This window comes from Roseofilum sp. Guam, assembly GCF_017746735.1.
Lineage (GTDB): Bacteria > Cyanobacteriota > Cyanobacteriia > Cyanobacteriales > Desertifilaceae > Roseofilum > Roseofilum reptotaenium.
This window is the reverse complement of record NZ_JAGHZN010000040.1, coordinates 1-48684: the sequence shown is the minus strand read 5'-3', so window position 1 is coordinate 48684 and position 48684 is coordinate 1. Positions and strand designations below refer to the sequence as shown.

The following is a 48684-nucleotide window of genomic DNA, read 5'->3' as shown; positions in this document are numbered from 1 at the left end:
ATTCTACGCCATAAACGAGATAATCGCGAGCGGGATCGCTTTCAGCCATGGGCGCTCCATCAGGTTCGGGGTAAATAATGGGACTTTTTAGGGAAGTTGGGTTCATGGTTGGCTGGAGGTTAAGGGACTATGGGACTATTCATCTTCTGATAGTTGCTTCATAAACTCTTCTATGTCCGCTGCTGCTTCCTCTAGGGTAGCCTCATCAATAGCCTCTGGTTCTTGAAACTGATGCTTACTCAAGGGGTCGGACTTTTGGGCAGAAGATTGGGGAATTTTACCGGTTTTTAGGGTTTCTCCCAATTGATGCAGGGAGTGCTGAAATTGTTGTTCGGCATGGGTGTGGGGGTCTTGTGGATGTTGATTCATAAGGGTAAAAAGAATACGCTAGGTTCGGTTGATGCCACCATACTTAAGTTTTTCTTCTGTTATAACTCACTGAATCGTCTGAACCCCGAAGCGTTGTAAAATCAAGGTCAAACGAGTTAGTGAATTACAGAAGCCGGAGCAAAACATGAGCGAGTTTGATTACGATTTGATCATTATTGGTGCTGGAGTCGGTGGACATGGGGCAGCTCTCCATGCTGTGAGTTGTGGGCTGAAAACGGCAATTGTAGAAGCAGCAGATATGGGGGGAACCTGTGTTAACCGAGGATGCATCCCTTCTAAAGCTCTGTTAGCGGCTTCTGGACGAGTGCGGGAATTACAGGATGCGGATCATTTGAAGGATTTGGGGATTCAAGTGGGTGGCGTGAGTTTTGAGCGTCAAGCGATCGCCGATCATGCCAATACTTTAGTCGATAAAATCCAATCTGACCTGACGAATAGTCTCAAACGGCTGAAGGTTGATATTCTACGCGGTTGGGGTAAGGTGGCAGCTCCCCAGAAGGTGACGGTGGAAAATGAGGGAGACTTGAAGACGTTTACCGCCAAGGATATTATTGTGGCTCCGGGTTCGGTTCCCTTTGTGCCCCCAGGAATTCAGATCGATCATAAAACGGTGTTTACCAGCGATGATTCGGTGCGTTTGGAGTCTTTGCCCCCCTGGATTGCAGTCATTGGCAGTGGCTATATTGGTTTAGAGTTTACGGATGTGTATACGGCGTTGGGGTGTGAGGTGACGCTCATTGAAGCGTTGGATAAGTTGATGCCAACGTTCGATCCCGATATTGCTAAACAAGCGCAACGGGTTCTCATTTCTCCTCGTGATATTGAAACTCGTGTGGGGATGTTGGCGATGAAAGTTACGCCTGGATCTCCGGTAACAATTGAGTTGGCGGATGCAAAGACGAAGGAAGTTAAAGAAGTTTTAGAAGTGGATGCTTGCTTGGTGGCAACGGGACGTGTTCCTACAGCGAAGAATATGGGCTTAGAATCGGTGGGAGTAGAGTTGGATCGACGCGGTTTTATTCCCGTTGACGATACGATGGCGGTATTGTCGGCTGGGGAAAAGGTTCCCCATCTTTGGGCGATCGGGGATGCGACGGGTAAGATGATGTTAGCCCATGCTGCTTCGGCTCAAGGAATTGTGGCAGTAGAAAATATGTGCGATCGTCCGCGTACCATTGATTATCGCTCGATTCCAGCGGCGGCGTTTACTCACCCGGAAATTAGTTACGTGGGATTGAGCGAACCGCAAGCGAAGGAACTTGCTGAAACGGAAGGTTTTGAGATTGCTACTGCTCGCTCTTATTTTAAGGGAAATTCTAAGGCGATCGCCGAAGGCGAGACGGAAGGCATGGCTAAATTGATCTACCGTAAGGATAATGGGGAAGTTCTCGGTGTTCATATTATCGGCCCCCATGCGGCAGATTTGATCCATGAAGCATCCGCAGCAATAGCGAAACGGGAATCTGTCCACACCCTTGCTCATTTAGTCCATACCCATCCGACACTCTCAGAAGTTCTTGATGAAGCGTACAAGCGCGCAGTCGGTTAAATAGTACCTTATATTTAGGAGAAATGCTTAGGAGAGTTGATACTCACCTGACCATTTCTCTACTGATTGCCTAGCGTTAAACGTTACATAGAGAATATAGCATTTTAGAAGTACTCTCTCCCTTTCCTGTCTAGAAAATCCCTCTCCCCAACAATGCTGCGCTTAACCATTGGCTCTAAGCCAATTGTCTCTCAGGGAGAGCTTGTAGCAAACATTTAAAAATTTGATATCATATTAAGGGGTAAATAGAACCTCCAATTATCTAGACTATTAGTAAAGTAGGTTACGCTCAACTACACCACATTACGCCATAATTCAACCTTAACCTCTACTTACTAAGCTGAAGACAATCGGAAGTCCTCCCGTTGCATAGGAGACTGGATATGAAAGTCAATCTGCGTTTAGTTTTAATTGTTCCCTTTGTCCTCCAGATTTTTACGGTTGTCGGATTGACGGGATGGCTCTCATTACGCAATGGACAAAAAACTGTAGAAAATTTGGTTACTCAGTTACAGCGAGAAACCGGCGATCGCATTCAACAACACCTGAAGAGTTATTTGCGGACACCTTATCTGGTCAATCAAAATATTTTAGATGCCATAGATTTAGGTTACCTGAATATAGACAATCCTCGCAGTATGGAACGCTATTTCTGGAAACAAATTCATAATTTTCCCCGTGTAAGCTATATCCTAGTAGGTAATGAAGAGGGAGAATTTTATGGATGGGAGCGGCTGCATGAAGGCGGCTTTAATATTGATATTTCCGATACTTTAACCGGTTATGCCATGAACACCTATGCAACCGATAAGCAAGGTAGACGAACCGAAGAATTATTGCATTCCAATCCAGACTACGATCCCCGTCTTCGTCCTTGGTATGTTGCTCCTGCAACTGAAAAACGATCGACTTGGAGTGATATTTATACTTACTTTACATATCCTCGTTTAGCTCTTACCATTGGAACTCCTATTTATGACCAAGAAAATCAGTTGAAAGGAGTGATTGGTACCAATCTGATCTTATTGGATATTAACCAATTCCTTAGTCAGTTGGAAATTGGTCAGTCTGGACAAGCATTTATTTTAGAACGATCTGGATTTTTAGTTGCAACTTCAACTGAAGAAGCCCTTTTTCTACCTTCTACTGGAAAGGAGGAGTTAAAACGCTTGATGGCAACGAATAGTCAAGATTTTATGACCCAAGAAACGACCCATTTCTTAACCCGTAATTTTGGTGATTTATCGAATATTAGTCAAGGCAAAAAACTGTTTTTCAAGATTGATGGGGAACGAAACTTTGTAGATGTAATTCCTTATCAAGATGAGTTTGGGTTAGATTGGTTGATTGTGATTGTGGTTCCAGAATCCGATTTCATGAGGCAAATCAATACCAATACCCGGACAACTATTTGGCTTTGTTTCGCTGCATTAGGGATAGCAACACTCTTAGGAATTTATACGTCTCGTTGGATTTCTCAACCAGTTTTACGTCTAGTCGAATCATCCGAAGCCATGGCTCAAGGTAATTTATCTCAGCAAGTGAAGGGAGGACATATTACTGAATTAAAAATTTTAGCCCAAACCTTTAATCAAATGGCAGTTCAGTTAAAAGAATCCTTTAAGACTCTAGAGCAACGAGTAGAAAAACGGACAACAGCCTTACGCTTGAGTCAAGAACGTTTACATTTAGTAAATGAAAGTGTAAATGATGGGATTTGGGACTGGAAGATTACTTTAAATGAGGTTTATTTGTCTCCCCGTTGGAAAAAGATGTTAGGCTATGATGACTGCGAAATTCCTAATCAATTTTCCTCCTGGGAAAATTTGGTTCATCCAGAGGATTTACCGAATGCAAAACAGGTGATTCAAGACCATTTACAAACCACCACAGAAACCTTTCATTTGGAATTTCGTATGCGACAGAAACAGGGAGATTATATTTGGATTTTATCTCGTGCTAAAGTCGTAGAACGAGACAGCAGTGGTCAACCTCTGCGGATGGTGGGGTCTCATACAGATATTAGCGCTCGCAAACATGCTGAACTCGAATTACACGCGGCTAAAGACATGGCCGATAGTGCCAACCGAGCGAAAAGCGAATTTCTAGCTAATATGAGCCACGAATTACGCACTCCCCTCAATGGCATTCTTGGCTATGCTCAGATTATGAATCGTAGCCAAGATCTGAATCAACATCGTAAGGGAGTGGATGTCATCGAACAAGCCGGTTCCCATTTGTTAACCCTGATTAATGATATCCTCGACCTGGCAAAAATTGAAGCCAGAAAAATGGAACTATTTCCTAAAGATTTACACTTTCTTTCCTTTTTAGTGGGAGTGGCAGAAATTGCACGGGTGCGAGCTGAAAACAAAGGAATTACTCTCGAATTCATGCCAGACGAGAGATTGCCGATAGGGATTAAAGTGGATGAAAAACGCCTGCGGCAATTATTGCTTAATCTCTTGGGGAATGCGATTAAATTCACGGATCAGGGGACGGTGACTTTTTCAGTATCTAATCTACAGAGAACAGTAGACAATCAGGCAAAAATTTGCTTCACCGTCCAAGATACAGGGGTGGGGATGAGTGAGGAACAAATAGAAAAAATATTTTTACCCTTTGAGCAAGTTGGTTCTAGATCACGGCGTTCAGAAGGAACGGGCTTAGGATTAAGCATTTGTCGTCAAATTGCCGAAATGATGAGCAGTGAAATTCAGGTTACTAGTACATTAGGCATGGGAAGTAGATTCTGGTTTGAAGTCGAGTTTCCGATTTCTGAGGAATGGGTTAGCTCTGGAGTTCATTTATCCCAAGGAAAAATTATCGGATATACTGGAGATCCAACCACTATCCTTATTGTTGACGATTATCCAGTCAATCGGGTGGTGGTTTCGGAAGTATTAACGCCATTAGATTTTAGGATACTCGAAGCCTCCAATGGACGAGAGGGGTTAGAACAAGTCGAACAGGGACATCCTGACTTAGTCATTACAGATATTGTGATGCCAGAGATGGATGGATATGACTTCACTCGCAGGGTTCGGGAGTCCTATTCCCAACAGTTGCCGATTATTGCCGCTAGTGCCAGTGTATCACTGAACGATCAAAGTTTAGCGATCGCCGCTGGCTGTAATGACTTCCTAGAAAAACCTGTGGATATGGAAAAACTGTTCATTGTCTTGCAGAAGTATCTCCATATGCAATGGATTTATGAATCAACTGAATCCGTAAAGGTTACGGAACAAGTAGAGATTATTATTCCCAAAAGTGATGAATTAGTTAAGCTTTATAAAATGGCAAAAATTGGAGATATTGTAGGCATTGAGCAAGAAGCACAACGGTTAAAAGAGGTCGATCCAGCCTATCACGGATTTTGCGATCGCATCCTCACCTTAGCGGCTGAATTTGAAGACAAAATGATTATCCAGCTTATTAATTCTGCCCCCAGTTAGCTATCTAATCTCATCTTTATAGGTCTGATGATGAAAGTCAATTTGCGTTTCGTTTTAATTATTCCCTTTGTCCTCCAGATTTTTGTGGTTGTTGGATTAACGGGATGGCTCTCGTTACGCAATGGACAAGAGGCCGTGAATGATGTCGCTACTCAATTACGGAGTGAACTGGCTAAACGAATTGTGCAGCAGTTAAATACGTATTTAAATACGCCCCATTTGGTGAATATAATCAATCGTGAAGCCGTTACTCTAGATCTCATCAATCTAGAGGATATTTCGGGTTTAGAGCGCTACTTTTTCTCTCAGATACATCAGTTTGAAACGGTGAGTTATATTTCCTTAGGAACTGAGCAGCGAGAATATGTAGGAATACAAAGAAAAGCCGATCGGACTTTTGTTCTAGAAGTGTCTGATCGAAGGACAGATTATCATTTTGAAACTTGGACGTTGGATAGAAAAGGTCAACGCTTAGATCGGGTGAATCGGATACCAGACTACGATCCCCGAAAACGGGAATGGTACCAAACCGCCTATCGTGCTGGAAAAGGAGTTTGGACAGAAATTTACACTTTGTTTTCGACCAAAGAATTAGCCTTAACTGCCGATCTTCCTCTCTACGATCAACAAGGACAGTTCATCGGAGTCACCGCTGCCGACCTGATATTAACTGACATTAGTAATTTTCTGCAAAACTTAGAGATTGGCAAAACAGGACAAGCTTTTATTATCGAACGTTCAGGTCAATTGGTTGCCACCTCTACCCACGAAAAGCTATTTCGTCAAGAAGGAGAAGAAGTTGAACGCTTAAATGTGGGGGAAAGCAGCGATGTCTTAACCCATGCAACTGCTCAGTACCTTTTAAAAGAATTTACTGATTTTAAAAATATCAAAACCTTAGAACAATTAGACTTTGATCGCGAACAACAACGACAATTCTTACAAGTTTTTCCTTATCAAGATGAGTTTGGATTGGATTGGTTAATTGTAATTGTGGTTCCAGAATCGGATTTTATGGCCCAAATTCAAGCCAGTAGACGAACCACGATTTTATTGTGTCTTGGAGCATTAGGACTGGCTATTGTTTTGGGATGGTATACGTCTCGGTGGATTGCTCAACCGATTTTAAGACTGTCTCAATCCTCAGAAGCGATGTCAGAAGGCAATTTAGATCAGCAAGTTTCTGGAGGTGCGATCGCTGAACTGAAGAGGCTTGCCAAAGCATTCAACCGCATGGCAACTGAACTGAGAGCTTCTTTTAGTCAACTGGAACAGCGAGTGGCTGAACGGACATTCGAGCTATCTGAAGCAAAAGAAATAGCCGATAGTGCCAACCAAGCCAAAAGTGAATTTTTGGCCAATATGAGTCATGAATTGCGTACTCCTCTCAATGGCATCCTCGGCTATGTTCAGATTATGCATCGTGCTGAGGATCTCAATGAACATCGTAAGGGAGTAGATGTCATTGAACAGGCGGGTTCTCATCTATTAACCCTCATTAATGATATCCTCGACCTGGCCAAAATTGAAGCCAAAAAAATGCAACTCTTTCCTAAAGAGTTGCACTTGCCTTCTTTTTTAGTTGGAGTCGTGGAAATTGCACGAGTGCGAGGCAAAACAAAAGGCATTATCCTCAATTTTGCAGCGGATGAAAATTTACCCACAGGAATTAAAGCCGATGAAAAACGTCTGCGTCAAATCTTACTTAATCTTTTAGGCAATGCGATTAAATTTACCGACCAAGGCAATGTAATATTTTCGGTAACCTCTCTTCCAGAAGATGATCCTCAGATGGCTAATCTACGCTTTGAAATTGAAGATACAGGCGTTGGGATGAGTCAAGAACAGGTGAATACAATCTTCCTCCCTTTTGAGCAAGTGGGTTCTACTTCTCGGAGATCGCAAGGTACGGGATTAGGATTAACCATTTGCAGTCAAATTGTGAGGCTGATGGGAAGTCGTATTCAGGTGGAGAGTCACTTAGGTATCGGAAGTAAATTCTGGTTTGAAGTTACCCTACCCCGTTCAGAGGAATGGAGCAGTCGTGCAACGCATTTGGAACAGGGTAAGATTATCGGTTACAGTGGAGAGTCCAAAACTATCCTCATTGTTGACGATCATGAAGTGAATCGAATTGTAGTCGTGGAAGTGTTAAATCCGTTAGGGTTTAGGATGCTTCAAGCATCCAATGGACGAGAAGGATTAGAACAGGTGCAACAGGAGCATCCGGATTTGGTGATTACCGATATTGTGATGCCAGAAATGGATGGATATGTCTTGGCGACGAGTATTCGGGATTCTTATTCCAAAGAATTGCCGATTATCGCGGCTAGCGCTAGTGTATCACTGGCCGATCAAAGTTGGGCGATCGCCGCTGGCTGTAATGATTTTCTAGAAAAACCTATCGATTTAGAGAAGTTATTCATTCTTTTAGAAAAATATTTGCAATTCACCTGGATCTATGAACAGAAAAAAAATACAAAAGACTCGGTTCAGCAAGACCTGATTTTTCCAACACAAGAAGAATTAAGTGTTTTATGGAACGCGACTAAAATTGGTGATATTCAAGCGATAGAAGAAGAAGCTCAACGACTGAAATCTAAAGACCCAAAGTATCAGGCTTTTGGCGATCGCATCCTAGAGTTAGCCGCAGAATTTGACGATACAGGGATGATGGAGTTACTACAAAGCAGTTATACAGACCCTGATTAATGGTAATAGGCTTGCTTTACAATAGGCAATATCGCATTTGGATTGTCGGAGTCATTCCTTCCCTTGACAATGTTCCTAGGATCTGTGCAACACTATGGGCTTATGGTCTTTTTTCCTTAATCTTCCATGCATATTCGCCGTCGTCCCCCTAGTCCCACCTTTTCGATCTCTCACCTGCAATATCAAGTGAGTGTACCCGGTAGCGAACCCCGCAATATTCTGGAAAAAATTGTCTGGCACAAGGAAACGGAAGTGCAAGGACAACGGGAAAAAGTCTCATTAAGCGACTTGAAACGGCGCATAGAAACGGTTGCTCCCCCCAAAGATTTTCTCGCGGCACTCCGTGAGGGGAAAACCCAACCGGCGGTCATTGCTGAAGTAAAAAAAGCATCGCCCTCTAAAGGAGTCATCCGGGAAAACTTTGATCCGGTGGCGATCGCCCAATCCTACGAACAAGGCGGAGCTAGTTGTTTATCTGTGTTAACCGATCGGAAATTTTTCCAAGGCAGCTTTGAAAACTTGGCTAAAGTTCGCGCTGCCGTTGATTTACCCCTCTTGTGTAAAGAATTTATTATTTATCCGTACCAAATTTATCAAGCGCGAGTTCATGGAGCCGATGCAGTTCTCCTAATTGCTGCCATTCTCTCGGATCAAGACCTGAAATACTTTAGCAAAATCATTCATGTCCTGGGTATGACTGCCTTAATTGAAGTTCACTCCCTAGAGGAACTCGACCGGGTATTATCCTTAGAATCAGTAAAATTAATTGGTATTAATAACCGCAACTTAGAAGATTTTACGGTAGACCTGAAAACGACAGAAAACCTCTACAACGATCGCCGAGAAACCCTGCAAAATCGGAATATTCTGCTGGTGAGTGAATCCGGACTTCATACCCGTGCAGACCTACAATTTGTCGCCTCTGCGGGCGCTCAAGCTGTCCTTATTGGAGAATCATTAGTCAAACAAGATGACCCCCAAGAGGCACTCGCCGCCCTCTTTCCTGAAAAACATCAACTACAATAACCAAACAACCTGGGATCTCCATCCCATTTCATACACCTCTTTTTCCTCGATCAACTCAACTATGCAGCCTATTCCGGTTCCCTCTCATGTTCACTATGAACTTCTCCTACAACTTCTAGAGCGTCAAACTTGGGTAGCCGTTGAAGGCCAATCTGTCCAACGAGAGCAAGTCCACCAACTGATTGCTACCCTGCGTAAAGCCCTTGCCCAACAGCGTCAACTCGAACAAAGTTGCGAACGCTCCAACTTACCTGTAGAGTATCGTTGGTCTCTAAACGAAAGTATTCCTGAAGAGCGCTAATGGCTAAACCTGATATATAGCGCTTTGCACTAGCCAATAGGCAATCGGTAATGGGTAATAGTTAATAGGGGGAATCGATAAGTATAAGATACTTCTTATTGCTTATTATCTATTGCTGTTTGCCCTTCTATTCCCATTGTGATCTAGATCGATAGTGTTGTCTCTAGATTGGGTTAAAATAAGGTTAAGGGGTTCAATAATTGTCAATGCAAACCGTCTATCCATGTTAAAACCAGGAACTTTAGTACAGGTTCTCTATCCAGATTATGCAGCCGGTGCATTAGGATATCTCAAAGCCGAAGAAGCAAAAGGACGGTGGATTGTGCAACTGATCCAAAACCCCATTGAAGACCCCAATGAACTCCTTCTCCTATCTTTAGAAGAATCCGAATTTCAAGTGGTTTATCCCCAACCCCCATAACAAACATCTTTTAACATCCGTTAAGGAGCCAGTGATGAAAGAACAATTTTTATATCCCCGCAGCTATTACCACGGTAAATTTACCCCCGACAATCTAGTTTTTAATGCCAATTTACAAGAATTTGCCCAAAAAGTCAGTTTCATCAGCGCTTTAGAGAGCAATGGCAAACTTAGCCCTCTCGAATCCTACAACCGCATCAAAAACTTGTGGGAAGATTTAAACCGCATCAGTCAAGAATTAGATATTCAAGATTTACCTTAAATAAGCAAGTAGGGGCGAAAAACTTTTTGCCCCTACAACAATGACTTTGTCTAGCGTCGGTCTGTTTATACCAGACGAGAGTAGTATTCCACAACCAGTAGCTCATTCACTTGTAGAGCGACCCATTCGCGTTGAATTACGCCATTGACTTTAGCGCTCATTTTGGCTTTGTCAAACTCCAAATGGCTGGGAATGTTGGCTAAACCAGGATATTGCAGGTTAGCTTCTACCAGTTTACGGGAGCGATCGCGGTCTCTGACCCCAATTTCTTCACCCGGTCTACACTGGTAACTGGCAATGCTCACCGGACGACCATTAACCGTTACATGCCCATGGTTGACTAACTGGCGAGCTGCGGGAATGGTAGGAGCCATGCCCAACCGAAATACCGTATTATCCAAACGCATTTCCAGCAGTTGCAGCAGCACTTGTCCGGTGGAACCCGTGATCCGACGAGCTTTTTTCACATAGCGCAGAAGCTGCTTTTCACTTAAACCATAGTTAAAACGCAACTTTTGCTTCTCCTCTAGACGGATAGCATACTCTGACTTCTTCTTCCGAGCCTGACCATGTTGACCAGGGGGGTATGCCCGTCGAGGAGTTTTACGAGTCAAACCAGGTAAGTCCCCCAAGCGCCGGGTTACCCGTAAGCGCGGGCCTCGGTATCGTGACATCGAATTTCCTCTATTCTTCTATTTTTACACAGACTTACTATTATACTCCTCAGAAGAATTTACTGTCAACACTTCTGACCACTGCGTAGCACTCCTTATTTTTTCGGCAATACATGCCGAATGCCCCCTCGATTTCCTCCTGCATCCTTTCGGTAGCGAGGGATAATATGAATCGTTGCATGTCCCATTTTTTGACCAGCCGCAGGATTGACATTCATCCCCACATTAAACCCATCGGGCTGAAATTCTTTCCTTAATATCTCTTGCACTTTATTCGCCATAAACCAACACGCTGATTGTTCCTTAAACGGCAACTCAAAATAATTGGTAATATGACGTTTGGGCACAATCAAGACATGTCCCTTACTCACCGGATAACCGTCAAACATAGCATAGGCCGTAGCCGATTCAGTAAGCAACCTTAAACTTTTGCGCGGATTGCAAAAAATACAGCGATTGTCTGAATGTCGTTGATGATTATAGTGAACATACTCATAGATTTCGCAAGACTCATCGATATAAATCGACTGAAATGGCAGCTTTACAATACATTGATAAGTTGGTTTTTGATGTACATAATGTTGCCGAAAGCCCTCTCTTCTAACATCCCGTCTGACAGCATAATAGACTTTTCCGCCCGGTTTTAAGAGATAAGAGACTTCCATCATTGCTGGAAAAGACAAGAATTTACGGTCAATTGCAGTGAGATGGCTGTATTTATTGGTTTGCTTTTTCATGGATAGGGAATGAGTAATAAGTGCTGAGTTATTGGACATCTTACCCATCTCCGTGTCCCCGTGTCCCCGTGTCTCCCCATCTCCCCACTCCCCATTACCAAAGTGAAGCGCTGTATGATTGAATGTCTAGGGAAACAGATCGGGAGTATTCTGGATTTTGGCTACGGAATTACGAAGCTATGTTTTTATTGATAACTTGCAACCGCAGCACGCTGCCTATATTGGTACGGTGTCTCTGGGATTTCTACCTCTACCGGGAGATACATCACTATGGGTTGAGGTTGCCCCAGGTATTGAAGTTAATCGGATTACGGATGTAGCACTGAAGGCGACACGGGTGCGCCCAGCAGTGCAGTTTGTAGAGCGACTCTATGGACTGTTAGAGATTCATTCGAGTAGCCAGGGGGAAACACGGGAAGCAGGACAGGCGATTTTAGATGCATTAGGAGTAACAGAGCGCGATCGCCTGAAACCCCGAGTTGTTTCTAGCCAAATTATCCGCAATATTGACCCCCATCAAACCCAACTGATTAACCGTAACCGTCGCGGACAGATGATTTTATCAGGGCAAACCCTCTATGTGTTGGAGGTACAGCCGGCAGCCTATGCAGCCCTAGCCGCCAATGAGTCAGAAAAGGCGGCACTGATTAATATTTTGCAAGTGCAAGCGGTAGGGCTTTTTGGTCGTCTCTATCTGGGAGGTGAAGAACGGGATATCCTGGCAGCCTCTGAAGCAGCATTGAGGGCAATGGAAAATATTTCTGGACGAGACAACCCTCCCCCCAATGCCAAATAAGTAATTTAAGGAAGTTGTTATGGCCAATTCTGAACATTTAGCAGTATTTTATCGTGGTCTCCCAACCTGGCATAAGTGGAGAACGGCTAATCCAAAGATTACCCCAGATCTGAGTGAGACGGATTTGGGGGGTTATCGACTTCCAGGAATTGATTTAGAGGGGGTGGATTTAAGACAGGTGAATCTATCGCGCACTGAACTGGAAGGGGCGAATTTGCATCAGGCTTCTTTGAGTGGGGCGATCGCCTCGTGTGCTCTGTTAACTTCGGCTTGCTTAACTCAAAGTCAAGCCATAGGCACACAGTTCAAAGACGCTGATTTAAGGACAGCCGATTTAAGCGGTGCCAATCTCACGGGCGCGGATTTAAGCGGTGCCAATTTAGAAGGGGCAAATCTGCGAGGCACTTCCTTGAGTGGTGCGAATCTTATGAGAGCTAATTTTAAAGATGCGGATTTAAGTGATACCAATTTACGGCGCGCTAACTTAAGTTATGCCAATTGTTTAGACGCTAACCTCAGTGAAGCTGTTCTGAGCAATGCGGTTTTACATCACACCGAGTTGATTAATACTTATCTTCATCGAGCAGATTTAAGGGAAGCGAATTTAAGTGAGGCTCATTTAGCAGGCGCTTTTTTATGGGGCGCAAATCTACGGAATGCAGATTTGTATCACACGGATTTAAGATGGACAAATTTAACCCGCGCTCATTTAATTCGCGCTCAGTTGAAGGATGCCTATTTGCAAGGAGCAATTTTGAATTCAACAGAGCTGAAAAGACCTTCTCCCTAAATCCATGATTACATCTCCTTATCCCCCCATCATCCATTGATTTATGTCGAACTCGCCTTACTCTTGGCTCTCTCACTCTTTAGAAACTATTCATCGAGCCAACTGGTATCGCTCTGTGCAACCCTTGGAGGGTTTACCCGGGCCGATCGCCCGGCTCAAGGGTCAGGAAGTGCTGAATTTTGCCAGTAACAACTATTTGGGGTTAGCGGGCGATTGCCGTTTAATCCAAGCCGCTACTGCTGCTCTCGAACAATATGGTACGGGCAGCACCGGATCTCGGCTCACCAGTGGTCATCGGGGCTTACATCAGCAGTTAGAAGCCTCTATTGCTCGACTCAAACAAACAGAAGATGCTCTCGTCTTCAGTTCGGGATATTTAGCCAACCTGGGGGCGATCGCTGCCCTAGCTGGGCCACGCGATCTCATACTTTGTGATGAATATAACCATTCCAGCTTAAAAAATGGGGCTATCCTCAGTAAAGCTACGGTATTAACCTATAGCCATGGAAAGGTTGAAGCGTTAACCGAGAAACTGAAAGAATACCGACAGACCTATCGGCGATCGCTCATTATCAGCGATAGCGTCTTTAGTATGGATGGCGATCTTGCGCCCCTACCTCAATTATTAGACATTGCCCAAACCTATGACAGTATGCTGCTTATCGACGAAGCTCATGCCACTGGAGTCTTTGGCAGTAGTGGAGCCGGTTTAGTCGAACATTTTCAACTGGATAAACCTGAACTGATCCAAGTAGGAACCCTGAGCAAAGCGATCGGTAGTTTAGGCGGATATGTAGCCGGTCGTTCCGTCGCGATCGACTATCTCCGCAACCGCGCCCCCAGTTGGATTTATACCACCGGTCTCAGTCCAGCCGATACCGCAGCCGCCCAAACAGCGATCGAGATGATTCAAACCGAACCCCAGCACCGAGAACAGCTTTGGCACAATATCAGGTATTTCCAAGATCTCCTCGCTCGTCACTGTCCTCATCTCACCCCTATTGCCTTAGAATCCCCGATTATTTGCTTACCCCTAGAGAATCCTCAACACGCTCTAGACTTATCAGAATATTTAAAAACTCAAGGCATTTTTGTCCCTGCCATTCGCCCTCCCACTGTACCCACCAGTCGTATCCGCATTTCTCTCATGGCAACTCATCAGCCAGAACATCTAGAAGCATTAATTGAGGGGATGATCAAGTGTGGTTAATTATTGCGATTTTGCCGTTTGTTGTTTGGCTTTCCAAATGGTGTAGATCAACAGAGCCGTTGCACCAGCAGCGTAGCCATAGCCACTGGGAATACCCGAAAAAGCGAGAGCAAGAGAGCCGACCCAGAGGGTCAGGGCATAGATAAACAAAACCGTTAACCGATGGGATAAGCCCGCATTCAGGAGGCGGTGATGGAGGTGGCGCTTATCGGCGATAAACGGCGATCGCCCATTGAGCAGGCGATCGACAATGACGGCTGACATATCCAATAGGGGAACAGCCAAGATCAGATAGGGTAACAATACTGCCGTTACTGCCGTGGTTTTCACCAATCCAATCACGCCCACCCCTGCCAGGGTAAAGCCCATAAAATAGGCTCCCCCATCCCCCATAAAAATCTGGGCAGGATTGAAATTATAGCGGAGAAAACCAAGCGCTCCACCCGCTAGAGCAGCCGCAATCAAAGCAGCAGCCGATTGATCCATAAACAAGCTCACAATCAGCATCACCACTGCCGCGATACCACAGACTCCGGCAGCCAAACCATCTAAGCCATCAATCCAGTTAATAGCATTGACCATGCCCACTAACCACAAAATGGTAATCGGAATACTGAGCCAATCCGGCAGAGTCACTAATCCCATCAAGGGAATGCTTAAAAAGTTGATTTGTACGCCCACCTGCCATGCACCGAGGGCAACCACCACTTGCATAAACAAGCGGGAGAATGGGGACAAACTAAAGAGATCGTCGGCTAAACCGATCGCAAAAAAGGCTAAACCGCCAATGGTTACCCCCCACACTTCGTATTCTTTATCGGGGGGTAAAATTCCAAATCCGCCCGCCCACCAGACAATTAATAGAGCAGTGAGCGTACCCAGAAAAATCGAAACTCCTCCCAAGCGCACCATAGGTCGGGAGTGAACTTTGCGTCCATTGGGATTATCAACTTTCCCACTTTTCAAGCCAAGATGCTTGACGATGGGGGTACTCCCAAGGACAACCAAAGTGGATACAATGAAGGCAATCAGATGGTACATCTGTAAAGGCATCTGAAATTCTGTGGATAAGACCGAGAGCAGAGTCAAGGGTTTAATTAGGTAGGAGGTCTACTAGGGTTCTACTACATTTCAGACATCATTCATTACAGATGTCAAGGGGATGGGGAATAGGTAATAGGCAATAGGCAATAGGTCATAGGCAATAGGCTATTTTCCCATCCTCCCTATTTCCCTCATCACACCAGGGCAGGAGTCCGAATTTCCAGGTGAGGATAGAGGGGGAAGCGATCGCACAGAGTGGCCACTCTTTGTTTACACTCTTGACGAATTGCTTCATCCTCTGGATTGATGAGCAAGTCACTCATAATATTGCCAATTTCCGTAAACTCTGCTTCTCCCATGCCCCGCGTGGTCATTGCAGGAGAGCCTAAGCGCAGCCCACTGGTGACAAAGGGCGATTCGGGATCGAAGGGAACGGTATTTTTATTGGCAGTAATATTAACCGTACTGACCAATTGATCGGCCTGTTTACCGGTCATGTTAACAGAGCGCAGATCCACCAGCATTAAATGGTTATCTGTACCTCCAGAAACGATTTTCAGCCCTCGGTTTTGTAGTTGTTTGGCTAGAGCTGTTGCGTTTTTGATCACTTGCCCAGAATAGTCCTTAAACGCTGGTTGTAAGGCTTCTCCAAAGGCTACTGCTTTAGCCGCAATCACATGCTCTAGGGGACCCCCTTGGGTTCCAGGGAAGACCGCTTTATTGAAGGCTTTGCCCAATTTATTATCATTGGTCATAATTAATCCACCCCTGGGGCCGCGCAGGGTTTTGTGGGTGGTGGTGGTAACCACATGGCAATGGGGAAGGGGGTTGGGGTGGTGTCCCGTCGCAACTAAACCGGCAATGTGGGCAATATCAGCCAGTAAGTAAGCTCCAATTTCATCGGCGATCGCCCGGAATTTTTCAAAGTCTATAATTCTCGGGTAGGCAGAATAGCCACAGATAATCAGTTTGGGTTTATGCTCTAGGGCAATTTCCCGAATTTTGTCAAAATCCAGGCGTTCAGTTTCCTGATTTACCCCATATTGGACAACCTTAAACCATTTACCCGAGACATTCACCGGCGATCCATGGGTTAAATGACCACCATGGGAGAGATCCATACCTAAAATGGTATCTCCAGGTTCTAGCAGGGCGAGGAAGACAGCAAAATTCGCTTGGGCACCAGAATGGGGTTGGACATTGACATTCGCCGCACCAAAGAGCTGCTTGGCTCGGTCAATGGCTAGTTGTTCGATTTGGTCCACAAATTCACAGCCCCCGTAATAGCGCTTCTGGGGTAGTCCTTCTGCATATTTATTCGTCAGCACTGAGCCTTGGGCTGCCATAACCGCAGGTGAAGCGAAGTTCTCACTGGCAATAAGTTCCAAGTGTTCCCGCTGCCGTCCCAGTTCTTTCTGTAGCAATTCGGTAACGGTGGGGTCAGTTTGGTTTAACAAGTCTAGGTTGGATAGATTCGTTTGACTCACGGGTTGTGTTTCCTCTTATGGGCACAATGATCTAGTTTAGTCCCAAGAAGAGGGAATAGGGAATAGGGGGTAGGGGCATGGGGAATAGGTCATAAATGAATCACTCCCCCTTTCCCAAGGAATTAAAATAGGTGTACGGACAATAAAAGAATTCATCTAACCTCCCATTACCCATTACCGATTCCATTATGAACACTTACCCAGATGACAGTAGCCAATCTTCACAGCTCGATACCCATTACGACACCACCCTGGATGTCAATTCAGACTCAAATTTCAACCATGAGCATTATGACCCCAATTCAGACCAGTCCTCGGTTGTCGGACATCCAGCCGAGGAAATGAACTACTGGCATCAGCAGCAAGATGATTATAGTTGTGGGATTGCCGTGCAGCAATCGGCGATCGAGCATCTTACCCATCACCCTTACTCAGAAGCGCAACTGAGCCACTATGCCGAACAGCGAGGTTGGTACGACGCTGCCCACGGAACCCATAGTGAGGACTTTGGCAAACTTTTGGCAAATCAGGCGCAAGTTCCCGTAGAGAGCCATCTAGGGGCAAATTTAGGGGAAATTACCACGAAATTAAACCAGGGTGAAGAGGTTTTTGTCGGAGTTAGTTCTGCCGTCGAATGGTTACCAGAAGTGATTGACCCTCATTTACTCGCAGGAGAACCCGCCGACCATATTGTACAAGTGATTGGTGTAGAACCTAAACCGGAAATCGCACCACCGACCCATGTCATTCTCAATGATTCGACTTCACCGGAAGGGCGCGGTGTTAAAATTCCAATCGAGCAATTTCAAGTCGCCATGGATGCCAGTCATGATTATATGGCATCTACAGAAATGCACAATCAACCGTCTTGGTTTACGAGCCATTTAGGAAACGCTGAATCTATGACCTTTGGCTGTAAAATCACCTCTTATTCATCAGATCACACAGTTTATCTAGATGGATATCAAGTTGGCAAGTATAAAGGTAATAGTTTCTATTGGAAAAATGGCAATGTTGCCGGGAATTGGAATTGTAATAACCATCATGCCTACACCGCTAACGGACAAGATTTAGGCTATGCCAAAACCTGGAACGATGCCGCCTTGTTAATCTACAAGCAAAATAAGTAAAAATAAAAAACAATCCACCGTAGGGGCGGGTTATACCCAAATCTAGAAATCTCACCCATAACTTCCCTAAACCCGCCCCACCCTTTCGCTAAAATTTCGTTTGTAGTGAGGGCTTTAGCCCTCTCCAGCTTTAAGCACTAAAGTGCTTACACCAAACAAAGCTCTATTTTAGGTGAAACAGTCCACTACAAAATTATCGGAGGAAATCATCATGAAATCACTACCTGGAAAACAAGGATTAGTGCAAAAATTTGGAAATTGGGCTAAATCTGTTGTCTTTCCCACTAAAGCCATAATCGATAACCGAACAGAAAATACTGAAATCATGGCTGCCAATCAACGGCAGATTGCGGAACAGCAACAAAAAATCCAATTGGAAGGTTTGAAATTACAATATGTCCTGCAAGAGCAACGGCGCGAACATGAAGCCGAGCAAGCAACATTATCGCGGGAATTTCAAGCCGCACAAGCCCAACTCTCTAGGGAACATCAAGAAGCGCTGACTCGATATATTCAAGACTCCGAAAACCGCCGGTTAGCCTCGCGCATCGAACACGAACGGTGGCTAGAGGGGCAACGGCAACAATTGCAACAGGAACTGCAAAAAAAACAGCAGGAATTTAGCTTGTTTATGGCGTTCTTGACGGCTAAAATTAATCGAGATAACGATCAAGAGCGGCGCATTCTGGATACCCAACCTTGGCGCACTCCGCCGAAACCGTTGATGCAATATTACGAGCAATATCGAAACCGTTTGCCGATTCCTCCTTTGGTGGTGGTTTCGCCTCCGGATGTGGAATTTGACCGCTATCCGAATGCAGGTTCTGGACTGCCGAGAATGGCGAATGATATTGAGGATGAATTGAGCAATTTTCTCGAATGCCATTATCCGGAAGGGGACTCGGAACGCCCGGCAAAACCGATTACAGGACTCTGGGATACGAACCGGATGAAGGGTGACACGGCAGTGCTGTCGTTGCACTATCTGTTTTCGGCTGTGCCGACGATTATTTTAGAGTCGAAAGTTTCTGGAGATTTGCTCAATTTTTCCCTGTTTTCCTGGGATGCGGGACAACCGGATTGGCAGAAAGAATCGATTTTATTCCAGTTTTCCCATAAAGAGTTTATTTATGATGCGCAGCGAGAGTTGGCGCGGGAGTGGCAGCAAAAGAAAGGGAAACTCACAGAAGCGGAGGTTAAAGAAGCCATAAGTGATGCTAAAGAAAATGAAATTGACGAGTTTAACTTAGCGAAATTGCTCAGAGAAGAAAAACGTATAGCCTCAAATTCCAAAGTTGCAGTCGAGTATCGCCCTACGACTTCCGGTATTATGCGGCTGAAAAAATATCTCAGCCGATTCCATTGTCTTGCGGCAGGGATGGCGCTGGATGACTATCATTTACTGCGTCATGGCACTGCGCCGAAAATGCCGGAGTTGCTGGCTGAGTTTATCGAGGGGATGTCTGACTATGAGGTGCAACCGCTTTTGGAAGCTGTCCTGACTCACTACCAAGCGTTGATAGAAAAGTCGGGTGAAGTGGGGTTTGATGTGCCGGGTTTGCTGTTGGATGTGGCTTTGGCGTTCTCCAATTTACCCGATTCTAGCCCGACGCAGCAGTTGATGGAAGCATCTATTGCCCGTTGGCTTTCCCAGCGCCAACTTCCGGTTACGGGTGAAGCGCTGGAGACTCTGGGGAGTGCCCTGAATATTGCCGATGAGGGGTATGTGGCGAAGTTGAATCAGTGTTTGTCGGTGCTGGGAGACTCGCGAAAACTCGATATTGCCCAGTCGTGCCACCATCGCGGGGTGAAACGGTTGGAAGCGCAAGATTATGAGGGGGCGCGGTATGATTTTGAGCAAACGATTACTCTGGCTCCTCGTGCCATGGCTTATTATTACCGTGCCTTAGCTTATCAGGGGTTGGGAGAACTCCAGCAGGCAATGACGGATTTGGATAAGGCTGTGACACTACAATGGGACAACGCTAACTTTCATGAGGCGCGGGGGGATGTTTATCGGAATTTGAAGGATGTGGAGATGGCACTGGCGAATTATGCGGAAGCGGTAGAGAGGGGTTCTCAGAGTGCGGCGCGGAAGTATGAGGAGTTACAACGGTGGCGGGCGGATGAGCGGCGGAGGGCGAAGGAAGCGGAGGAAGCCAGGAAACGAGAGGAGGCGGAGCAGAGGAGACGGGAGGAGGAGCGACGGAAGGCGCTGAATATTCCGATTCCGGTTACTTCGACTTCGCTCAGTAACCTTACTTTGGAGTTGGTGTATGTGGAGGGGGGGACCTTCCAGATGGGAAGTACAGGAAACGCTAATGAGCAACCGGTTCACGCGGTAACTGTACCGGAGTTTCGTATGGGTAAGTATCCGATAACTCAGGCTCAGTATGAGGCGGTGATGGGGACTAATCCATCTTCTTTCAAGGGAGCTAACCGTCCTGTGGAGTGCGTGAGCTGGCATGATGCTCAGGAATTTTGTCAGAAGCTTTCAGAACTGATAGGGCAACCGGTGCGGCTGCCGAGCGAGGCGGAATGGGAGTATGCAGCCCGTGGTGGCAACCGGAGTCAGGGTTATGAGTATGCGGGCAGCAATAATCTGGATGAGGTGGCGTGGCATTATGGTAATTCGGGCAGGCAAACCCATGATGTAAAAACGAAAAAGGCGAATGAGTTGGGCATCCATGATATGAGTGGAAATGTTTGGGAATGGTGCGCGGATGAGTGGCATAGCAACTATACAGGCGCACCTAACGATGGGAGTATATGGTCAAATAGTGATGAAAAAATTCAACAAAAAAACCGGCTGCTTCGGGGGGGTTCTTGGGTCAACCATTCTGATTATTGTCGCTCTCGGTGTCGCTTCTCGGATGCGGCGGACGATAGGTTCAGCTACCTCGGCCCCGGTTTTCGCGTGGTATGTCCCTTGGCGATGACGACCTAGCCCTTTTCTCTTTATTCCTTTTTTCCTTTACACTTCTTTACTTTTTTTTCTTTCTTCCGCCGAAGGCGGAATTTTTTTCAAAAATCACCCGATGAACGAACTATCGATTATCCAGAAAACCTACGATCTGATTAAATGGTATGTACCCATTCTCAATCGCCTGCCCCACACTCACAAGTTCCTCCTCGGAGACCGCACGATCGCGGGGCTGTACGATTTACTAGAGAACTTGATTATAGCACAATATGAGTCGGAAAAACTGAAACTTCTCATTCCCCTGAACAGTCGGCTACAAATTTTGCGCTATCAAACCCGCCTACTGCGAGATTTTGACTTAATTTCGGTTCAACGCTATGAGTATGTGGGAGGGTTGATGAATGAAATTGGCAAGGAATTGGGCGGTTGGATTAAACAACAGCAACGACGAGAGAAAAATTCATGAAACGCTATGGTTATCTTGGGTCAGATATTGTGGAGTTCAGTAACTTGCTGCAAGCGGCACGACAAGCCCAACGAGGCAAGCGATTTAAGGATTCTGTACTAGAGTTTAATTATCACTTGGAACAGAATTTAGCGCAACTGAAACAGGAGTTACAAAACCGCACCTACGAGCCGGGAGAGTACAACACCTTTTACATCATGGAACCGAAGAAGCGGATGATTTCTGCGGCTCCCTATCGAGACCGAGTGGTTCACCATGCCTTGTGTAATGTTATTGTACCGTTATTCGATCGCTCCTTTATTTCTGACTCCTATGCCAATCGTGTGGGCTTTGGCACTCACCGCGCCCTCAAGCGCTTTACCAAGTTTGCCCGGTCTCATAATTATGTTTTACAATGCGATATTCAAAAATACTTTCCTAGTATTGACCACGAAATACTGAAGTCTTTAATCCGCAAAAAAATCAAATGTCCGGATACGCTCTGGCTCATCGATACCATTATTGACCATAGCAATGAACAACCGGTTGCTATTCACCATTTTCCAGGAGATGATTTACTCTCTCCTCTGGCGCGGAGAAGAGGATTACCGATTGGGAATTTAACCAGCCAGTTTTTTGCTAACATCTATCTGAATGGCTTTGACCACTTTGTGAAAGAACAACTCAGGGCTAAGTCCTATGTTCGCTATGTGGATGATTTTGCTCTGTTCTCGAATGACCGCGAATTTCTCAGGGAAGCGAGAGAGAAAATTGAAGAGTATTTAGTACAATTGCGGCTAAAAATCCATCCGATTAAAAGTCAAATGTTTTCGACTCGCCATGGAGCAAACTTTTTAGGCTTTCGTATTTTTCCCGACTCTATTCGGGTTCGCAATGAAAACCTCAGACGAGCAAGACGGCGATGGCGAACGTTACAAAATGACTACGCTGAAGGTAAAATAGATATGGACTCTATTCAACGGTCTTGGCAAAGCTGGTGCGCCCATCTGGAGTATGGCGATACCTGGCGATTGCGTCAACAGATATTTGCTTCGCTGGTTTTTTCCAGGGAGTAAAGAAGGGGTAGGCAACTCCGGCTGCTTCGGGGGGGTTCTTGGAACAACAATTCTGATAATTGTCGCTCTCGGTATCGCAACTCGAATGCGGCGGACAATAGGAACAACAACACCGGTTTTCGCGTGGTATGTCCCTTGGCGATTACTCTTCGCAATCAGAACTTATTCATGGGAATGAATGGGGCGTATTTCTGAAGAGTCAAGACCTATTCCTGGGATGTTCGCGAGAGCATCCGAAAATAAACCGGCGTTGGGCAGCTTAGTAGGTGATGTTCGCGAATATGACTCGAAAGGCTGTCCAATTCCACTCTTTTGTAATTTCCTAGTGGGGTGGGGCGGGTTTAGGGGATTGATTGGTGGGTGTTTTAGATTTGGGTATAACCCGCCCCTACGGGGAATTTGTGATAAAATTAAATCTGTTTAGTAACGTTGATTGCCTAACTATATTACTTCAGCAAATCAAGGAAAAACTAGACCAATTCAATGATGAACAGTTAAACCCAATTACTGATTTTATCCATGCAATTAAGGCTGAAGATCGTCATCCTACCGGACAGAATCGCACATTGATTATTTGTATAAAGAATAATATTATTTTTAATTTTTAATTGAAGTACAGAGTGCTGTGGCTAAGGGTTCCGAAAGCTCAATAGGCATAAAATACCCTTGAGGATACAAATAATCTTCGCCAGATTCATCAATCACACGAATCATATCCTGCAAATTGGCGTGCCGATCTGGAAGAGTTTGATAAATTTTCCGTAATTCCAAAGAAGCCGGATAACCTTGATTATTAATGCACACTACAAATTCCATAAACTAAATTTACTCCAAAATATATTTAATCTTGATTTCTTTTTTACCGATCCCATGAGCTTCATACCAGTGCAATTCAGCTTCACAGATGGTTCCATTCTCTAACTCAATAGTAGCAATTCCCTTTAACTTACGCCAGCGACCCGATCCATAAACTTTTCGCAACCGTTCAATCTCTCGAATAGAGTTTCCAACGGCAATAATTTCAATACTTTTAATTTCCCCAAATATCTCAAAGTTCACTTCAGTAATTTATCTTGCAGATTCGACCAAATATCTCGATTAATTTGCTCGGACAGATTTTCTGCGTCTGTTTCACATAACTGGCTACGGTTCCTGATGATTTCTAGTTCCAGATAATCTAAGAATTTTGTCATTCGATCCTGACTGATTAAATTGCGATCGATCTTGACCACAATATCTTCATTCTCAAGTGTTATTTCATATAAGGATTTGTTACTCATCCAAACCTCTGGCTAGATTTAGTGACCAGCGATCGCATCCTGGGAAAACGAATCCATGATGCTCGTTTAGTTGCGGTGATGATTTCTTATCATATCACCCATATTCTCACGTTTAATCTTAGTGATTTTATCACTAAATCCACCCTTGTGGTGGTAGATCCCCATTACCAGTGATAAAGATTTATTAGTTTTATTAGAATATCAGCAAATTCCAATTATGACTGTCAAGTTAGCAATGACAGAGTGGGACTGAGAATTTCCGATTGTATTACCCATTGGTAATATTAAGCTCTGTATCGTTGGGCACGGTTTACTTTAAGAATCACTTACAATATAAGGTAAAGGCATTTGCCACATCAAATTTTTGGGAGATTGAGTCATGTTAGTCATTATGATGGACGATCGGATTATTTCACCAAAAACGGTTTGCCAAAGCTGTTGCTGGGCGGATCACAGTGGTGAACCTCGTTGGAGACAGGGAAATTTGACCTGTGGTCATCCTTTGGCAAAAAGCGATCACCACATACCGAATCAGTATGAATGTCAAATGGGATTCCGCATCGCCCAAATTAGTTAGAATTTGACTTTCATCCCTCAATGGGTAACCCAACACTATCCTTAAGTAGAACTTCAGTAAATTTTAGGGCGCTGACTTGCGGCTCAGGCTTTGTAAGCCTTGACGGGCGGTTTCTTGTTCTGGCTCTAGTTTTAAGGCTTCTTGAAAGGCTTCAGCCGCATCCGCATCTCGACCGGCTTTTTGTAACATTACGCCTAAAGCTGCCCAGACACTGGCATTTTGGGGGGCAAGACGTACAGCTTGAGCGTAGGAATAAATAGCTCTTTCGTATTGACCGAGGGAACCATAGGTTACGGCTTGATTGTACCAGCCCAGGAATGAGGTTTCATCTAGGGCGATCGCCTCTTGTGCCGATTTTAAGGCGCGATCGTACTCGGTCAGATACCATAAGGCTACACTGCGATTAGCCCATCCATCGGCATTCTCTGGCTCGTAGCGTAGGGCTTGATCGTAGGCTCCTACTGATTCTACATAACGTTCGGCCGATCGCAACACCCTCCCCCGATTAAGCCACGCTTGCACATAATTCGGTTGCAGTTGCAGAGCGCGACCAATCGAGTCTAAACTTTGCCCATAGTCTTCTAAATACCAGAGCGTTACCCCTCGACTATTCCACGCTTCGGCAAAATCTGGACGAAACCCCACAGCGCGGTTAGCTGCAACTAACCCTTGTTCGAGTTGTCCTTGTTGAGTATAGGCAATTGTGAGTTGATTCCAAGCTCCCGCAACGCCCATATCTCCCCATCTTCCATCACCTTTGAGTGCCGCTTCACACGCTTTGATGGCTTCTTCATGGCGTTTGAGTTTATTCAACGTTTCGCATTGCAGGACGAGAGCCAACGTAGAATCAGCTTGTAGGGAAAGGGCTTGAGTGTAGGAATTGAGCGCTTCTAAATCTCGCCCCATCTCATTTAGCGCCATTCCCTGTTGAATCCAAGCCTGTAGATTTTGGGGATTATTATTTAAAGCTAGATCGTAAGCGGCGATCGCCCCTTCTGCCAACTCACTCTGATTTAAAGCAACCCCTAAATATTGCCACGCCAGGGTTTCCGACTCATGTTCCCAGTTATCATTGATCTCAATCGCCGTTTGACAAGCGGCAATAGCATCCTGATATTGTTCCAACTCTAGCAGCGCCCCACATTTATAGGTTAAAACCAAGGAAGACTCTGGTTCTAAATTTAAGGCGCGATCGTATGACGTTACTGCATTTTGATACTCTTCTAGAGCCATCAGAATCAAACCGCGCTGATACCAAGCGATGACGGGATTTTCCTGTCCCCAATTCGTATCTAAGCGCAGCGCTTCTTCACACGCTTCTAGAGCGTCTTCATAGCGCCCTAACTTCAATAAAGCCTGGCAGCGATAGGTAAACGCGCGGGAAAACTTGGATTCTAGACGAGTAGCTGTATTTGCCGAGGCAATGGCTTCAGCATAGCGATTCTGTTGTAGTAAAATACGACTGCGATCGGCCCACACTTGAGAATCTTTTGGTCTCATCAACAGTGCCTGCTCGCACGCTTCCAGCATTTTGCCCGCATCTTCATCCACCGACAAATTACATAAATTCGCCCAATAGTCAAAATCCGCCAGTTGACGAAAAGGATCGAGAAATTCCAGTTGTGCATTCACCCGACTGGGAAAACCGCAGAGCATTCCCAGCACTACCCCAGAAAGAGAAATCCAAAATCTTCGTTTACTGCTCACGTTCATCAAACTCCATCTAGCTAAAGCTTTATGAATATCTATCCCCTGAAACTATTTGTCCTCTTCCTCTTTATTTTTGCCCTATCTGCCGATGATGCACAAGCCTTTAGGCGCAGACATATGGAACGACTGCGACGCACCCGTGACTGCGATCGCTGTAATCTAGAATCAGCTCCTTTACAAAGGGCTTTCCTTCGCGATAGTAACCTATCCGGAGCCAACTTAAAACAGGCAAAACTGCAACAAGCAGATCTCAGAGGTGCATTTTTACGCCGAGCCAACCTTGAAGGCGCTAATCTCCGAGGCGCAGATCTCAGGGGGGCAGATCTCAGTTATGCTAATCTTGCTGGAGCCAACTTACGCAATGCCCGTTTAGACGAGGATACCCTAATTGACCCCAAATGGCGATTAACTTGGGAATTAATTAATCAAGGAGCAGAAAATCGCGATTTAGCCGGAGTAGATTTATCTGGAGCAAACTTAAGTCGCACTAACCTTGAAAATGTCAATTTAGAAGGGGCAAACTTAAACGGAGCCTCCCTACAAGGGGCGCGGTTAGTGGGAGCAAATTTAGACCAAACCAATCTGCAAAACGCTAATTTATTTATCTCTGACTTAAGAAATTCCTCGCTCCAACAAACCAACCTCCAAAACACAGATAGCGTCATTGCTGATTTCCGTCGTGCTTTCTTAGATCAGGCTAATTTTAATCGTGCTAATCTGCAAGGTGCGCTCTTAAGTGAGACCGATTTAAGCAGTTCGAGTTTTGAACAAGCCAATTTACGCAATGCGGATCTAGAGTCCGCTATTTTAGAAGGGGCAAACCTTCGAGGCGCTGATTTATTTACGGCTAACCTCAGAAATACAGAGTTAGGAGAAATTATCCTGCGTAAGGTCAATTTAGCTGGAATCGATCTGCGAGATGCAAATTTTCAGAATACCCGGTTAATTCAACTCAACTTTACGGGTGCAAGATTGAGAAATGCTAATTTTGAAAATGCCTTTATCTTAAGTTCCAGTTTCCAGGATGCTGATTTAGTCGGAGCTAATTTCCGTTTTGCTGAATTGCGCCATACCAGTTTCCGCAATGCCGATTTAGAAGGGGCAGATTTCCGTGACATTGTCCTGTTAAATGTGGATTTACGAGGGGCGATTTTATTGAATGTTTCAACTGAAAATATTAGTCTAATTAGAACCCATTTTTGCCAAGCGATTTTACCCGATGGTAAACCCGGCTATTGTTGGCACACGCGCTGAAGATATCTCAATTCAATGAACCTGTAGGGTGGGCAATACCCACCTACAAATACTGGGAAACTACAAATATTAAAACTATCTGTAGATTGAGAAGTTTGATTTTTTTGATTCTATGATTAGAGTCTAGCCTCCAATCGTGATCTAATCGTTATGTGCAAAATCTTAGTGTCTCATCCGATTCACAGCAGTATCATTGAAGAGCTACATCTAGAACCGATCGGTAACCTCTACAAGGAAAAGTTTCAACTGACAGAAATAGATCATCATATGCTTTATCACTCCATGGAGCATCAAGAGATTTTATATATTCCAGGAATTGCAATTGCCCAAGTTCCCGATGAAGCCAATGATCCAACATTAATCGATTTAGCTCAAGCACTTTCAGGGTTTAAACCGGATGTTCTGATTGTGGGCAATAATGCAGTTCCAGAGTTTGCCCTTGGTTCTTGGAGAGAGGCGCTCTTGTCTGAGCGTCCCTTGCTGGTGATTCGTCGAGGGGTAGATACCCGGGCAATTGATAAAGATGCGGCGCATAAATATGGGATTTCTGTGAGTAATTTGCCCGGCATTAATTCGCCGTTTGTGGCTGAACATATGATCGAGTATTTAGAATTAGAGAAAGCCAAAGCTCAGGAGAAAATGGTGGTTTTAGGGATTGGCAATATTGCTCAACCGATTATCTGTAAAGCAATAGAAAAAAAGTTGAAGATACAAGCAATTAGTCCCTCCCTACAAGAGGTCACAAGAGATCGGCAAGTATCCCGACTGCAAGAACGGGGTATTGATCCGGATCGCCTCACTTGTGCTGAGTCTTTAGAAAAAGGATTTGAAGATGCCTCTTATGTGGTAGTAGCGGTTCCTTGGGAGCATCCGCAAGGAGGATTAAATGCCGGAATGATTGATGTGAATTTGCTGGAAAAATTATCAAACTATGCCAAGATAGTTTCCTGTTCTCCTCCGCGTATTTTTTCTACTGATGCCTTAGCATTCATGAATGCACAAATGAAGAAGGGAAAGATCTATGTCCGCATCGATACGGCTAAACGGCTGGCACAGGGAACGAAAGCAGAATATCCCCATTTAGACATCGCCTACGATCGCGCATTTGCGGCTCCAGAATGCCAGCGATCGCTCGATCGAGCCTGGCTTAAACAAGCCCAACAGTTTTGTCATCAAGCCGCTCTATCGTGTCTGGTAACATAGTAATGGTGGGTGATTGCAGGAAAGGCTAAAACCCGTTTTTTCCTATAGCAGAGAAAGAGTCAGTTAGGACATGGTTTAATACTCAAACCTATTCCCCATTCCCTATTCCCTATTCCCTAGCGCGCAGCGCTATATTCTCTATTCCCCATTCCCAGCATAGGCTGCATAAACGCCCTGGACATTGTACCAGTTGAGAAAAATGCGGGCGACTTCCAAGGCTAATTGGGGTTTTCCGCGATCGATGAGCCATTGCAACAGCGGAGCCATTGTCCGTTCATTGAGTCTTCCACCTAACGACAACACGCCCCATAAAATCCGATGTATCCAGGTCATTTGAATCATCATTCGTACGTCCCAAGTGGGATGTTTTTGATAGAATAAAACGCCCATTCGTCCGCGCTGGATTTCTTGGTCAATCATGCGGGGAATTTGCTCTAGGCTAAAGGCAGGATGCCAATGGTACCCAACTGCTTGGGGACATTTAATTAACTTCAATCCTAGATTTTTTAGGCGGACTCCTAATTCTAAATCTTCCCAACCATAGAGTTGAAATTGGGTATCAAAAAGTCCTGCTTCTTCCAACCAATGGCGGGCGATCGCCACATTCCCTGTTGCAAAGTAAGCCGCAGAGAAGTCTGTAAGCTTGTAGGGTTCTGCTGTTGGCTCGTCAAAATTGCAGGTATTAATCACTGCACCATAGGTAAACAGGCGATCGCTCCCTAACTTCTCCTTTCCCTCCCGCAACGCCTGAGCATGGCAGCTTAAGAAGGTTTCTGTCACCACCAGATCGCTGTCGATAAAGATAATGGTATCGCCCTGAGCCTCCTTGACCCCCAAATTCCGGGCAGCAGCCGGTCCTTGATGTTCCTGCTCAAACCAGCGCACATGGGGCAGTTGCGCCCGTTCTGCCGCTAACCAGGCTAACGTTCCATCCGTGGAACCATCATCAACCACTACCACCTCATAACCTTCGATGTACGGATCGCTTAACTGCTGCTTCTCCAGCGCTCTCAGGCACTTTTGCAGAATCGGTAAACGGTTGTAGGTGGGAATCACAACACTGAAGAACATAGGCAATTCATCATTACTCATTAACAATTTCCAGGTCGGCAATAGCCGAAACCATGAACACGAACTACTAGGGAAAATAACCTCTGGGGGTGATCATCCATTGGCCTTGGGTTCGGGTAGTGGGATTACCAATTAAGACGGTCGTTAACATATCAATATCGAGTTGGGCAAATTCGGCTAATGTGGTTAGGGTAATGTCCTCATTTTCTCGATAAGCGCAGCGCACCAGGGCGACGGGGGTTTGGGGATGACGATATTGCAGGAAAATTTCTTGCGATCGCCGAATTCCTTCTGTACGCTTCTGAGATTTTGGGTTATAGATCGCAGTCACGAAATCCCCCTGAGCAGCAGCAACCAGGCGCTTTTCAATCGTTGGCCAAGGGGTTAACAAGTCGCTTAAACTAATGGCGCAAAAGTCATGCATTAAGGGCGCTCCCACCCGTGCAGCCGCCGCTTGTAGGGCAGTAATTCCGGGGAACACTTGTACACCGGGACTCTTGCCATCCCAACCTTGGTTTTGCAACTCTTCTAAGACTAATCCAGCCATGCCATAAATGCCACAATCCCCGGAAGAAACCATCGCTACAGTTAACCCCCATTGGGCTAATTCTATGGCCCGTTCGGCCCGTTGGCGCTCCTGGGTGAGGGGAAAACTCTCAATGATTTGACCGGGACGACGCAGGGGCACGATCAGGTCTAAATACAACCCATAGCCCAGCACTGCATCGGCCTGAGTGACCGCTGTTTGTGCCGCTGGGGTCATCTGTTGTAGCTCTCCGGGCCCCATCCCGACCAACCAGAGTTGACCGGTTCTAGCGGTGTATTCTTGGGGGGATTGGGCGATCGCCACGGTAACGGCTCCGGATAAGTCAGGAAAGCGATAGATTTGTTTGCTTACCAACAGTTGAGAGACTCCAGCCGCGGTTAGGGCTGCCGCTTCTGCGACGCTGGGTGTGCCCACGGTTTCGGCAACCAGCGCCGAGGGATTGGGGACAGAAACCGCCTGTAAGACCTGGGATGTATAGGAGATCAGGGGCCAGCCCTTGGTCTCGCACAGGGCCAATAAACCCAGCTCATCAGCTTTGCGGTCGAGGGTGGCGATACCGGCGATCGCCCCTTCTGCCAGATGTGCAGCCCCTAAAACCTGCTCCAGCGCTTGGGAAATCACCCGCTCATCGGTTCCCCGTTCGCACCCGATCCCCACCCACAGCACTCTGGGATGCCATTGCACCTTGGGGAATGTGCCCTTGGCGGTAAATTGGCGTTGGGTGGCACTGATCCAAACCCGTGCTTGGGCGCTGCTAGAATCTAATTCAAATTCAAAGGGATGATCGTGGGGAAGATGCTGTTGCCACAGGGTTGAGCCAGCATCTTGAATGACTTGTACGGAATGCTGTTTGGAGATCGCCGCACTGACTCCTGTCCAGTCTCCGCTTCCTCTGTTCCATCCGAAGGGCAGTCCCAACGTATCAATAGCGGGTAAGTTGAGGCGATCGCAAGCCCCGGTAACGATCGGCACTGCTGCCAATTGAGTCGCGACTAACCGCGTCAGGCGATCGGCTCCTCCCCGATGTCCTCCACAGACACTGATGATATGATTTCCCGTTTCATCGATCACGACAACCGCCGGATCGGTGGTTTTGTCGTTCAATAGGGGAGCAATGAGGCGCACCACTGCACCAAGTGCCAACCCAAAGATCAAGCCTTGATGCTTCGACCACAAGGTGGGTAAGAACTCCGATAACGTTCCTGGATAGACTGTATAGACGAGGGAGCTATCCCCGGATAAGGCTTGAGCGCAAGAGGGTGAAATGACTAGCTCCACTCCGAGGGACTGCGTGAGGGGAAACAGACGATAGGCACAGCGGGGTGTCGTGGCGATCGCAACTAAAGACCCTACCTGAAAATTCCCGGATTGAACCATCGTTTTATCTCCTATCCCTGCACCCTGTAGGGGCAAGTTCACTCAGATCCTGGTGGTAAAAGGAAAAGATTCGTGAACTTGCCCCTACTTTAGAACGATTCAAATGTACTATATTCTGTCTCCGCAGGGTGCGTTTACATCCTACGAGACTAGAGTCGAGAGAGCAGTTCCTGTTTTTTCGTTTCAAACTCTGCTTCAGTGAGAATACCCTTATCCCTCAAGTTTCCTAATTCCTGTAGGGACTGATAGATATTGGCTGCATCATCTCCCTTGTCCTTTTCTAAGTCAGAAACGTAACTTTTGCCCCGCTCGAAGGCTTCATCATAGGCAGATTTTACCTGGTCTTCGACAAAGTTACTCAGAGAACCACCGCTCGAAAAATGATTAATGGCAACCTGTCCGACAGCATAGGTAGAAGCCCCAGAAGTCAGGGCCATTGAAGCACCACCAAGGGCCGTTCCCACACCCGGAATCGCTTTGAGAAAACTGGCTCCCAAACGGGCGATCGTTGTTCCTGTTAAGGCTGACACAAAAGTTTTCCCGGTACTACGGGAATAGTCAACCTTGTATACTTGGGCCAGTTGTTGCAGCATTTCCAGTTGAATCGCCGTCACAGCAGCGAAATCAACCAGTGGAATAGGAATTAGCCCACCCCCTATAGCCCACAGAACATGGGAACGGACAATAGCATCAGCTTCAGTTCTTTGGCTCATAATTTACACCAAATGCTCTATCCTTTAATTATAGCAAAATACAACTGTGTCGAAGTAAAGTTAGGTACACTACGTTGGCGATAATGCTGGGCATCACTGAGGCGATCGCCACCAAAAAACACTTAACCCACACCTCCTGATGTTCAGTCCAGCGTGGATTAAGTGTAGATATATAACTCTCGCAATACACTGGCTAGAAATGGGTAGATTCGGATGATAGGGTGTTAACCTCCCATTAACCATTACCCATTACCAGCGCATAGCGCTCAAATGGGTTACATAGAAGACCCAAGACCAGCATAGGCTCCATAAAAGAATAAGCCAACCACAACTAATACACCCGTTCCGGCTACAGTTGCGACAATCCAAAGGGGAATTCTAAAATCTGACATTGATGTTTCTTCCTGATTTAAACAACACAACTATTAAGCAGTTCTCCACCCTAAATGAGCAGGTAGAGAACAGTTCAGAGCAACCCAATTAATTAAAGAAGTAACTGGAAAATAAGATCCCCAATACAAAAATCAGCAACAAGCCCAAATAAAGGGATGTCCGATTGAGTTCAACAGGTTGCTTATTTGGATTTTGATTACGGGTGGGCATTTTTTTTCCTATCTCTGAATGAATTGCATTGCTGTGATCGCGCCTAAAAAGAAGACAGAAGGCACTGCCAAAGTATGGACAGCCAACCATCTAACGGTAAAAATGGGATAAGAAACAGGTTGATTTTGGTTACTGCTTGTCATAATTTTCAGATCGCTCGCTTCAAAAACTACTTACCGATAAATTCCTCGATTTGTTTATTCCCTTCATAACGATCGGTTACGATAGGAATCTCCTGACGCTCCTGAGTAAAATACTCATTCGGACGGGGAGTACCGAAGGCATCATAAGCCAAACCGGTACTGACAAAAAACCAACCCGAAATAAACAACATGGGAATTGTTAGGGCATGGATTAACCAATAGCGAACACTGGTAATAATATCCCCAAAGGGACGTTCTCCGGTGGAACCACCTGCCATGATTTTTTCTCCTCTTTAGAACACGACAATTGGAATCATTAGTTTATATCATACGCAAAATCAGGCCGATTGCGTGGAGTTGTCATATTTTAAGAGTGTGCCTCCATTGCCAATCACAAATCCGATTTCGGGGGATTCAAAATCAATCTGGTAGAAGTTAGAGGGCACATTTTCCACGCTTCGGTCTTTTTGCCAAGTTTCCCCCCCATCAAAGCTGACAATCAGGTTTCCACTGCCACCTGATACCCAGATCTCTTCTGGAGTACGATAGGCTAAATCCAGGAAGCCAATGCTACTCGCAAACTCTGGATTTTGGGTTTCTTGCCAATCTTCAGGGGTTTCTGGAACTTCCACATTACTAAACTGGAGAGCACCTCCCCTAGCCAGTAGCCACAATCTATCGTCGGTGGTGAAGCCCATTTTTTGTAAGCGTTTGGAGTTATTGCGGTTATGCTGAACCCAGGCAGAATCACCCGGTTCCCAGGTAGAATAGAAGTTGCCATTAGCGGAAACTGTGACATACTTTCCATCGGGCGATCGCGAAATATTGCGATACACCCCTACCGCAGACTCAACCAAACCCTTCCAGGTTTTCCCCCCATCTTCAGTGCGATAAATCGCACCTAAATCTGTGGTCATTTCGGCAGAGTTTGGCCCTAAAGCCAAAATCGTTTTTGTGGTTCCTGGCAACTTAGCACTCAGGGGAATCGTAGACCAAGAAGTCCCCCCATCAGTCGAATGAATTAGAATGGAAGGCATTCCGACAATCCATCCTTCATCCGCACTGAAACTGACCGAGGTCAACCGAGTCCTCGTATCAAGATCTAAAGGTTTCGGTTGCCAAGTTTCCCCACCATCGTTGGTTTCTAATAAGGTTGCATTACTGCCGACTAGCCACCCATGGCTGGGATCGCCTGTAAATCCAACATCCTGAATCGTTTCTTCAGTCGGTAACTGAATCACTTGCCAAGGACTAGACTCTACAGAAGGTAAATAAGCATTTTTACAACTAGCGCACAGCAGAACAACCGCGATTAATGTTACAACTCGTTGCAGAATTTTCACAATTGATTGCATCACTCCGGATTTTACCGCCAGTTCGGGTTTTACTGTAGACCGTAAAGACTCAGAAGAAACAATAATCCCAGTCCTAACCCCCCAAAAATCAGGAGATTCTTTTGGCTGGGGGTTAAGCCATTGACCCCAAACCCATAGCCCATATTTTCAGCGAAGCCTGATGTTACAACGCCTGCACCAATGTTTTCAAACTTACGGCGTTGTGCCCCACAAACGGGACAGCGCCAGCCTTCAGGTAATTCCTCAAAAGGGGTTCCTGGGGGTACTTGGCGTTTTCCATCCCCTTTGCTTGGCTCATAGACATAGCCACACGCTCGACACTCATAGCGATCGCTTGCCGTCTCTGGAGTTGACTTAGATGTTTCTGGGGTCTCAGACGATCCGGTACTCATTGCCCTACAAGAACTTTGGGAGTTTTTATAGAAATCTTAAAATTTCTGTTAAATATTATGACATATAGCGCTACGCCCTGGTAATCAGTCATTGATAATTGGTAATGGATACACTCAGCTTTTCCTATTCCCTATTCTCTAAACCGCTATGACACAAAAATCGGGTTAACCCGCCGAATCTGGAAAGGCCAGATCCAGGTCAACCCGCGCCGATAGAGAGGATAGAGAGAACATCCAATGACTGGATTACCCTGTAAATTACCGTTGATCTATGGGCATAAACTGAGTCTCATGGTCGCCCACATAGACTTGTGTGGGTCGGAAAATCCGGTTTTCACCCAATTGTTCTTTCCAATGAGCCAACCAACCTGCCACCCGCGCCATAGCAAAAATGGGGGTGAATAGATCAGTCGGGATACCCAGTTTGCGATACACTAGTCCGGAATAGAAGTCTACATTGGCATAAATGCCTTTATGAGCTAATTTATCTTCTACGACTTTTTCAACTTCAACAGCGATATCGTAATAGCGATCGCGACCTCTTTGCTTAAATAGCTGCTGGGCTGCATCTTGCAAAATCTTGGCTCTGGGGTCTTTGACTTTATAAACGCGGTGCCCAAAGCCCATGATTTTTTTCTTGTTGGTAATACAGTCTTCAATGTAAGGCACTACATTTTCCACTGTCCCGATCTCCTCCAACATGACCAAGACTTCTTCGTTTGCTCCCCCATGGAGCGGTCCAGCTAAGGTTCCAACTGCCGAAGCAACCACTGCATAGGGATCGGTGAGCGTCGAAGCCGTGACTCGCGCTGAGAACGTTGAGGCATTCATTGTATGTTCCGCATGAAGGATCATACTGGCATCAAATACCCTCGCGGCGATCGGATCGGGAACCTCTTCCGTCAACATATATAAGAAGTTGGTCGCATAATCCAAATCATCACGCGGTTGAATCGGATCGTGACCCTTACGCATTAACTTAAATGCCGCTACCATAGTCGGTACCTTCGCAATTAAGCGAATCACCGCATCCCGGATATATTGAGGGTCATCCAAAGCACGACGGGAATAAAATAAGCCTAATGCTGCTGCTGAGGCTTGCAGAGCATCCATCGGATGTCCCGTTTCGGGAAAGCACTTCATCATATCCCGAATCCGATATTTAATGCGTCGATGATGACGAATTTCCGCTTCAAACTCTGCCAATTCATCTTGCGTGGGTAATTTTCCCCAGATTAGGAGATAGGCCGTTTCGATAAAGTTGCTTTTCTCGGCTAGTTCGGTAATGGAAATACCTCGATATTCCAAAAGCCCTTTTCCCCCATCAACATAGCTAATGCCCGATTGACTAGCGGGAATGCCTTCTAAGCCTGGCTTATACTCACAAGCGACTGTCGCCATAGTTTTACTTACCATGCCTGTGAAATGTACCGTCCCAGATTACCAGAACCATTTAGAAAATGTATGCCCATTTACACAAAATTCCAATTCTGGAAAAAATTATGATCGCACAAGCCAACACAGCAGTAGAGGCTTACGAGCTGGAACCCTTGTAGTTCAGGGCTATCTTGGTCTAATAACAATATTTTCCGTTCTGCTGGGTTGATTGTTCATTAGAATTTCGCATCGCTCCCAACAACGTAGACACGATCACACACCGTAAAGGCCGGTTATTATCCTGTGGATTGCTATCTTTCAACCCAACTGTAATTCTACCTAACTGCCCATTGGGATGACCATCATGATTAAACTGTTTCCGCCAAATCCCCCGATTGACCCCACGAGTATACTGATAGAATGTGGTTTCATTTTGATTTGCCCCATCAATAATCAGGATATTGCGGTTCAAATCTTGCCAATTTAAGCCCGTCAAATCGGAGCCACTGGGTAACCCTTTATGCACTACATATTGCGGATGGGGGTTATTCCGAAAACTGACTTGCCAAACCAATTTATCCCGTTTAGCATTACTCTGAGCCTCTTGGAGGGCGAGGCGAAGCTCTTCTCTCCCTAACTTCAACTCTTGCCGCCGCAAAAAGCCAAGATAACCAGGCACAGAAATAGCCATTAAAATACCCATCAGGGCAATAACCCCCAACAACTCAGTTAGGGTAAAGCCCCCTTCTCTTCCCCGATAGTTCAGCATTTGCACCCGTAATAAACAAACTAATCTTACCTCAATCAACTTCGCCAAGGCTGACAATTGTCGCCAGACTCCAGTTTCATCGATCCTAACAACGTTCTCACAATTATACAGCGCCGCGTATTATCCACAGGCAGTGCTGGATTACTCCCACGAGGAGCTGCCACACCAATAATTAACCCTTTATCTTCCTCATTAGGAGGAGAACCAGTAGTTAGCTTAGGAGCAGTTAAAGGATCTAAGTTCCCCTCTCGGTCAAAAATAATTGTAACTGGGCCTTGATTCCCCTTGGGTTGAGGATAAGAATCTTGGGCAATGCTGTCATCGAGCTTATTCTTATTATTTTTATTATTAGCCGGATCGTTAACCAAAAGATTCGTAAATAAAATCACCCGATCTCCAGAAACTCCCCGATCTGACCCCAAATTTTCCCAAATATTGCCATTATCTAACGTGTCCACACCAACCGTCTTTGGATGAATGGCAACTTGCGGAATACCCTCATTCGTCACCCGCACCGTCACACTCTGGGCAAGTTTGGTACTTCTGGCCTTCTGTTGGGCTTCCTGGAGCGCTAAAGATACATCATCATTGATCGCAGTAACCCGTTGTTGGCGCACAAAACCCAGCCAATTGGGTACTGCAATGGTACCGAGAATACCAATCAACGCAATCACAACCATCAACTCAATTAACGTGAACCCTTCTTCATCTCTAAAAGCATTTGTCGCCCTGCTGAAGGATCTCCAGTTTCGTTGATTTTGTAGAATTTTCCTCTTCATATCCCTTCCCCCTAAAATTCTTTGATAACCCATAACTTACTGAACTCTTCCCCTGATTTTTATTTGAATACTTGTTGTGGGGAAAAAGAGTGCTGTGCGATTATTATCCGGATTGTATTTTTCAGGATTCGTTGGATTAATCCTCGCTAAAGCATTGCCTCGGATATAAACCTGAGCCACACCTGCCTGCGAATCAACACAAGTAAAAAAGCTATCTGTCTTAAACGCATTAAAAGCAGCCGGAAAATCACTGGCTCCATAATTCGGACTTTGCCAAGGTTCATCTGTACCTGTAGGAACTGGACTAGGGTTATCTTTATTCGGAAAAGCGTCCTGACAATTGACTGCATTCGGAAAAGATTGACCCGAAGCCAGATCGCCTAATGCAGTATGGTCAATATTATCCACTAATACTTGTATAGGGGTATCCCTCAAATTATAGGCTGTAGCTGTTTTCTGCCATTTATTCATCTTCTCTTGCACGCTATCTCCCGATATCGACAGGTCGAAATTGGCATACCCATCACTAGGATCGAGATCGTAGGCAACCCCACTAATCGTACTATCTTGAGGATTTCTCCCCGTATCCACAATCCCATCTCGAAGCTCAACCCGACTAATCCGCATCGCATTTGACCAAGTGCCATTATTAGCATTGGTAAGATAATAGACCACTAAAGCATACACTTGATAATCTTGGTCATTACATGGGGTACCACTAACAGGCAACTTTACCAAGCATCCAACTGTTGTATCGCCTGACGTAGGACTAACGTTCAAATCTTTATCTAAAAACTTGCGTTTCCAAAATGCCAACACAGGAATTCCTTCTCCACTAGCTATTACTGGAATTTGGCTACAACTTCCTGGAGGTGTATAGGAACCTGGAGACACGGGACTACTACATTCCGTTGTACTATAATTACCAGAAATCGCCCTTAGTCCCTCTCCATCATAAATATACACCGCTGTCTCCAAATCTCGGCGGATATAATCGGCTGCTGCTTGAATATCCTGCTGAGTTGCCGATTGCACTTGTTCATTACGATCTTTCCGCAGAATATCAATCATAAAGCCCAGCAAGCTACTAATTATAATCGAGGCAACTACTAAAGCCACCAACAATTCAATCAATGTAAATCCCTGGTTTTTTCGTCTCTTATGGCAGCTTTTCAACCAAGCATTCAGTAACATAAACATTAGTATTGCCCCTAAACCTACTCAATAATCAACCCAATATTCCTAAATAGCATTAATCCCAATCACTCCACCCATTAACCACCTCCCCCGTATCGAGTAGTAAAATTAACCGTACTATCGGTTTTACCTTGAATTTCTGTGGTCATTTCCAATAAAGGGGCTTTCAGATTCAAGGTTGCTCCAGAAGAGCGCTGTTGGACACCATCGGCGTGAAGGGTTAACAGTGTGCCTGTATCCTTGAAGGCATCTGCGCGGTAAACCCGAATCCCCAACAAATAGCCTCGATCGAGTTGCCCTTGGGCTGTAGCTTGAGTCTTATCCGTCACGCTACGATAAGCTTGGACAATAAAATCACTGGGACTACTTGCTTGACATCCTGACTGGTCATCTCCATCAAAGCAATATAAACTGACATTCGTTGCTGAAGCTTCTTTTGCATTAGCAAGGGTTTGATTTTCGCAATATCCTCCCTTCTCGTAGTCATTGGGACTAGCTGGAGGACAAGTGGCGGGGAAAGAAGATTGTGCAGGCGCAACTGTTTTCGCAAAATCTTCCCGTTTAGATATAAATTTCCGAGTTGCTGGATCGACTGCTTCTTTGAGTTCAACCACAGAATTAGGAGCAGGTAAACTGCCTGCCCGGACTCCATCGATATAGAATCGAGCGGCTTGTGTCGCCACCTCCACCCGCCGAGCTTGAATGCGGGTAGCGGTTGCCAGCACAATTACTGGCGCTATCCCCACCAACATAATCGTCAGGATAACCACCGCTACGAGCGATTCAATCAATGTAAAGCCGGACTCACTTTTAGGTGGAAAGGAATGATTTTTCGGTTTTCGGAATATGGGTTTCATAGGTTTGCCTTGTAAGGATTAGGGTTAGTGAACTATTGACATCTACTAGGGCGTTGATCTTTAGAGATGGCGTATTGATAGGAAACACTAGCGTTGTTAGCGATCTTCACATCTTTATCATACGGATCCCCAGCATTGTCATAGCCACCTTGTTGTGCAACAGTGTTATTTGAATTTGCGGGATCGAGGCGCTTGTCCGGTTGACCGGCACAGAGCAAGGTTTCCACCCATTGATCATCTCGCCTCACTTCTCGATAGAATTCATTGGGAGGAGTATCATCTTTGATGGCAAATCGTTGGGCAAACAAGTCAGGCGCTTGGGTTAACAGCCCCACATCAAACCCCCAAGGGCGACCGGGTGCATTATAGAAGGGCAGAATCCCATTTGCGTTACCCGTAGCATAGAACTGATCTTCACCAAATAGACCAATTTGTTCTCCATATATTCCCTTGGTCACAGTTGACTTAGAGTTCAGAACTGAATCCGTTGGGCCTGTGGCATAGACACTCCGTCCTTTTTGAATAAACGAACCAGTAATGTTGACATTAACCCCATTCCAGTCTTCTAAAAATCGAGGGAAGTTACCTAAGCTTCGGTTTAATTCATCCGGTCGTCCAGCTGTATCTCCTGACACAAAGACCAGATTAAAGGTTGTTCCGCCCGTCTTGGCATGTTGTACCCAATCTGTATCACGACTGTCCTTATTGGAGTTTCTATCAATCGTAAAAGTCCCATTGGGGACGGCAATACTGCCATTAACCTCCATCGGTCTCCCAGCATCACCAGTGGTTGCTCCAGGAGACGAATCTGTTGCATGGATTTGCAGGATAGGGATTAATAGGGGTTGCACTGTCGGGTTAGCAGACAGGTCATCATTCAGATAAGATAAAAACCGCTTGCTATGATATCTCCATCCACTAGTGTCTGTAGGATTAGTTGGAGTTGCTGTTGTCCTAAACCACAGGGTATTATCTTGATTGGTAATATCCTGATCGACTTGACCAGCAGTACTGGTTAAGTCTAAGAGTAAATTGTCAGGAGTGAGCTTTTTGCTCGCTTCCAAAACAGATACGGTTCTATTGAGTTTTGTATCTGGGAATAATCGAACATTGCTACCAAAGTCAATGCTACTTAGAGGCTGATTATCCACATAGGGCAAGTAGGTAACTTTGTCCGTCTTAATTCCTAAAGCAATAGGAGTGTTATTGGTTGCTTCTAAGACTAACTTGTGGTTTTGATCTCGTAAAAATGCAACACGGCGAGGGAAAGCAGCAAATTTATTATCTAGATTGTCTTGAGCTGTGGTGAGCAAAGGACGTGGCATTCCCTGTAAAACCCAGTCAGAGCTACTGAGTCTTACCTCTTTTTCGGGAATACCCGTGTCTGTGGTATCCCCATCGCCATTGAGATCGAGAGTTAGACCTGATTCTCCAAGGCTAATTTCAATCGCTGTTTCTGCAATACTATCGCTAGTATCCCCATCTCCATTTAAGTCAAGAACAATATCAGATTCACTTACAGAGTCAGTGGTATCTCCATCTCCATTGAGGTCAATACCGAAATACTCAAAAGAATCATCAGTATCTCCATCTCCATTTAAGTCTATAGCAAGGCTCGATTCATCAACAGAGTCAGCCGTATCTCCATCTCCATTGAAATCTATATCAACGCTATTCTCACTAAAAGAGTCAGTGGTATCTCCATCTCCATTTAAGTCAATTGTAATCGTCTGTTTAAAAGTATCGGCAGTATCGCCATCTCCATTGAAATCAATGGAAATATTAGACTCGTCAAACGCATCATTGGTATTGCCATTGCCATTCAAATCAATACCAATGATATGCCAATCATCGGGTTCGCACTCGGAGATGGGGAGTTTTTCGCAGATTTCCATCACGTATTCTGGAAAGTTCACCCGACGCTGAACTGGGGTAACAAAGTTAGTGAAGTAGGAGCTGGGTGTGTCTCCAGGTCCTTTTGCTTTATACTCGGCATCGGTAAAGTTACGACTGGCTGCAAAGTCATTGGTGTAGAAGCCATTGCGCCGACGTTTGGCGATGGAGCGAGCATCTCCTTGGTTATTGTTAAGGTCATAGTTGCCATCGCTGCGATATCCGAATTTAAAATCATCGGATAATAGGGTTAAAGCATCGGCGAAAACAGTGGAACTACGCCAAGTATCTCCATCTCCATTACAACCGGGTTGTCCTTTGCGACAGGCAAATTTGGGATCGAGGGTTGAACGAGTATAGAAGTTAGCATAAGTTGTTTTATTTAACTTCTGAGTAAATTCTTCAACTTCGTCAGTACCTGAAAGATGTCTGTTAAAGTCCCCTTGTATGTAAACCGGTAGATCGGTTGCTAGGATGAACCCTTTTTCTTCTGGACGGTAATCATTGGTCGTTCCTCGGTTCAGTTTCTCTCCATTGATCAGGAGAATGGCATTTGGGCGACGAGTGGGATCGAGTTTGAAGTCAGTACTACTTTGGGGTAGATCGGGTGCTGCATCACCGGTACGCTTGAAGGTAGTTCTTCCATCTTCAACCCAAACGGTTTGATCGGGGAGTGCATCTTCGCGAGTTGCGTAGATAATCCCACTGTTGGGTATGAGATATTCTTGAGGATCTGTTGAAGTGCCAATCGTTTTCTGTTTGAGCTTCTCGAGATCGATTTGGGTGGCGCGAATTTCTAGGGGATACCGTTCTTCGATGGGGAGATCGTAGCGACTACTTAAGCTTTCAGTAATCCACCCAGTTCCATCTGAACTAATTGAAGGATCAGAAGCTGCATAAACTGATCCATTAGTAGTGGTAGATACTGTAATGTTATCACCACTGATGGCAGTAATTTGTCCGCGAACAATCTTGGGAATATTCTTATCTACTGGAGAAGTTGAAGGCGGTGGAGAAGTGCGTTGGTATTCTTCAATGGTCACCAGATCGCCCACTTCAAATGCTGGAGTGGGCATTCCATTCGTTAATGTATAGGTTCCACCTGCTCCACCAGTTACTTGTAAGCTATGGACATCATTGGCTTTAATCTGCCGTGCATCAAGAAAGGTAATTTCTTTAATGGCATTGTCATCAATTGCAGTACTGGCTGTTGCACTACCATTGAGAATATCTAAGGCACAAATTGCGGCTTCAACTGCGCTTTGTTCTGCAATAGTGCGATCGGTAACGGAACTTTTGTTTAATGCAGAGAAAAGTAACCGATTCACCCGTCGGTCTCCTACCAGATCTGCTCTAGAGTCATCATAGATGACTTCAGGATAGCGAAGGGCCGCCTGATACTTCAACATATTGGTATAGGTTCCTTCTGAAGTATTTCTCCAAGAGTAAACCTTGCCATTGTTAGAGTTACTGGTATCGCTATTGGTATCTGTGGGATCGTAATAGTTCGCTATACAAGCTATGGGTCTCTGGTGAGTTTGATCGCCATCTTTATAACCATTCTCGGCAAAGGGTTTTGACGGTTCAGTATGGTGGTAAACAACAGTTGCTCGCATCCTCAGATAAGGACGAGTTGTGTTAGCGGCTGAGTCTACTGATACCGGTTCAGTTGCTGGGTTATTATCCTGATCGAACACCACTTCAGGATGCTTCTGAGCCACGGGATAATAATCGGGCCAGATGATGATATTTTTATCATTTTTATCATCACCTGTTTCGTCTAGAGTGGGTGAAGTTTTTATGGCATTAGCTCCAGGTAAGTAAATCCCTGTACCCGTGACAATTCTCAAGCCACCGACATTATCAAACTTATCTTTAGGAGCTGTTGCCGCATCAATTTCCCATTGTCCATCTCGCGATAGGTCACCTAAGTCGGGTAAGCGCACCACTTGAGACTGTCGGGTGCGATCGACTGTTGAGTCTGCGGCTGAACCGGACTGTCGCCACTTCACTCCAGTAACCTGTTGCTGTGTTTTTATCCCTGAGAGCAATCTTGATGCAGCTTCTATACTGCTATCGTCAATGTAGATCGTTTCTGGTAGGTTATTACCAACTAAAACTCTATCTCCAATCCGCTCTTCTTTACCATCAAGTTCTTCTGGATTGGTCGCTGGAATTCGGGTGAGTTCTAACTCTAGCTTGTTGGCACTACTGGTTTTCGATTGCATGTAGGTTGTCGCATTATTGCCTGGATCGACGGGAAACATCCATTGATGAGGCGGCCGCAGGGGATCGAGTCCAGTTTTATCGGCTGTCTCAGAAGCATGAGAGAGCTTAAAGAAGTCTTTTGCTTTGGCTTCTGAGTCAACTGATGCTAAAAAACCATCGGATGCTATCCCGGTTCCACTTGTTATTGTGGGAATAAATAGGGCATTATTGCCAGGCTCAACTTCGATGTAAGGGACTTGGCGAGTGAGTTTTTTGAAGTATTGGGTATAGTGATTTTTAGCTTCTTGATCGGATACATCGGCTGGAGGTCTCCCAGCTAGAAGTTCATTGGGATAAGCACTTGTCCCTAACAAAAATGCAGCATTGACTAAATAGGAAATTCGTTGATTGTAAGCATTGTTATTGTATAGAGATTTTTTTGCATCTGCGGTTTTAGTGGTAACGCTACCTACTTTCCCAAAGTTAGTGTTGACTGTAGGATCGTTTCCTTCTCCCTGAAATAGATGAAGTTCATCTACATGGACTGTCCCATTGGCAAAGGCAAAATTGTCATAACGGTTATTGCCTACATTTCCGCCTACAATGATTTTGCTGCTTTCTGGATCGTAAAAACAGGAGGATTTACTACTAACCAAGAAAAATTTGGTTGTGAAGCTCCTGACGTTTTTCCCTTTGCCTACCATAAGGTTAGCGTTGGTTATAATGCGGCCATTGAAGAACTGATGGCTACCGGCAAAGGTGAGGAGGTCATCTTGGTAAACTACGGCATTATTGGCTAGGGGAATTCGACTCCAGTCTTGTTGATATTCCAGGGCCGAAAATCCTTGAGTTCCTCCTGGATATAACTCATATTGATTGGCATCTAGACCAGTGGGCAAAGCGCCACTAGCATTTGGACCAATGGGTACGGTGGCGGCATAAACAAAGAAGGCTTTTTTCAGTTTTTGCTCATTCGGCAACTGAAACCAGTCGGAGTCACCAACTAAACTGGCTCCCCCTCCCGTATTATTGGCACATGCGGAGCCACTCGTCCCTTCCATGGGAAGGTTTCGGGCTTCTAGGGGGTTTCTTGCACGGGTGAATTCGCCACCTGAAGTGGTGGGGTTGCGGAAGAGAATGGTATAGAGGGTATAACTATCAAATTTCCCGTTATTGTCGGTATCAACTGGGAATTTCCAGGCGGTGTTTACGGTTTCATCATTCTTGGTATTTTTAGTTGCACCACTATCTTCTTCTCCTGTGTTGCTATCACCATCAATATCAAAGACTAACTTTAGAGGAACTTCATCCCCAAAGGTATAGTTTTCAATTCCACTGCCTAGATCTCCAAATGCACCCATAAATGCGGTGTCGGATGGAGTTCCTCTGGGAATGTTAGGGTCTTCAAAAATAGCGGCGATCTTGGCTTTTGCTCTATCCAATGCTGGGGCTGTGGCGTTGAGGGTTGCTTCATTGACCCGGAAGTTATGAGCGTTTTTGGCGCGGTCTGTAGAGCGAAGCAACATGGCTAGGCTGAGCAGCGAGACGACGAGGATCACCATGGTGACGGTGGGAAGAACAAACCCGGCTTGTCGCTGACGACTGATCTGGAAGAGTGAGCGCAATCCTCGTTGGATAAAATGGGAGAGCGATCGCGTTAGGGTTTTCCCTAGGTTAAGGAAACTGTTCCGGAGGTGTCTGAGTAGGCGTTGGATAGACATAGAAGCTGTCCTAGACGTGGAAGAGGATAGATGCAAGAGGGACAATAAACCTAGATACACCCCATTAAAGGGTCATCCCTAAACGTTATGGAATCTGACTGAAGGATCGCAATGATGACCAGAGGTGAAGCAATGTCCAAACATGTTGAAATTGCTTTGTTTCACTGGCTATGAGCGATCGCAACAAGTGACCTAGATTCCATATGAGTTTGGCCCTGTTTTAGATAGTATTCCCTTCTGTCTTAACAAAATTTCTTCTTTATCATCAACCGTGATTTTACATGACCTTTGCAGGGGCTTTATGAATGCGATCCGTGTAAAGACGGTTGGGGTAGGCTGGGGATGCTCTTCGACTTGGCTGAGGGGATATTTGCTTAGGTGTAGGGGAGGGGGTTGGCAGGCCAAACCCCTATGGGTTACGGAGATTAATAGTGGTTGAGGTTGATTCCAGCTTCTTTGGCCATGGCTTGAATGCCTTTGGTTTCTAAGGTTTTGATGGCTTTGGTGGACAGTTTAAGTTTAACCCAACGGTTGCCTTCAGACCACCAGACGCGCTTAGTTTGAAGGTTAACTTCTTGGCGTTTTTTGGTTCGTCTGTGGGAGTGGGAGATGGCAAAGCCGTTGTTGGCTTTTTTGCGGGTGAGTTGACAGGTGCGGGACATGGGTGACCTCTTGTTTTTTTGCTGCAATCTCCTATTGTAGCGCTACGCGCTGGTAATAGGGAATAGGAAATAGGTAATGGGCAATCTCCCTATCCTTCGTTCATGAGGCGATCGATTTCATCTTTGTATTCGGAGGGGGCAAGGGTGGTGGCGCTGGTGAAGAGCGGTTTGGCTTCGTCTGGTTTCCCTTGGCGTTGGAGAACGATCGCCTTTCCCAGCAGAGGACGAAAGTCTGTTTCATTGTCTTCTATGGCTTGATCGTAGACGGCGATCGCCTCTTCATACCGTTCTAAGTCAGCATACACGCGCCCTAATAAGAGTTTAACGGAGGCAGTGTCGATGGCTCCAGGCTTAATTTCATTGGTTTGGGGGGCTTTTGTGAGCGTCTCTTCTAATACCCCGATCGCCGCTTGGGGATTGTTTTGTTGGAGTTGAAGGTCAACTAACCCTTGTAAGACCGTCATTTCTCCAGGGTTTTGGGTTAACACTTGGCGATAGATATCAGCAGCGCTATCGGGATCTCCAGTATAATTCTTCGTTTCAGCCAACAGGACTTGATACTGGACATCTTGGGGATTGAGTTCGACTAACCGTTCTAAAGGGGCGATCGCGCCTGCAATATCCCGTAATTCTAACCGCACATCCAACAATCCCCTCAACACACTTTGGTTTTCCGGTTCTCGCTCCAAAACCAACTCATATCCCCGTTCCTGAGCTTCTAATTTCGCTTGTCGAGACTCCACTACTGGAGTGGGAGAAGCATTGGACGTTGCGGCAGTGGAAGCACGAAAGGCTTCGGTGAGGGGAGGGATGGTGGAAACCCCCAACAGGGCAACCACGGCTAAAATCAGAATGGCATTGAGAACCCAACTCTTACGCTTAATCGTCACACCAAATCCCTTGAACTCTTCTATTCATTGTAAGGGAACAGGGAACAGGCAATAGGGAACAGGCAATAGGCAATAGGCGCTCTCCCTCTCCCCATTTCCCCATTCCCCCTCAAAATAGTACGGATTTAGTGTGTAGCCGCTTGCATAGAAGAATGGGAAATCAAACCCTTGTTATAATGGGCTTTTCCGTAAGAATAACCTTAGGCTTTATGCTGGGGTTCTTCGTTTAAGCGCCTATCTCCAATCTCTAGCCCTCGCCATTCATCAAGCATGTTTTCTTCTATCCTTGCATCTTCTTCCTTATCTTCAGAGCAGCAATGTCAACCCATTCCTGCTCCCTCTGAACCCTTACAATACCGAGCGATCGGCTTAATTCGAGGCCGGTATTATTCGGGAGATCACTTAACTCAGGGCACGCTGGTCACTTCAGATGGCACAGAAATTGATGCGGTTTTGCTCGGAAGAATGATGAGTTTGATCAAGAAACATCTAGATTTGGATGTCGAGCATCTCTGGGTGGTTTATCCGCGCACCCGAGAAAAAGAGGAGAATTTGCACACGCAAATATTGGGGGTTTGGGAACCAGAAACCCTTGATTCACTTGAGCTTTCTGGACAAAATTTACATCCATTGATGGGTGATAATTATTTCTCAATTCGGGGAGAAGTGGTGTTCCATTCTCTACAAACAGGAGAGGTGAAGATTAAGATCAATCAAGCGCCACGCAAAAAAGGGGAAAAACCGCGATCGTTTAAGCTCACACTCAAAGGGGCTTTGACGGGTAAAATACTTCATCATTTTTGGGAATTCCATGTTACCCGAGAAGGCACGGATTTGGTTATTCAAGAGGCGTTATGTATAGGACCACTGCCTAGATCGACAAAACCGCGATCGCCTCGCGCTACAGGTCGCCCCAGAAGAGGGGGTCAGTTTAAGCACCGAAGCGTCGGTCCTCCTAAACCAATTTTGTCGAGTTCTGGCTCACCTCGTCCCCAGATTATGCCTCCGAATCGGATGGAGCGCCGAAAATCTACTTCAGAATCTTGAAGTTGTGGCGATCGCAATTTGTCCAGGATTTCATCCTCCTTCCTTAACCGATGAGTTTCTGGAAGTGATGGATCTGCCGGCTCCAAGAATCCGATCAACTGGGTGTCCACTCGATGGAAAGAGCTTGTTTAAGGAGTGGGTGGACGCTTTCGGAGATCCCAGAAATTGTGAGTATAAAATCACGGTTATTAGCTATAGCGCTGGAGGAGTAGGGGCGATCGCTGCTTGTTGGCTCTGGCATCAAGCAGGGGGCCAGATTCAGTCCTTAATTGCTCTAGATGCCTGGGGTGTTGTGTTAATGGGACCCTTTCCTATTTATCGCCTCAGTCATGATTATTTTACCCATTGTAGTTCTAGTCTTTTGGGTTTAGGAGATGGGGGATTTTATGCCGATCCAGGAGTAGATCACTGGCAGTTATGGCGATCGCCCCATACTGCGATCGGTTATGGTCAAATATACGGCAAAACGTGGGAATTAAAAATGACTGCTGCTGAGTTTATCCAATCAGTTTGTAAGGGATAGGGAGATAGGGAAGAGGAGAGTTAGCATACTTTACCAGAAAAATTGGGTCTAGAGCAACGCCCTGGAAGGGCGGCTTTTTCCCGGCTCCTTGTGTTATAATAATATCAT

General features: G+C 45.5%; 48 protein-coding genes. 22 read left to right on the top strand and 26 right to left on the bottom strand.

From position 1 onward, the window contains the following. Positions 1-135 precede the first annotated feature (135 nt). Positions 136-369 (bottom strand): hypothetical protein, encoded by a 234-nt coding sequence (locus J7529_RS16405; protein ID WP_271942697.1) that lies wholly within the window; start codon positions 367-369, stop codon positions 136-138. Positions 370-514: 145 nt separating this feature from the next. Here J7529_RS16405 and lpdA point away from each other — a divergent pair, with 145 nt between their 5' ends. The 7 genes from lpdA to J7529_RS16370 all read left to right on the top strand — a co-directional run bounded on the left by lpdA (position 515) and on the right by J7529_RS16370 (position 10116). Next, a complete protein-coding gene (lpdA, locus tag J7529_RS16400; RefSeq protein WP_318729873.1) occupies positions 515-1939 on the top strand; it encodes a dihydrolipoyl dehydrogenase in 1425 nt (474 codons plus the stop codon). A gap of 383 nt (positions 1940-2322) precedes the next feature. Further along, positions 2323-5394, top strand: a complete 3072-nt coding sequence (locus tag J7529_RS16395) for an ATP-binding protein (RefSeq protein ID WP_318729872.1) — start codon at positions 2323-2325, stop codon at positions 5392-5394. A gap of 27 nt (positions 5395-5421) precedes the next feature. Beyond that, positions 5422-8106, top strand: a complete 2685-nt coding sequence (locus J7529_RS16390) for an ATP-binding protein (protein ID WP_318729871.1) — start codon at positions 5422-5424, stop codon at positions 8104-8106. 126 nt (positions 8107-8232) lie between these two features. Further along, positions 8233-9132: an indole-3-glycerol phosphate synthase TrpC gene (gene trpC, locus J7529_RS16385; protein WP_318729870.1), complete on the top strand. Its 900-nt coding sequence runs from the start codon at positions 8233-8235 to the stop codon at positions 9130-9132. A gap of 61 nt (positions 9133-9193) precedes the next feature. Further along, a complete protein-coding gene (locus J7529_RS16380) occupies positions 9194-9433 on the top strand; it encodes a DUF5340 domain-containing protein (protein WP_271942707.1) in 240 nt (79 codons plus the stop codon). A gap of 223 nt (positions 9434-9656) precedes the next feature. Beyond that, positions 9657-9854, top strand: coding sequence for a hypothetical protein (locus tag J7529_RS16375; RefSeq protein ID WP_271942710.1), 198 nt, complete (start codon positions 9657-9659; stop codon positions 9852-9854). A 34-nt stretch (positions 9855-9888) separates the two neighbouring features. Beyond that, entirely contained in the window at positions 9889-10116 is a 228-nt protein-coding gene (locus J7529_RS16370; RefSeq protein WP_271942713.1) for a hypothetical protein, read from the top strand. Positions 10117-10181: 65 nt separating this feature from the next. On the opposite strand, the gene rpsD is transcribed toward J7529_RS16370, so the two are convergent. After that, positions 10182-10790: a 30S ribosomal protein S4 gene (gene rpsD, locus J7529_RS16365; protein ID WP_271942715.1), complete on the bottom strand. Its 609-nt coding sequence runs from the start codon at positions 10788-10790 to the stop codon at positions 10182-10184. Positions 10791-10885: 95 nt separating this feature from the next. Then, positions 10886-11527 carry an HIT family protein gene (locus J7529_RS16360; RefSeq protein ID WP_413038902.1) on the bottom strand — a complete coding sequence of 214 codons (642 nt, stop codon included), beginning with the start codon at positions 11525-11527 and terminating at the stop codon, positions 10886-10888. Between the two features lie 157 nt (positions 11528-11684). Here J7529_RS16360 and J7529_RS16355 point away from each other — a divergent pair, with 157 nt between their 5' ends. The 3 genes from J7529_RS16355 to bioF are packed head-to-tail and all read left to right on the top strand — an operon-like array spanning position 11685 to position 14323. After that, positions 11685-12323: a hypothetical protein gene (locus tag J7529_RS16355; RefSeq protein ID WP_318729868.1), complete on the top strand. Its 639-nt coding sequence runs from the start codon at positions 11685-11687 to the stop codon at positions 12321-12323. Between the two features lie 19 nt (positions 12324-12342). Beyond that, a complete protein-coding gene (locus J7529_RS16350) occupies positions 12343-13113 on the top strand; it encodes a pentapeptide repeat-containing protein (RefSeq protein WP_318729867.1) in 771 nt (256 codons plus the stop codon). A gap of 43 nt (positions 13114-13156) precedes the next feature. Then, the gene (gene bioF, locus J7529_RS16345; RefSeq protein WP_318729866.1) at positions 13157-14323 is read left to right on the top strand and encodes an 8-amino-7-oxononanoate synthase; all 1167 of its coding nucleotides are present in this window, start codon (positions 13157-13159) and stop codon (positions 14321-14323) included. Here bioF and J7529_RS16340 read toward each other — a convergent pair whose 3' ends face one another. Together J7529_RS16340 and glyA are read right to left on the bottom strand one after the other, a co-directional pair. Continuing rightward, positions 14324-15376, bottom strand: a complete 1053-nt coding sequence (locus tag J7529_RS16340) for a glycosyltransferase family 4 protein (RefSeq protein WP_271942724.1) — start codon at positions 15374-15376, stop codon at positions 14324-14326. 185 nt (positions 15377-15561) lie between these two features. After that, a complete protein-coding gene (gene glyA / locus J7529_RS16335) occupies positions 15562-16854 on the bottom strand; it encodes a serine hydroxymethyltransferase (RefSeq protein WP_318729865.1) in 1293 nt (430 codons plus the stop codon). 188 nt (positions 16855-17042) lie between these two features. Between glyA and J7529_RS16330 the strand changes: the two genes are divergently transcribed. From J7529_RS16330 to J7529_RS16310, 6 genes are all read left to right on the top strand, one after another. Continuing rightward, positions 17043-17984, top strand: coding sequence for a hypothetical protein (locus tag J7529_RS16330; protein WP_318729864.1), 942 nt, complete (start codon positions 17043-17045; stop codon positions 17982-17984). 211 nt (positions 17985-18195) lie between these two features. Then, on the top strand, positions 18196-20931 hold the full coding sequence (locus J7529_RS16325) for an SUMF1/EgtB/PvdO family nonheme iron enzyme (protein ID WP_318729863.1): 2736 nt from the start codon (positions 18196-18198) through the stop codon (positions 20929-20931). Positions 20932-21022: 91 nt separating this feature from the next. Continuing rightward, entirely contained in the window at positions 21023-21373 is a 351-nt protein-coding gene (avd, locus tag J7529_RS16320; RefSeq protein WP_318729862.1) for a diversity-generating retroelement protein Avd, read from the top strand. Then, positions 21370-22428 carry an RNA-directed DNA polymerase gene (locus J7529_RS16315; RefSeq protein ID WP_318729861.1) on the top strand — a complete coding sequence of 353 codons (1059 nt, stop codon included), beginning with the start codon at positions 21370-21372 and terminating at the stop codon, positions 22426-22428. Before avd ends, J7529_RS16315 begins: the two co-directional genes overlap by 4 nt. A gap of 21 nt (positions 22429-22449) precedes the next feature. Then, positions 22450-22623, top strand: coding sequence for a hypothetical protein (locus tag J7529_RS24775; protein ID WP_413038901.1), 174 nt, complete (start codon positions 22450-22452; stop codon positions 22621-22623). Positions 22624-22784: 161 nt separating this feature from the next. Then, positions 22785-23036 (top strand): hypothetical protein, encoded by a 252-nt coding sequence (locus J7529_RS16310; protein ID WP_318729860.1) that lies wholly within the window; start codon positions 22785-22787, stop codon positions 23034-23036. Here J7529_RS16310 and J7529_RS16305 read toward each other — a convergent pair. From J7529_RS16305 to J7529_RS16295, 3 genes are read right to left on the bottom strand one after another with little or no spacing between them, the layout of a single operon-like run. After that, positions 23026-23244, bottom strand: a complete 219-nt coding sequence (locus J7529_RS16305; RefSeq protein WP_271942744.1) for a hypothetical protein — start codon at positions 23242-23244, stop codon at positions 23026-23028. The genes J7529_RS16310 and J7529_RS16305 overlap by 11 nt on opposite strands. A 9-nt stretch (positions 23245-23253) precedes the next feature. Continuing rightward, positions 23254-23487 (bottom strand): hypothetical protein, encoded by a 234-nt coding sequence (locus tag J7529_RS16300; RefSeq protein WP_271942747.1) that lies wholly within the window; start codon positions 23485-23487, stop codon positions 23254-23256. Then, positions 23484-23708, bottom strand: a complete 225-nt coding sequence (locus J7529_RS16295) for a hypothetical protein (RefSeq protein ID WP_318729859.1) — start codon at positions 23706-23708, stop codon at positions 23484-23486. Before J7529_RS16295 ends, J7529_RS16300 begins: the two co-directional genes overlap by 4 nt. A gap of 21 nt (positions 23709-23729) precedes the next feature. On the opposite strand from J7529_RS16295, the gene J7529_RS16290 reads away from it, so the two are divergent. Both J7529_RS16290 and J7529_RS16285 read left to right on the top strand, forming a co-directional pair. Beyond that, entirely contained in the window at positions 23730-23882 is a 153-nt protein-coding gene (locus J7529_RS16290) for a hypothetical protein (RefSeq protein WP_318729858.1), read from the top strand. 205 nt (positions 23883-24087) lie between these two features. Further along, on the top strand, positions 24088-24285 hold the full coding sequence (locus J7529_RS16285) for a hypothetical protein (RefSeq protein WP_318729857.1): 198 nt from the start codon (positions 24088-24090) through the stop codon (positions 24283-24285). A 63-nt stretch (positions 24286-24348) separates the two neighbouring features. Here the strand turns inward: J7529_RS16285 and J7529_RS16280 are convergent, their stop codons facing one another. After that, entirely contained in the window at positions 24349-25992 is a 1644-nt protein-coding gene (locus J7529_RS16280; protein WP_318729856.1) for a tetratricopeptide repeat protein, read from the bottom strand. 30 nt (positions 25993-26022) lie between these two features. Here J7529_RS16280 and J7529_RS16275 point away from each other — a divergent pair, with 30 nt between their 5' ends. Both J7529_RS16275 and J7529_RS16270 read left to right on the top strand, forming a co-directional pair. After that, complete coding sequence (locus J7529_RS16275) at positions 26023-27249, top strand: pentapeptide repeat-containing protein (protein ID WP_318729855.1); 1227 nt, start codon at positions 26023-26025, stop codon at positions 27247-27249. Between the two features lie 150 nt (positions 27250-27399). Next, a complete protein-coding gene (locus J7529_RS16270; RefSeq protein WP_318729854.1) occupies positions 27400-28452 on the top strand; it encodes a hypothetical protein in 1053 nt (350 codons plus the stop codon). A 138-nt stretch (positions 28453-28590) separates the two neighbouring features. Here J7529_RS16270 and J7529_RS16265 read toward each other — a convergent pair whose 3' ends face one another. The 17 genes from J7529_RS16265 to J7529_RS16185 form a co-directional block, all read right to left on the bottom strand. Beyond that, positions 28591-29523, bottom strand: a complete 933-nt coding sequence (locus tag J7529_RS16265) for a glycosyltransferase family 2 protein (protein ID WP_318729853.1) — start codon at positions 29521-29523, stop codon at positions 28591-28593. Positions 29524-29590: 67 nt separating this feature from the next. Further along, the gene (gene cobJ / locus J7529_RS16260; protein ID WP_318729852.1) at positions 29591-31447 is read right to left on the bottom strand and encodes a precorrin-3B C(17)-methyltransferase; all 1857 of its coding nucleotides are present in this window, start codon (positions 31445-31447) and stop codon (positions 29591-29593) included. Positions 31448-31596: 149 nt separating this feature from the next. Next, the gene (locus J7529_RS16255) at positions 31597-32160 is read right to left on the bottom strand and encodes a DUF697 domain-containing protein (protein WP_318729851.1); all 564 of its coding nucleotides are present in this window, start codon (positions 32158-32160) and stop codon (positions 31597-31599) included. A 275-nt stretch (positions 32161-32435) separates the two neighbouring features. Then, positions 32436-32552 (bottom strand): photosystem II reaction center protein J, encoded by a 117-nt coding sequence (locus J7529_RS16250; RefSeq protein ID WP_271942770.1) that lies wholly within the window; start codon positions 32550-32552, stop codon positions 32436-32438. Positions 32553-32640: 88 nt separating this feature from the next. Beyond that, complete coding sequence (locus tag J7529_RS16245) at positions 32641-32763, bottom strand: photosystem II reaction center protein L (protein WP_271942773.1); 123 nt, start codon at positions 32761-32763, stop codon at positions 32641-32643. Between the two features lie 8 nt (positions 32764-32771). Next, complete coding sequence (gene psbF / locus J7529_RS16240; RefSeq protein WP_271942776.1) at positions 32772-32906, bottom strand: cytochrome b559 subunit beta; 135 nt, start codon at positions 32904-32906, stop codon at positions 32772-32774. 26 nt (positions 32907-32932) lie between these two features. Then, positions 32933-33184 carry a cytochrome b559 subunit alpha gene (gene psbE, locus J7529_RS16235; RefSeq protein ID WP_271942779.1) on the bottom strand — a complete coding sequence of 84 codons (252 nt, stop codon included), beginning with the start codon at positions 33182-33184 and terminating at the stop codon, positions 32933-32935. Between the two features lie 60 nt (positions 33185-33244). Next, positions 33245-34261 (bottom strand): photosynthesis system II assembly factor Ycf48, encoded by a 1017-nt coding sequence (locus tag J7529_RS16230; protein ID WP_318729874.1) that lies wholly within the window; start codon positions 34259-34261, stop codon positions 33245-33247. Positions 34262-34290: 29 nt separating this feature from the next. Then, the gene (locus tag J7529_RS16225; protein ID WP_318729850.1) at positions 34291-34653 is read right to left on the bottom strand and encodes a rubredoxin; all 363 of its coding nucleotides are present in this window, start codon (positions 34651-34653) and stop codon (positions 34291-34293) included. 258 nt (positions 34654-34911) lie between these two features. Next, positions 34912-36069 (bottom strand): citrate synthase, encoded by a 1158-nt coding sequence (locus J7529_RS16220; protein ID WP_271942783.1) that lies wholly within the window; start codon positions 36067-36069, stop codon positions 34912-34914. Between the two features lie 157 nt (positions 36070-36226). Further along, positions 36227-36847 carry a Tfp pilus assembly protein FimT/FimU gene (locus J7529_RS16215; protein WP_318729849.1) on the bottom strand — a complete coding sequence of 207 codons (621 nt, stop codon included), beginning with the start codon at positions 36845-36847 and terminating at the stop codon, positions 36227-36229. Then, a complete protein-coding gene (locus tag J7529_RS16210) occupies positions 36835-37578 on the bottom strand; it encodes a prepilin-type N-terminal cleavage/methylation domain-containing protein (RefSeq protein WP_318729848.1) in 744 nt (247 codons plus the stop codon). Before J7529_RS16210 ends, J7529_RS16215 begins: the two co-directional genes overlap by 13 nt. 36 nt (positions 37579-37614) lie before the next feature. After that, positions 37615-38778, bottom strand: coding sequence for a hormogonium polysaccharide secretion pseudopilin HpsC (hpsC, locus tag J7529_RS16205; protein WP_318729847.1), 1164 nt, complete (start codon positions 38776-38778; stop codon positions 37615-37617). Between the two features lie 74 nt (positions 38779-38852). Then, entirely contained in the window at positions 38853-39632 is a 780-nt protein-coding gene (gene hpsB, locus J7529_RS16200) for a hormogonium polysaccharide secretion pseudopilin HpsB (RefSeq protein WP_318729846.1), read from the bottom strand. A 32-nt stretch (positions 39633-39664) separates the two neighbouring features. Beyond that, the gene (gene hpsA, locus J7529_RS16195) at positions 39665-45454 is read right to left on the bottom strand and encodes a hormogonium polysaccharide biosynthesis protein HpsA (protein ID WP_318729845.1); all 5790 of its coding nucleotides are present in this window, start codon (positions 45452-45454) and stop codon (positions 39665-39667) included. 425 nt (positions 45455-45879) lie between these two features. Beyond that, positions 45880-46116, bottom strand: coding sequence for a 50S ribosomal protein L28 (gene rpmB / locus J7529_RS16190; protein ID WP_271942798.1), 237 nt, complete (start codon positions 46114-46116; stop codon positions 45880-45882). 89 nt (positions 46117-46205) lie between these two features. Next, positions 46206-47006 (bottom strand): tetratricopeptide repeat protein, encoded by an 801-nt coding sequence (locus tag J7529_RS16185; RefSeq protein WP_318729844.1) that lies wholly within the window; start codon positions 47004-47006, stop codon positions 46206-46208. A 270-nt stretch (positions 47007-47276) separates the two neighbouring features. On the opposite strand from J7529_RS16185, the gene J7529_RS16180 reads away from it, so the two are divergent. Together J7529_RS16180 and J7529_RS16175 are read left to right on the top strand one after the other, a co-directional pair. Further along, positions 47277-48053 (top strand): hypothetical protein, encoded by a 777-nt coding sequence (locus J7529_RS16180; protein ID WP_318729843.1) that lies wholly within the window; start codon positions 47277-47279, stop codon positions 48051-48053. A gap of 4 nt (positions 48054-48057) precedes the next feature. Then, positions 48058-48576: a hypothetical protein gene (locus tag J7529_RS16175; RefSeq protein ID WP_271942807.1), complete on the top strand. Its 519-nt coding sequence runs from the start codon at positions 48058-48060 to the stop codon at positions 48574-48576. Positions 48577-48684 lie beyond the last annotated feature (108 nt).

Coding starts and splice junctions, on each gene's coding strand:
- J7529_RS16390 (WP_318729871.1), top strand. CDS start 5,422: ATGATGAAAGTCAATTTGCGTTTCGTTTTAATTATTCCCTTTGTCCTC.
- hpsC (WP_318729847.1), bottom strand. CDS start 38,778: ATGTTTATGTTACTGAATGCTTGGTTGAAAAGCTGCCATAAGAGACGA.
- J7529_RS16285 (WP_318729857.1), top strand. CDS start 24,088: ATGTTAGTCATTATGATGGACGATCGGATTATTTCACCAAAAACGGTT.
- J7529_RS16250 (WP_271942770.1), bottom strand. CDS start 32,552: ATGTCAGATTTTAGAATTCCCCTTTGGATTGTCGCAACTGTAGCCGGA.
- J7529_RS16325 (WP_318729863.1), top strand. CDS start 18,196: ATGAAATCACTACCTGGAAAACAAGGATTAGTGCAAAAATTTGGAAAT.
- hpsA (WP_318729845.1), bottom strand. CDS start 45,454: ATGTCTATCCAACGCCTACTCAGACACCTCCGGAACAGTTTCCTTAAC.
- J7529_RS16245 (WP_271942773.1), bottom strand. CDS start 32,763: ATGCCCACCCGTAATCAAAATCCAAATAAGCAACCTGTTGAACTCAAT.
- avd (WP_318729862.1), top strand. CDS start 21,023: ATGAACGAACTATCGATTATCCAGAAAACCTACGATCTGATTAAATGG.
- J7529_RS16295 (WP_318729859.1), bottom strand. CDS start 23,708: ATGAGTAACAAATCCTTATATGAAATAACACTTGAGAATGAAGATATT.
- J7529_RS16340 (WP_271942724.1), bottom strand. CDS start 15,376: ATGCCTTTACAGATGTACCATCTGATTGCCTTCATTGTATCCACTTTG.
- hpsB (WP_318729846.1), bottom strand. CDS start 39,632: ATGAAACCCATATTCCGAAAACCGAAAAATCATTCCTTTCCACCTAAA.
- psbE (WP_271942779.1), bottom strand. CDS start 33,184: ATGGCAGGTGGTTCCACCGGAGAACGTCCCTTTGGGGATATTATTACC.
- lpdA (WP_318729873.1), top strand. CDS start 515: ATGAGCGAGTTTGATTACGATTTGATCATTATTGGTGCTGGAGTCGGT.
- J7529_RS16220 (WP_271942783.1), bottom strand. CDS start 36,069: ATGGTAAGTAAAACTATGGCGACAGTCGCTTGTGAGTATAAGCCAGGC.
- J7529_RS16375 (WP_271942710.1), top strand. CDS start 9,657: ATGTTAAAACCAGGAACTTTAGTACAGGTTCTCTATCCAGATTATGCA.
- cobJ (WP_318729852.1), bottom strand. CDS start 31,447: ATGGTTCAATCCGGGAATTTTCAGGTAGGGTCTTTAGTTGCGATCGCC.
- rpmB (WP_271942798.1), bottom strand. CDS start 46,116: ATGTCCCGCACCTGTCAACTCACCCGCAAAAAAGCCAACAACGGCTTT.
- J7529_RS16270 (WP_318729854.1), top strand. CDS start 27,400: ATGTGCAAAATCTTAGTGTCTCATCCGATTCACAGCAGTATCATTGAA.
- J7529_RS16255 (WP_318729851.1), bottom strand. CDS start 32,160: ATGAGCCAAAGAACTGAAGCTGATGCTATTGTCCGTTCCCATGTTCTG.
- J7529_RS16275 (WP_318729855.1), top strand. CDS start 26,023: ATGAATATCTATCCCCTGAAACTATTTGTCCTCTTCCTCTTTATTTTT.
- psbF (WP_271942776.1), bottom strand. CDS start 32,906: ATGACAAGCAGTAACCAAAATCAACCTGTTTCTTATCCCATTTTTACC.
- J7529_RS16380 (WP_271942707.1), top strand. CDS start 9,194: ATGCAGCCTATTCCGGTTCCCTCTCATGTTCACTATGAACTTCTCCTA.
- J7529_RS16370 (WP_271942713.1), top strand. CDS start 9,889: ATGAAAGAACAATTTTTATATCCCCGCAGCTATTACCACGGTAAATTT.
- J7529_RS16225 (WP_318729850.1), bottom strand. CDS start 34,653: ATGAGTACCGGATCGTCTGAGACCCCAGAAACATCTAAGTCAACTCCA.
- J7529_RS16350 (WP_318729867.1), top strand. CDS start 12,343: ATGGCCAATTCTGAACATTTAGCAGTATTTTATCGTGGTCTCCCAACC.
- J7529_RS16230 (WP_318729874.1), bottom strand. CDS start 34,261: ATGCAATCAATTGTGAAAATTCTGCAACGAGTTGTAACATTAATCGCG.
- J7529_RS16210 (WP_318729848.1), bottom strand. CDS start 37,578: ATGAAGAGGAAAATTCTACAAAATCAACGAAACTGGAGATCCTTCAGC.
- J7529_RS16265 (WP_318729853.1), bottom strand. CDS start 29,523: ATGTTCTTCAGTGTTGTGATTCCCACCTACAACCGTTTACCGATTCTG.
- J7529_RS16180 (WP_318729843.1), top strand. CDS start 47,277: ATGTTTTCTTCTATCCTTGCATCTTCTTCCTTATCTTCAGAGCAGCAA.
- J7529_RS16315 (WP_318729861.1), top strand. CDS start 21,370: ATGAAACGCTATGGTTATCTTGGGTCAGATATTGTGGAGTTCAGTAAC.
- J7529_RS16330 (WP_318729864.1), top strand. CDS start 17,043: ATGAACACTTACCCAGATGACAGTAGCCAATCTTCACAGCTCGATACC.
- bioF (WP_318729866.1), top strand. CDS start 13,157: ATGTCGAACTCGCCTTACTCTTGGCTCTCTCACTCTTTAGAAACTATT.
- rpsD (WP_271942715.1), bottom strand. CDS start 10,790: ATGTCACGATACCGAGGCCCGCGCTTACGGGTAACCCGGCGCTTGGGG.
- J7529_RS16305 (WP_271942744.1), bottom strand. CDS start 23,244: ATGGAATTTGTAGTGTGCATTAATAATCAAGGTTATCCGGCTTCTTTG.
- J7529_RS16405 (WP_271942697.1), bottom strand. CDS start 369: ATGAATCAACATCCACAAGACCCCCACACCCATGCCGAACAACAATTT.
- trpC (WP_318729870.1), top strand. CDS start 8,233: ATGCATATTCGCCGTCGTCCCCCTAGTCCCACCTTTTCGATCTCTCAC.
- J7529_RS16395 (WP_318729872.1), top strand. CDS start 2,323: ATGAAAGTCAATCTGCGTTTAGTTTTAATTGTTCCCTTTGTCCTCCAG.
- J7529_RS16360 (WP_413038902.1), bottom strand. CDS start 11,527: ATGAAAAAGCAAACCAATAAATACAGCCATCTCACTGCAATTGACCGT.